Annotated in this window: 56 protein-coding genes (1 of these 56 cut by a window edge); 24 read left to right on the plus strand and 32 right to left on the minus strand. The window is 66.7% G+C overall.

Annotation, left to right across the window (positions count from 1 at the left end; translation table 11 throughout):
* The 4 genes in view from M4578_RS04760 to M4578_RS04775 are tightly spaced (at most 4 nt apart) and all read right to left on the minus strand, a layout consistent with a single transcriptional unit that may run on beyond the window.
* Positions 1-152, minus strand: the start of a protein-coding gene (locus tag M4578_RS04760; protein WP_258092294.1) for an FkbM family methyltransferase. 544 nt of this gene lie to the left of the window's left edge; 152 of the gene's 696 nt are visible here — the first part of the coding sequence; the start codon lies at positions 150-152; its stop codon lies beyond the left edge, outside the window.
* 4 nt (positions 153-156) lie between these two features.
* Entirely contained in the window at positions 157-2,544 is a 2,388-nt protein-coding gene (locus tag M4578_RS04765; protein ID WP_258092295.1) for a glycosyltransferase family 2 protein, read from the minus strand.
* Complete coding sequence (locus M4578_RS04770; RefSeq protein WP_258092296.1) at positions 2,541-3,176, minus strand: sulfotransferase family protein; 636 nt, start codon at positions 3,174-3,176, stop codon at positions 2,541-2,543. Before M4578_RS04770 ends, M4578_RS04765 begins: the two co-directional genes overlap by 4 nt.
* Positions 3,173-4,198: a glycosyltransferase family 2 protein gene (locus tag M4578_RS04775; protein ID WP_258092297.1), complete on the minus strand. Its 1,026-nt coding sequence runs from the start codon at positions 4,196-4,198 to the stop codon at positions 3,173-3,175. Before M4578_RS04775 ends, M4578_RS04770 begins: the two co-directional genes overlap by 4 nt.
* 240 nt (positions 4,199-4,438) lie before the next feature.
* Here M4578_RS04775 and M4578_RS04780 point away from each other — a divergent pair, with 240 nt between their 5' ends.
* A complete protein-coding gene (locus M4578_RS04780; RefSeq protein WP_258092298.1) occupies positions 4,439-5,347 on the plus strand; it encodes an AAA family ATPase in 909 nt (302 codons plus the stop codon).
* A 66-nt stretch (positions 5,348-5,413) separates the two neighbouring features.
* Entirely contained in the window at positions 5,414-6,130 is a 717-nt protein-coding gene (locus M4578_RS04785; protein ID WP_258092299.1) for an RlmE family RNA methyltransferase, read from the plus strand.
* A 4-nt stretch (positions 6,131-6,134) separates the two neighbouring features.
* On the opposite strand, the gene M4578_RS04790 is transcribed toward M4578_RS04785, so the two are convergent.
* On the minus strand, positions 6,135-6,368 hold the full coding sequence (locus tag M4578_RS04790) for a hypothetical protein (RefSeq protein WP_258092300.1): 234 nt from the start codon (positions 6,366-6,368) through the stop codon (positions 6,135-6,137).
* A gap of 164 nt (positions 6,369-6,532) precedes the next feature.
* On the opposite strand from M4578_RS04790, the gene M4578_RS04795 reads away from it, so the two are divergent.
* From M4578_RS04795 to M4578_RS04810, 4 genes are all read left to right on the plus strand, one after another.
* On the plus strand, positions 6,533-7,168 hold the full coding sequence (locus M4578_RS04795) for an SGNH/GDSL hydrolase family protein (protein WP_258092301.1): 636 nt from the start codon (positions 6,533-6,535) through the stop codon (positions 7,166-7,168).
* On the plus strand, positions 7,165-7,614 hold the full coding sequence (locus tag M4578_RS04800) for a lipocalin (RefSeq protein WP_258092302.1): 450 nt from the start codon (positions 7,165-7,167) through the stop codon (positions 7,612-7,614). The genes M4578_RS04795 and M4578_RS04800 overlap by 4 nt, the downstream gene beginning before the upstream one ends.
* Before the next feature lie 153 nt (positions 7,615-7,767).
* On the plus strand, positions 7,768-9,486 hold the full coding sequence (locus M4578_RS04805) for a CoA-binding protein (RefSeq protein ID WP_258092303.1): 1,719 nt from the start codon (positions 7,768-7,770) through the stop codon (positions 9,484-9,486).
* Between the two features lie 24 nt (positions 9,487-9,510).
* Positions 9,511-10,782, plus strand: coding sequence for a glycerate kinase type-2 family protein (locus M4578_RS04810; RefSeq protein ID WP_258092304.1), 1,272 nt, complete (start codon positions 9,511-9,513; stop codon positions 10,780-10,782).
* Between the two features lie 93 nt (positions 10,783-10,875).
* On the opposite strand, the gene M4578_RS04815 is transcribed toward M4578_RS04810, so the two are convergent.
* Complete coding sequence (locus M4578_RS04815; protein WP_258092305.1) at positions 10,876-11,481, minus strand: nucleotidyltransferase family protein; 606 nt, start codon at positions 11,479-11,481, stop codon at positions 10,876-10,878.
* 128 nt (positions 11,482-11,609) lie between these two features.
* On the opposite strand from M4578_RS04815, the gene M4578_RS04820 reads away from it, so the two are divergent.
* Positions 11,610-11,843: a hypothetical protein gene (locus tag M4578_RS04820; protein ID WP_258092306.1), complete on the plus strand. Its 234-nt coding sequence runs from the start codon at positions 11,610-11,612 to the stop codon at positions 11,841-11,843.
* A 4-nt stretch (positions 11,844-11,847) separates the two neighbouring features.
* On the opposite strand, the gene M4578_RS04825 is transcribed toward M4578_RS04820, so the two are convergent.
* The 4 genes from M4578_RS04825 to M4578_RS04840 form a co-directional block, all read right to left on the minus strand.
* Positions 11,848-13,179: an HlyC/CorC family transporter gene (locus tag M4578_RS04825; RefSeq protein WP_258092307.1), complete on the minus strand. Its 1,332-nt coding sequence runs from the start codon at positions 13,177-13,179 to the stop codon at positions 11,848-11,850.
* 151 nt (positions 13,180-13,330) lie between these two features.
* Entirely contained in the window at positions 13,331-14,257 is a 927-nt protein-coding gene (locus M4578_RS04830) for a site-specific tyrosine recombinase XerD (protein ID WP_258092308.1), read from the minus strand.
* On the minus strand, positions 14,254-15,840 hold the full coding sequence (locus M4578_RS04835; RefSeq protein ID WP_258092309.1) for a hypothetical protein: 1,587 nt from the start codon (positions 15,838-15,840) through the stop codon (positions 14,254-14,256). The genes M4578_RS04830 and M4578_RS04835 overlap by 4 nt, the downstream gene beginning before the upstream one ends.
* Positions 15,830-15,979: a hypothetical protein gene (locus tag M4578_RS04840; protein ID WP_258092310.1), complete on the minus strand. Its 150-nt coding sequence runs from the start codon at positions 15,977-15,979 to the stop codon at positions 15,830-15,832. The genes M4578_RS04835 and M4578_RS04840 overlap by 11 nt, the downstream gene beginning before the upstream one ends.
* A 96-nt stretch (positions 15,980-16,075) precedes the next feature.
* Here M4578_RS04840 and M4578_RS04845 point away from each other — a divergent pair, with 96 nt between their 5' ends.
* The 4 genes from M4578_RS04845 to M4578_RS04860 all read left to right on the plus strand — a co-directional run bounded on the left by M4578_RS04845 (position 16,076) and on the right by M4578_RS04860 (position 19,060).
* Entirely contained in the window at positions 16,076-16,645 is a 570-nt protein-coding gene (locus tag M4578_RS04845; RefSeq protein WP_258092311.1) for a shikimate kinase, read from the plus strand.
* A gap of 5 nt (positions 16,646-16,650) precedes the next feature.
* Positions 16,651-17,763, plus strand: a complete 1,113-nt coding sequence (aroB, locus tag M4578_RS04850) for a 3-dehydroquinate synthase (RefSeq protein ID WP_258092312.1) — start codon at positions 16,651-16,653, stop codon at positions 17,761-17,763.
* Between the two features lie 238 nt (positions 17,764-18,001).
* Complete coding sequence (locus tag M4578_RS04855) at positions 18,002-18,478, plus strand: hypothetical protein (RefSeq protein ID WP_258092313.1); 477 nt, start codon at positions 18,002-18,004, stop codon at positions 18,476-18,478.
* Positions 18,479-18,802: 324 nt separating this feature from the next.
* Positions 18,803-19,060 carry a YjhX family toxin gene (locus M4578_RS04860; protein ID WP_258092314.1) on the plus strand — a complete coding sequence of 86 codons (258 nt, stop codon included), beginning with the start codon at positions 18,803-18,805 and terminating at the stop codon, positions 19,058-19,060.
* 18 nt (positions 19,061-19,078) lie between these two features.
* Here the strand turns inward: M4578_RS04860 and M4578_RS04865 are convergent, their stop codons facing one another.
* The 6 genes from M4578_RS04865 to M4578_RS04890 all read right to left on the minus strand — a co-directional run bounded on the left by M4578_RS04865 (position 19,079) and on the right by M4578_RS04890 (position 25,864).
* Positions 19,079-20,131, minus strand: coding sequence for an extracellular catalytic domain type 1 short-chain-length polyhydroxyalkanoate depolymerase (locus M4578_RS04865; RefSeq protein ID WP_258092315.1), 1,053 nt, complete (start codon positions 20,129-20,131; stop codon positions 19,079-19,081).
* A 643-nt stretch (positions 20,132-20,774) separates the two neighbouring features.
* Complete coding sequence (locus tag M4578_RS04870) at positions 20,775-21,431, minus strand: cytochrome b/b6 domain-containing protein (protein ID WP_258092316.1); 657 nt, start codon at positions 21,429-21,431, stop codon at positions 20,775-20,777.
* Positions 21,431-23,053, minus strand: coding sequence for a tetrathionate reductase family octaheme c-type cytochrome (locus M4578_RS04875; protein ID WP_258092317.1), 1,623 nt, complete (start codon positions 23,051-23,053; stop codon positions 21,431-21,433). The genes M4578_RS04870 and M4578_RS04875 overlap by 1 nt, the downstream gene beginning before the upstream one ends.
* A gap of 227 nt (positions 23,054-23,280) precedes the next feature.
* Positions 23,281-23,976, minus strand: coding sequence for a DUF502 domain-containing protein (locus M4578_RS04880; protein ID WP_258092318.1), 696 nt, complete (start codon positions 23,974-23,976; stop codon positions 23,281-23,283).
* A gap of 80 nt (positions 23,977-24,056) precedes the next feature.
* Positions 24,057-24,974, minus strand: coding sequence for a pseudouridine-5'-phosphate glycosidase (locus M4578_RS04885; RefSeq protein WP_258092319.1), 918 nt, complete (start codon positions 24,972-24,974; stop codon positions 24,057-24,059).
* Positions 24,971-25,864, minus strand: coding sequence for a PfkB family carbohydrate kinase (locus tag M4578_RS04890; protein WP_258092320.1), 894 nt, complete (start codon positions 25,862-25,864; stop codon positions 24,971-24,973). The genes M4578_RS04885 and M4578_RS04890 overlap by 4 nt, the downstream gene beginning before the upstream one ends.
* A gap of 461 nt (positions 25,865-26,325) precedes the next feature.
* Between M4578_RS04890 and M4578_RS04895 the strand changes: the two genes are divergently transcribed.
* The 4 genes from M4578_RS04895 (at position 26,326) to M4578_RS04910 (ending at position 28,514) form a co-directional block, all read left to right on the plus strand.
* Positions 26,326-26,652 carry a hypothetical protein gene (locus M4578_RS04895; protein ID WP_258092321.1) on the plus strand — a complete coding sequence of 109 codons (327 nt, stop codon included), beginning with the start codon at positions 26,326-26,328 and terminating at the stop codon, positions 26,650-26,652.
* A complete protein-coding gene (locus M4578_RS04900) occupies positions 26,649-27,230 on the plus strand; it encodes a DedA family protein (RefSeq protein ID WP_258092322.1) in 582 nt (193 codons plus the stop codon). The genes M4578_RS04895 and M4578_RS04900 overlap by 4 nt, the downstream gene beginning before the upstream one ends.
* 73 nt (positions 27,231-27,303) lie before the next feature.
* Positions 27,304-27,747: a type II 3-dehydroquinate dehydratase gene (aroQ, locus tag M4578_RS04905; RefSeq protein ID WP_258092323.1), complete on the plus strand. Its 444-nt coding sequence runs from the start codon at positions 27,304-27,306 to the stop codon at positions 27,745-27,747.
* Positions 27,744-28,514 carry a LuxR family transcriptional regulator gene (locus M4578_RS04910; protein WP_258092324.1) on the plus strand — a complete coding sequence of 257 codons (771 nt, stop codon included), beginning with the start codon at positions 27,744-27,746 and terminating at the stop codon, positions 28,512-28,514. The genes aroQ and M4578_RS04910 overlap by 4 nt, the downstream gene beginning before the upstream one ends.
* A gap of 492 nt (positions 28,515-29,006) precedes the next feature.
* Here the strand turns inward: M4578_RS04910 and tsf are convergent, their stop codons facing one another.
* Entirely contained in the window at positions 29,007-29,882 is an 876-nt protein-coding gene (gene tsf, locus M4578_RS04915) for a translation elongation factor Ts (protein WP_258092325.1), read from the minus strand.
* Between the two features lie 138 nt (positions 29,883-30,020).
* Positions 30,021-30,788 (minus strand): 30S ribosomal protein S2, encoded by a 768-nt coding sequence (gene rpsB / locus M4578_RS04920; protein ID WP_258092326.1) that lies wholly within the window; start codon positions 30,786-30,788, stop codon positions 30,021-30,023.
* Between the two features lie 227 nt (positions 30,789-31,015).
* Here rpsB and M4578_RS04925 point away from each other — a divergent pair, with 227 nt between their 5' ends.
* Positions 31,016-31,492 carry a helix-hairpin-helix domain-containing protein gene (locus tag M4578_RS04925; protein ID WP_258092327.1) on the plus strand — a complete coding sequence of 159 codons (477 nt, stop codon included), beginning with the start codon at positions 31,016-31,018 and terminating at the stop codon, positions 31,490-31,492.
* Between the two features lie 193 nt (positions 31,493-31,685).
* Here M4578_RS04925 and phoB read toward each other — a convergent pair whose 3' ends face one another.
* From phoB to M4578_RS04960, 7 genes are all read right to left on the minus strand, one after another.
* Positions 31,686-32,375, minus strand: coding sequence for a phosphate regulon transcriptional regulator PhoB (phoB, locus tag M4578_RS04930; RefSeq protein WP_258092328.1), 690 nt, complete (start codon positions 32,373-32,375; stop codon positions 31,686-31,688).
* Between the two features lie 4 nt (positions 32,376-32,379).
* Entirely contained in the window at positions 32,380-33,114 is a 735-nt protein-coding gene (gene phoU, locus M4578_RS04935) for a phosphate signaling complex protein PhoU (RefSeq protein WP_258092329.1), read from the minus strand.
* A 5-nt stretch (positions 33,115-33,119) separates the two neighbouring features.
* Positions 33,120-33,917: a phosphate ABC transporter ATP-binding protein PstB gene (gene pstB, locus M4578_RS04940; protein WP_258092330.1), complete on the minus strand. Its 798-nt coding sequence runs from the start codon at positions 33,915-33,917 to the stop codon at positions 33,120-33,122.
* Positions 33,918-33,952: 35 nt separating this feature from the next.
* Positions 33,953-35,299 carry a phosphate ABC transporter permease PstA gene (gene pstA, locus M4578_RS04945; protein WP_258092331.1) on the minus strand — a complete coding sequence of 449 codons (1,347 nt, stop codon included), beginning with the start codon at positions 35,297-35,299 and terminating at the stop codon, positions 33,953-33,955.
* On the minus strand, positions 35,296-36,750 hold the full coding sequence (pstC, locus tag M4578_RS04950) for a phosphate ABC transporter permease subunit PstC (protein ID WP_258092332.1): 1,455 nt from the start codon (positions 36,748-36,750) through the stop codon (positions 35,296-35,298). The genes pstA and pstC overlap by 4 nt, the downstream gene beginning before the upstream one ends.
* A 92-nt stretch (positions 36,751-36,842) precedes the next feature.
* On the minus strand, positions 36,843-37,883 hold the full coding sequence (locus M4578_RS04955; RefSeq protein WP_258092333.1) for a substrate-binding domain-containing protein: 1,041 nt from the start codon (positions 37,881-37,883) through the stop codon (positions 36,843-36,845).
* Positions 37,884-38,316: 433 nt separating this feature from the next.
* Positions 38,317-39,357, minus strand: a complete 1,041-nt coding sequence (locus M4578_RS04960; protein ID WP_258092334.1) for a sensor histidine kinase — start codon at positions 39,355-39,357, stop codon at positions 38,317-38,319.
* 421 nt (positions 39,358-39,778) lie between these two features.
* Here M4578_RS04960 and M4578_RS04965 point away from each other — a divergent pair, with 421 nt between their 5' ends.
* A complete protein-coding gene (locus M4578_RS04965; RefSeq protein WP_258092335.1) occupies positions 39,779-40,288 on the plus strand; it encodes a hypothetical protein in 510 nt (169 codons plus the stop codon).
* 25 nt (positions 40,289-40,313) lie between these two features.
* On the opposite strand, the gene M4578_RS04970 is transcribed toward M4578_RS04965, so the two are convergent.
* The 3 genes from M4578_RS04970 to M4578_RS04980 are packed head-to-tail and all read right to left on the minus strand — an operon-like array spanning position 40,314 to position 42,358.
* Positions 40,314-40,835, minus strand: a complete 522-nt coding sequence (locus M4578_RS04970) for a gamma carbonic anhydrase family protein (protein WP_258092336.1) — start codon at positions 40,833-40,835, stop codon at positions 40,314-40,316.
* Positions 40,832-41,473, minus strand: a complete 642-nt coding sequence (gmk, locus tag M4578_RS04975; RefSeq protein ID WP_258092337.1) for a guanylate kinase — start codon at positions 41,471-41,473, stop codon at positions 40,832-40,834. The genes M4578_RS04970 and gmk overlap by 4 nt, the downstream gene beginning before the upstream one ends.
* A gap of 6 nt (positions 41,474-41,479) precedes the next feature.
* Positions 41,480-42,358, minus strand: coding sequence for a YicC/YloC family endoribonuclease (locus M4578_RS04980; protein ID WP_258092338.1), 879 nt, complete (start codon positions 42,356-42,358; stop codon positions 41,480-41,482).
* A 256-nt stretch (positions 42,359-42,614) separates the two neighbouring features.
* On the opposite strand from M4578_RS04980, the gene M4578_RS04985 reads away from it, so the two are divergent.
* On the plus strand, positions 42,615-43,307 hold the full coding sequence (locus M4578_RS04985) for a PAS domain-containing protein (RefSeq protein ID WP_258092339.1): 693 nt from the start codon (positions 42,615-42,617) through the stop codon (positions 43,305-43,307).
* A gap of 146 nt (positions 43,308-43,453) precedes the next feature.
* Here the strand turns inward: M4578_RS04985 and M4578_RS04990 are convergent, their stop codons facing one another.
* Positions 43,454-44,365, minus strand: a complete 912-nt coding sequence (locus M4578_RS04990; protein WP_258092340.1) for a UTP--glucose-1-phosphate uridylyltransferase — start codon at positions 44,363-44,365, stop codon at positions 43,454-43,456.
* Between the two features lie 420 nt (positions 44,366-44,785).
* Here M4578_RS04990 and M4578_RS04995 point away from each other — a divergent pair, with 420 nt between their 5' ends.
* From M4578_RS04995 to M4578_RS05010, 4 genes are all read left to right on the plus strand, one after another.
* Entirely contained in the window at positions 44,786-45,919 is a 1,134-nt protein-coding gene (locus tag M4578_RS04995; RefSeq protein WP_258092341.1) for an NAD(P)H-dependent glycerol-3-phosphate dehydrogenase, read from the plus strand.
* Positions 45,916-46,692 (plus strand): HAD family hydrolase, encoded by a 777-nt coding sequence (locus M4578_RS05000; protein ID WP_258092342.1) that lies wholly within the window; start codon positions 45,916-45,918, stop codon positions 46,690-46,692. The genes M4578_RS04995 and M4578_RS05000 overlap by 4 nt, the downstream gene beginning before the upstream one ends.
* A 3-nt stretch (positions 46,693-46,695) precedes the next feature.
* Complete coding sequence (ggpS, locus tag M4578_RS05005) at positions 46,696-48,201, plus strand: glucosylglycerol-phosphate synthase (protein ID WP_258092343.1); 1,506 nt, start codon at positions 46,696-46,698, stop codon at positions 48,199-48,201.
* A 160-nt stretch (positions 48,202-48,361) separates the two neighbouring features.
* The gene (locus M4578_RS05010; protein ID WP_258092344.1) at positions 48,362-48,844 is read left to right on the plus strand and encodes a GNAT family N-acetyltransferase; all 483 of its coding nucleotides are present in this window, start codon (positions 48,362-48,364) and stop codon (positions 48,842-48,844) included.
* Positions 48,845-48,907: 63 nt separating this feature from the next.
* On the opposite strand, the gene M4578_RS05015 is transcribed toward M4578_RS05010, so the two are convergent.
* Entirely contained in the window at positions 48,908-50,284 is a 1,377-nt protein-coding gene (locus tag M4578_RS05015; RefSeq protein ID WP_258092345.1) for a class II 3-deoxy-7-phosphoheptulonate synthase, read from the minus strand.
* A 201-nt stretch (positions 50,285-50,485) separates the two neighbouring features.
* Between M4578_RS05015 and M4578_RS05020 the strand changes: the two genes are divergently transcribed.
* Positions 50,486-51,487 (plus strand): GlxA family transcriptional regulator, encoded by a 1,002-nt coding sequence (locus M4578_RS05020; RefSeq protein ID WP_258092543.1) that lies wholly within the window; start codon positions 50,486-50,488, stop codon positions 51,485-51,487.
* A gap of 6 nt (positions 51,488-51,493) precedes the next feature.
* On the opposite strand, the gene M4578_RS05025 is transcribed toward M4578_RS05020, so the two are convergent.
* Positions 51,494-51,913, minus strand: a complete 420-nt coding sequence (locus M4578_RS05025; protein ID WP_258092346.1) for a hypothetical protein — start codon at positions 51,911-51,913, stop codon at positions 51,494-51,496.
* A gap of 67 nt (positions 51,914-51,980) precedes the next feature.
* Positions 51,981-53,069, minus strand: a complete 1,089-nt coding sequence (locus M4578_RS05030; RefSeq protein WP_258092347.1) for a PQQ-dependent sugar dehydrogenase — start codon at positions 53,067-53,069, stop codon at positions 51,981-51,983.
* 154 nt (positions 53,070-53,223) lie between these two features.
* On the opposite strand from M4578_RS05030, the gene M4578_RS05035 reads away from it, so the two are divergent.
* Complete coding sequence (locus M4578_RS05035; protein WP_258092348.1) at positions 53,224-54,411, plus strand: ABC transporter substrate-binding protein; 1,188 nt, start codon at positions 53,224-53,226, stop codon at positions 54,409-54,411.
* Positions 54,412-54,490: the final 79 nt, after the last annotated feature.

Consider the following 54,490-nt stretch of genomic DNA (forward strand, 5'->3'; position numbering starts at 1 on the left):
TGCACCACGCGCGAGACCGCGTCGCATTCCTTGCGCTCATAGGTGCCCTCGCGCAGCGCGCCGCGCACGCGCCCGGTGGTGAGCTGCGGGTGTTTGGGGATCAGCAGCCCGCGCGACTTGATATAGGGGCTCTTCGGCGCGCTTCCGTCCATGGGATCAGCTTTCCAGATCGAGGGCGAGGGCATAGGCCACCCGCTCGGTTTCCGTCAGGCGCAGGGCAAGCGCCTGCTGGTAGAGGTCTTCGAACTCGGGTGTGGCGTGCAGCTCCTCCGCCTTGGCGCGGTGCCAGGCAAGGCCGTGGTCGTGCCAGGCTTTCAGTTCCGGATCGGCCAGCAGCCGGTCGTATTCGGCGCGGACGCGGGGGATGTTGCGCTTGATGGTGATGTCCCGGACATCCGACCAATCCATCCGGATCCAGTAGTTGAGCCCGATCGAACGGTCCACATGCAGCGCGCGCCCGCGCTGGCGCTTGATCAGAAAGCTCTCGGCGCTGCGCAGGGCGTAGTGGTTGAGCTGCAAGAGGTCGTAGCCGATGGTCTTCTTCGAGCTGCGCCAGCCGTTCCTGAGCACCTCGCTTGTCATCTCGACGCCCGAGCCGTTGACCCATTTCACCCTGTCCTCGAACCCCTCCGAAAGCTTGTTGGGTCGGTGGCAAGAAATCTTCCGGTAGGCGCCGATGTTCCGGAACATCGTCTTGAAGCCCCAGACCGTGTGCGGCTTGGGGCAGTATTTCGGGGCACAGGTGTCGAACTGGTCGATGACGAACCGGTCCGCAAGCGCCGCAACCCCGTTATGACCGAAGAGCCGCCAGGTCATCGCGACATTGGTCGCGTCCGGCACCCGGGCGAGGAAATCGTCCAGCGTGCCGTTGCCGCAGCGCACGTTTATGAACTCGTCCACGTCGATATGGATGATCCAGTCGGCGTTCTCGATGACCGGCTCCTTCAGCGCGTTGTCGAGCGCGTGCTGCTGCGGGGAATTGCCCGTCCAATCGTCGTTACTGCGGTGCGATAATACCCCAATCTCATCGAGGCGGTTGAGAAGTTGGGTTGTCCCGTCCTCGCAACCATTTGTATAAATGAGGAAATTATCAATACCGATGGCGCGGTGGTAGGCCACCCATTCCAGGATATAGGGCGCCTCGTTCTTCATGCAGCCGACGATGACATTGCCGCTGCTGCCGTCTGGCAGGCGGCGCGGCTCCATGGGGGTATAGGCCGCCGCCAGCGCCTCTTCGTTGACGCTGCCCAGCCTGTTATGCGGCGCGAAAGCCGACCTCCGGAGCTTTTCGAAGTTCTTTTTTGCAAGCTCTGGCATATACTTGCGCGCCGAAGGTGATAAATCGGTTTCGGTGGGCGCGGGGGCTTCGAGCCGAATGTCGGGTGCCGGCGTAGAGCTGGCGGCGGGCAGAGAGGCGAGATCGGCGGCCTTGGCCGCCATCTCTTCCTTGGTGGCCTGGGCGATGCGCCAGCGGAAGGCCATCAGATATTGCGTCGCGCGGAACCCCTGTCCGGGATCGGCGTCTTGCCAGCCGGGGGCCGGGGCGTCGGGGGCGAGCCGCGCCGGGTCGAGCCCGGGATGGGTTTCGGCCAGCGCGGCGAGATCGGCCGCGAAGCGTTCGGAGACCGCGCTCAGGCTGCCGGGGTCGATGGGCGCGCCCTGAATCTTGATCTCGCCGAGAAACTTGCGCCAGAGCGGGCGCGGCACGATGGCCTTGCGCTGCGCCAGAAGCCGCAGGATCACGTCATTCATCTGCCGGCAGCGCGCCAACCAGGCCGCAGAGGGCGCCTGTGGCGGGGTTTCGGCGTCGGCCTTGCCGATGTTTTCGCGGATCCCGAAGGCGGCCCGCAGCACGTCGGTGGCCTCTTCGCTGTAGAGACGGGGCAGGTCGAGACTGCGGAACACCACAGCCCCCGCGCCGAAAGCCGCCTCCCATTCCGTCTGTAACCGCCTGAAATCCAGCCAGAAGGGTGCGCCCTGGATCTCGCCGAACTGCCCCAGCAGAGGGTCGGGCGCAGGCCGGGTGGCCAGTGCGGCCTGCCACCAGTCCGGCTGCGCGAGGATTCCCAGCTCTTGCGCCAGCGAGGCGCGGCGCCCCTCCATGAGCTGCGCGGCATAGCGGCGAAGCAGCATCCGTGCGGGATCGTCGAGATGGGCGACGATGGCGATGTCTTCAGACAGAGGTGAAAGAAGAGACTTCAGTCGCTTGAATTCGCTGAAAGAAGACAAAGAAGAGCCAAGCTGATGCGCCGACAGGATCAGCGTATCGGGCTGCGCCTGCGCCACTTCCTGCGTCAATTGCCGCAGCAACTCGTCGCGCAGCGCGGCCTGCTTTGCCGGAGCGATGAAGCCACGGTTGAAGCGCAGGGAATCCACCGCCGCCGGATCGGAGACCGCCATGAAAAGCCGGGTGTGGTTCTTTGCGCCGGGCGCGCGCGGATACAGCACGCCCTTGCCGCGCAACTGCTCGCGCTTGGCATTCAGCACCCGTTGCAGCCGGTCCGAGGACGGCCCGTCGGGCCCGATATGCACATGGATCTTCATGCCAGACCTTTCGCGGGCATTGCCTTGTTCTCGTTGGCCTTGCCCCACCAGGGGATCTCGATCCCCAGATGCGCCGAGAGGCGCCGCGGCGCCTCGGGATCGGCGGTGTCGTATTCCAGAAACCGGGGGTCGCCCTCGAAGATCCGCCGGAGAAAGGCGTAATGCGCGGCGATCCATTGCATGCGTTCCAGCCGCGTCTCGCCATAGCCGCGGGGAAGGCCGGGGATATTGCCGCGCGGCAGCCGGTCGGTGCCCAGATCGGACCAGCGCAGCATGGAATGGGCGGTGGCCTCGGGGTCGCGCCAGGAGGCGACGAACCGCAGTTCGGGATGCCGTTGGCGCAGCGCCTCGATGAGACCGAAATCCGTCTGCGGCCAGAGGCAGAGCGTCTTGTTCAGCACCGAGAGTTCGGTCAGCGCGTCGAAGGCGCCGAGCCGCTCCAGCGGATCGCCCGTCGCGAAATAGCCGTCGTAGAGATGACGCGCGACAAAGCTCCCGGCAATCGTCTTGTCGGGACAGGAGCGCCGCCGCAGCCGGTAATCGGCCACCCGCAGCCCGGCATGTTCCAGTGCCACGCCCAGCGTCGTGGTGCCGGTCTTGGGCAGTCCGAGATTGATGACGCGCAGGCTCATGACGCCAGCCCCAGCTCCTGCCGCAGTTCCAGCTCTCCGGGCGGGTAGGGCGGCAGCGCGGCGAGATGCGCGCGCATCTCGGCATAGGCGGGCTGTTCGAGCAGCGCCGCCAGCTTGTCGCGATGCCGCCGCACCGAGTCCGCGTGCAGCGCGCCGATCTCGCCCCGCTTCATCTTGGCCAGCGCGGCGGTCAGGGCCGGCAGGTGCCGCTGGATCGAGCGGTCCTCCCAGGCCGGGTCGTTGCGTTCGCGCCAATAGGTGTCGTCGAAGACGCGCCCCTCGCGGTTCACGTCGCCACGGTCGTTCTTGACCAGATAGCTGTCGAGCGAGCGCAGCGCATAATGGTTCAGCGTGGCGAAGCGGCGGGCGCCGGCGGCGGGAAACTTGCGGATCCGGCGCGGATTGGCGGCGACCAGAAACTTGTGCGGCACCGGGCGGCCCGACCCGTCTGTCCAGGCGGGGCGCCTGTCCTTGTCGAGCGTGTCGCGAAAGAACGGCCGGTGCGCACCGAAATAGTGCAGCGGGAAATCCCCGCGCACGAGCGTTTTGACCTCGATGGCGGTTTCCGCGCACCACAGATCGGGATTGTGCGACCGGGGAAACTGCGCGATCACCGGTCGGTCCTCATAGCGCTCGATCCCGCCATTGGCGAAGAACTGGAAGCTCACCGAAATCGCCTGCGGGGTGCCGCAGGCCGCGATCAGCGCTGGGATCGTGTGATCGCCCACATGGACGTTGAGGAACTCGTCCACATCGGCCACCCAGACCCAGTCGGCCCCGGTCACCACGGGCTGTTTCGCCGCGTGTTTCAGCGCCTCCATCTGGTAATTGCGCCCCTTGGCGGGGTTCGGCAGATGCACCACGCCGTAATCGCCCAGCGCGTCGAGCAGCCGGTCGGTGCCATCGCTGCAATCGTTGGAATAGATCAGGAAATCGGTCACGCCCAGCAGGCGGTTGAAGGCGATCCATTCCAGCAGGAAGGGCCCCTCGTTCTTCACGCATGTAACGGCGGTTATGCGCATGTCTGCGCCCCCGCGATCTGCTTCGTCATGGGCCTGCCCGGTCCGCCTGTTGCGCCCGGAGGTTGCTCCTCCGTGGTCGTTCCATATCCTCAAATCATCGCATCTCGGTTACGGCCCGTCAATCTTTGCCTCGGCGTCGGGACTGTCTGGCGCAGGCGCGATCCGATGATAGGTTGCGACTTACAGGCTATTGACCGGCGCGGCGCGGGCGGGCAAGCCGGAGGGCAAGAGGAGAGGCCCATGCAAATTCCGAATTCCATCGACGCGGTGCAAACCCGGCTGTCGCAGACCGGGTATGTCTGCGGCCGGTCGCTGGCCACCGTCGTCTTCCTGTCGCTCAAGCTCGGCCGGCCGCTGTTTCTGGAAGGCGAGGCGGGGGTCGGCAAGACCGAGATCGCCAAGGCGCTGGCCGCCTCGCTGGGGCGACGGCTGATCCGGCTGCAATGTTACGAGGGGCTGGACGCGGCAAGCGCGGTCTACGAGTGGAACTTTCCCGCGCAGATGATCGCCATCCGCACCGCCGAGGCGCAGGGCAATGCCGACCGCGAGATCCTTCAGAAAGAGCTGTTCGGCCCGGATTATCTGGTCGAGCGGCCTTTGTTGCAGGCGATGCGGCCTGACGCCAACGGCGCCCCGGTGCTGCTCATCGACGAGCTGGACCGCACCGACGAACCTTTCGAGGCGTTTCTGCTCGAGGCGCTTTCGGATTTCCAGGTGACGATCCCCGAGCTGGGCACCATCGCCGCGCCCGAGCCGCCGATTGTCGTGCTGACCTCGAACCGCACCCGCGAAGTGCATGACGCGCTGAAGCGGCGCTGCCTATATCATTGGGTCGATTACCCGGATTTCGAGCGCGAGGTCGAGATCCTGCACGCCCGTGAGCCCGGCGTCGCCGAACAGCTCTCGCGCGAGATCGTGGCCTTTGTGCAGGCGTTGCGCACCGAGGATATTTTCAAGAAGCCGGGGGTTGCCGAGACCATCGACTGGGCGAAATGCCTGCTGGCGCTCGATGTGGTCGATCTGTCGCCCGAGGTGATTTCGGACACGCTGGGCGCGATCCTGAAATATCAGGACGATATCGCGAAAATTCAGGGCTCGGAGGCCGCGCGGCTGCTGAAAGAGGCGAAAGCGTCATTGGAACCGGGCTGATCTGGTTGCAGAATAGCCGCGATGGGGCCATGTGACCCCGAAGAGTTGCGGAAAGGCGGCATGGCCATGGCAAAGCCCCCATCGGGAAAAAACACCTCCGGGCGCGGGCAGCGCGACCTGAAGGTCAAGGTCAAGACGGCGCGCGGGCGCAAGCTCAGCTCGACGCGCTGGCTGCAACGGCAGCTCAACGACCCTTATGTGAAGCGCGCCAGGGACGAGGGGTTCCGCGGCCGCGCGGCCTTCAAGATTCTGGAGCTGGACGAGAAGTTCCATTTCCTGAAGCCCGGCGCGCGGGTGGTCGATCTCGGCTGTGCGCCGGGCGGCTGGTGCCAGGTGGCGGTGCCCCGGGTGAATGCGCTGGGGGAGAAGAAGAACAAGCCGCAGGGCTATGTTCTGGGCGTCGATCTGCAAGAGGTGCTGCCGGTGCCGGGCGCCGAGATTCACCAGCTCGATTTCATGGAGGACGGCGCCGACGACAAGGTCAAGGCGTGGCTCGGCGGCAAGGCCGATGTGGTGATGTCGGATATGGCGGCGGCCTCGTCCGGGCACAAGCAGACCGATCACCTGCGCATCATCGCGCTTTGCGAGGCGGCGGCGGAGCTGGCTTTCGACGTGCTGGAAGAGGGCGGCACCTTTGTTGCCAAGGTGCTGGCGGGCGGCGCCGAGCAGGGGCTTCAGGCGCTGCTCAAGAAACGCTTCGATAAGGTGGCGAATGTAAAGCCGCCGGCAAGTCGTTCGGATTCTTCGGAAAAATTCGTGGTCGCGACAGGGTTTCGCGGCTAACCTGTCAGAGCGCGGGCGGATGGCGGAACGAAGCCGCAGCCTGCGCCTGAAAGGCCCGTGCGAAATGCGGCGATACGACCCGTTCCTCGACAAAATCGTTGGCGTCTTGCCGGTCGTGCTGGCGGATCAGATCGAACAGCCGCGCGCGCGGGGCCGCCGCGCCGGGCCGCTCCGCGGCGGAAGGCGAAGGGGCCACACGCCGAAGGGCGGTGACGGTGACGGGCAATTGCCTGCGCATGGGTGATCCTCCTCCGGGCACGATGGCCCAACAGCCTTGCTATCGGGTAAATGCGGCGTGCTTAGAGCCGGAATAGAGCGAAAATGGGGAAATCGCGCCTCTTGCGCCGCCCGTCCGGCTGCCGCAGTCTGATGCCGGACGAGCAGCGGGGCGGACGGACGGCGATGAGCGTGATCCTGTGTTATGGCGACAGCAACACCCATGGCACCATGCCGATGCGGGTGGCGGGGCTGTCCGAACGGCATCCGCGCGCGCAGCGCTGGCCCGAGGTCATGGCGCGCGCCCTGGGGCCCGATCATCAGGTGATCTCCGAGGGGCTGCCTGGGCGCACCACCGTGCACGACGATCCTGTAGAGGGTGGAGTGAGAAGCGGTATCAAGGTGTTGCCGGCCATTCTTCACAGTCACAAGCCGATTGATCTGGCGATCCTGATGCTGGGCACCAACGATCTCAAACCACGCTTCTCCGTCACCGCCTACGAGATCGCGCGCTCGGTCGAGCGGCTGCTGCTGGCGATCCGGGCCGAGGGCGTGACGCGCGGCGAGATGATCGTCTGCCCGCCGCCGCTGCGCGAAACCGGCACGCTGCGCGATGTCTTTGCCGGCGCCGAGGCGCGCCAGGCCGGGTTCGAGACGCATCTGCGGGCGGTGGCGGCGCGCCATGGCTGCGATTTTGTCGCGGCGGGGGCGCATGTCGCGGTTTCTGCGGGGGACGGGGTGCATTGGGAGGCCGCCGGGCACGAGGCGTTCGGCGCGATCATGGCAGAGGCCGCGCGCACTGCGCTGGACAGGTTGCGGTGAGGCGGCGGCTGGCGCTTGTGCTACTGCTCGGGGCCTGCGCCAAGGTGCCGGCGCTGCCCGAGGTGACGATTCCCCTGCGCAACCCCACCGCGCCCGTCGCCAGCCAGGCCGATGCCAGTGCCGCGCGGCTGCGGGGCGACTGGGTGGTGGTGCAGGGCGCCGGGCTCGCACCCGGAACGCGGCTGCGGTTTTCCGACAGCGCCATGGCGCTGGACGGTGTCGTGCTGCCGATGACGGGGCACGGGGCCGGGCGCTTCGAGGTGGCGGGCCAGCCGCTCTGGGTACATTGGCTCGATGCCGATGACCGGACGGCAGCTCTGGGCGATCCCGGTGGCGCGCGGGTCTGGATCATGGATCGGCGCGGCTCCCCCGGAGAGCGGCTGCGCGCCGCGCGGGAGATTCTCGCATGGTACGGCTATGATCTGCGCCGGATGGCGGGCGACTGACCCCGGCCTGTCGCCGTCTTGCGATGAATTATGCGGCAGCCCGGGCATTCCCTTGCGTCAGCACGCGAAAAACGCTCGCAACCGACTGCGCCTTCACGCAAAACTTGTCCCCAGGGCGCGGGGAGAGGTGCCCGGGAACATGAAAAAGACCGAATGACGCGAGACTTTTCACGGCTTTTCAAACCGCGCTCGATCGCTTTGATCGGGGCCGCGGCCTGGTGCTCGGGTGTGATCGCGAATTTGCGCGCGATGGGCTTTGTCTGGGACATCTGGCCGGTGGTGCCCGGCGAAAGCGCCGTGGACGGGGTGCGCGCCTTCGAATCCATCGAGCGCCTGCCGGCGCCGCCGGATGTGGGGTTTGTCTGTCTCGACGGCGCGGAGGCGGTCACGGCGGTTGCGGCGCTGGCGCGCAGGGGCGCCGGGGCGGCGCTGTGCCAGGGCATGGCCGATCCGGCCGCGCTGGCCGAAGCGGCGGGGCGGATGCTGCTCTTGGGCCCCGGCTGCCACGGCTTCGTGAGCGCTATGGAGCGCGCCGCGATCTGGGAGGGCCCGTTGGGGCTGCGCCCGGTGAAACGCGGCGTGGCGCTGCTGGCGCGCAGTGCCAGTCTCGCGCAAAGCCTGTCGATGCAGCGCCGGGGGCTGCCGATCGCCTGTGTGGCGGTGGCCGCGCCGGGGCCGGCGCAGACCGGCATGGCGCGTCTGGGTGCGGCGCTGCTTCAGGACGACCGGATCACTGCGCTGGGGCTTCAGGCCGAGGATCTGGGCGATCCGGAGGCGTTTCTGGCGCTGGCGCAGGTGGCGGAACGGCTGGGCAAACCGGTGATCGTGCTGCGCGCCGGCGAAGAGCCGGGGGCGGCGGCGCTGATCGCGCGCGCTGGTATGGCGCGGGTCCGCAGCCCCGAGGCGCTGCTCGAGGCGCTGAAGATCCTGCATGTGATGGGCGCGCTGCCGGCGAATGCGCTGGCGGCGCTGTCCTGCTCGACCGGCACGGCGCAGCTTGTGCGCGATCTGGCCGCCGCGCAGGGGCTGCGCTTTCCGCCGTTTTCCGAAGCCCAGCGCCGCGCGCTTGCCGACGATCTGGGTCCGGGCGTGGCGCTGGAGAATCCGCTCGATTGCAGCGCCGCCGTGGGCCGCCCGGCGCCGCGCATGGCGCGGATCTTTGCCGAGGTGATGTCGGGCGGCGCGGTGCTGACGCTTGCGGTGCTCGACTGCCCGCGCGAGGACCGCTGCGATGACGAGACCTGGCAGCGCGTGGCCGAGGCCGCTGCGGCGGCGCGGGCGCGGGTGGGCATGCCGCTGGCCATGATCTCGACCCTGCCCGAGGGCCTGCCCGAAGCGCGGGCCGAGGCGCTCATGGGGCAGAGGCTGATTCCGCTGGCCGGGCTTTCGGCGGCGCTCGAGGCGCTGGCCGCCTGCGTCGCGCTTGGCGGGCCGCTGCGGCGTCCGGCGCCGCTCTTCATGCCGGCGCAGGGCGCCGGGGCCGGCCTGCCGGCGCCCGATCCGGCGCAGGCGGCTGCCACGCTTGCGGCGCAGGGGCTCGAGCTTTTGCCGCCGGGGACGGAGCCGGAGGGCCCGGCGCTGGCGCTGCACCTCTCCGCCGACGCGGCCTATGGCTATGTGCTGACCTTCCGCATGGGGGCGACGCAGGTCTCGGGCCTGCTGCCGCTGCGCCGCGAGGAGGCCCGGACGCTGCTGTCCGGGCTGCCGCTCTCGGAGGAGGATGTGGCGGCGGTTGTTCCCGCGCTGCTCTCGGTGCAGGATTACGTCATCGCCCAGAAAGGGACGGTGGCCGAGCTGGAGCTCGGGTTCCGCCCGGGCTCGCGCGGCCGGGCACTGGCCAGCGGGTTGCGCATTCGCGCGGCGGGCGGCTGAGGACGCAGACAAAGGACAGGCGGAATGCAGGATGAACGGGCCTTTCTGACCGGGCTTTTTGAGGCCGCGGTCGCAGCTGCCGACCCCGAGCTGGCGTTGCGCTCGGCCCTGCCGGCGCGGCCCCGGGGGCGCACGGTGGTGATCGGGCTCGGCAAGGGGGCGGCGCAGCTTGCGGCCGCGTTCGAACGGCTCTGGGACGGCCCGGTCGAGGGGGTGGTGGTGACGCGCTACGGCTACGCAACGCCCTGCCGCTCGCTGCGGGTGATGGAGGCCGCGCATCCGGTGCCCGACGCGGCGGGTCTGGAGGCCAGTGCGGCGCTGTTCGACGCGGTGTCGGGGCTGACCGAGGAGGATCTGGTGGTGGCGCTGGTCTGCGGCGGCGGTTCGGCCCTGCTGCCGGCCCCGCCCGAGGGGCTGACGCTGGAGGACGAGCAGGCGCTGAACACCGCGCTGCTGGCCTCGGGGGCGCCGATCGGGGTGATGAATGCGATCCGCAAACACGCCAGCCGGATCAAGGGCGGGCGGCTCGCGGCGGCCTGTGCGCCGGCCAAGGTCGTGAGCCTGATCGTCTCGGACGTGCCGGGGGACGATCCGGCGCAGGTCGCTTCGGGGCCCACGGTGCCGGATTCGGTCGATGCGGCGGCGGCGCTGGGGATGATCGACGCCTGGAACATCGCGCTGCCCGAGCGGGTGTTGGCGCATATACGCAGCGCCGCCTCTGCCGCGCCGGCGCCGGAGGACCCCCGTTTCGCGGGCAACGAGGTGCATGTGGTGGCCTCGGCGCGGCTGTCCTTGGAGGCGGCGGCGCGCGCGGCCGAGGCGGCGGGCGTGCCTGCGGCGATCCTATCGGACGCCATCGAGGGCGAGGCACGCGATGTCGGTCTGGTGCATGCGGCCATCGCCCGCGAGGTGGTGGCGCGGGGGCGGCCCTTTGCGGCGCCGGTGGTGCTGCTCTCGGGCGGCGAGACCACGGTGACGCTGCGCGGCGCGGGCGGGCGCGGCGGGCGCAACACCGAGTTCCTGCTGGCCTTCGTGCATGCGATCGACGGGGTGGCGGGGATTTCGGCTCTGGCGGCGGATACGGACGGGATCGACGGCACCGAAGACAATGCCGGAGCCTTTGCCGATGGCGCCATGGCGGCGCGGCTGCGGTCGGGGGGGGAGGATGCGATGACGGCGCTCTCCCGCAATGACGCCTGGAGCGCCTTCGACCGGCTGGAGGCGCTGTTCGTGCCAGGGCCGACGGGGACGAATGTCAACGATTTCCGGGCGATCCTGATCACGCCGGAAAGGTGAGACCCCGGGAAGCGGCGGGTCTTCCGGACCCGCCGAACCAGGGCCGATTTCGAGAACCCTTCGGGGAAAGGTGGGCAAATTGCCCACCCTACCTCAGACCGCCGCCTGCGCCGCCTCCCAGTCGCGCCAGGCTTCGGGGGTGTCGAGATCGGTCAGGGCGCGGCGTCCCGGCAGCGGCGCATGGCGCACCCGATGCGCATTGGCGGCCAGGATCGCCTTTGCCCCCATATCGCCGCTGAGCGTCAGCAGCGCCGAGAAGCAATCGGCGGGGAACAGCACCGGATGGCCCGGCGTGCCGTCCTCGGCGGTGGCCTGCTGGATCGTCGGGCGCGGGACCGACCGGAACGCGGCGATGACGCTGGCGATGTCCTCGGAGGTGATCTCGGGCATGTCCGCGGGCAGGATCATCACCCCGTCGAGTCCCGGCGGCAGAAAGCCCACCCCGCGCCGCAGCGACGAGGACATGCCCAGGTCGGCATCGGGCACCTCGACGACCTGCACCGGCAGGCCGCGCAGCGCCTGCGCGCGCGGGTGCTGGTGGCCCGGCAGGGCGACGGTGACGTGATCCGCGGCGGCAAGCGCGCATTCGGCCTGGCGACGCAACAACGGTAAGCCTCCGACATCCATCAGAAGCTTATCGGTCCCGCGCATCCGGCGACTGGCACCGGCAGCGGGAATCAGAACAGCGATTCCTCCCATGGCGGCCCTTATATCCGAGTTTCGGCAACCTGCGCGTGTTTTTTCATGACGCTAGGGCAAAGACGCTTGTTGCTTTGTTAACGTTTGTTCAATTTTGCCACGGTGGCGCGGAAGCGGGAGGGGGACGGATGCGAACACTGACGCTGAATTTGCTTGCGGCACTGATCCTGGTGCCGCTGCCCATGCAGGCCGGAGCCGGCCCGGCCCTTGGGCTGCGGGAGCGGGTCATGGCGCTTCAGACAGGGCAGGTGGAGCCTGCCGCCTGCTGCAAGCTCTGTAGGAAGGGCAAGGCCTGCGGGGACAGTTGCATCAGCCGCGACAAGGTCTGTCACAAGGCGCCGGGCTGCGCCTGCGACGGTTGACCACTCACTCCGCGACGAGGCCCAGCGGCCGGACCCGCAGCCGGGTGATGCGGTTGTTCTCGCGCTCCATCACCTCGAAGCGGAAGCCGTGGAAGCTGAATCGCTGCCCGGGGGTCGGGATCATCTGCGCCTCGTGAATCACCAGCCCGGCGATGGTGTTGGCCTCGTCGTCGGGCAGCGACCAGTCGGTGGCGCGGTTGAGATCGCGGATCGTCATGGCACCGTCGAGCCAGTACCAGCCATCCTCCCCGGCCTTGACCTGATGCTCGGCGTCGGGGTCGTGCTCGTCGGTGATCTCGCCGACGATCTCCTCGAGGATGTCCTCGAGCGTGATCAGCCCTTCGAGCGAGCCGTATTCGTCCACCACCAGCGCAAAATGCGTGTGCTTGCGCAGGAAGTTGCGCATCTGGTCGGCCAGCGTGGTGGTGTCGGGCACGAAATAGGGCTTCATCATCACATCGGCGATGCGGAACTCGTCCAGCGCCTCGAAGCCCCGGTCGCCCGCCTTGGCCATGGTCTCGTACATGGCGCGCATGAGATCCTTGGCATGGGCCATGCCGATGATGTTCTCGGGTTCGCCCTTGAACACCGGCAAGCGGGTGTAATTGCTGTTCAGGCATTGTTGCAGGATGGCGCGGGGCTCGCTTTCGGCGTCGATCATCTCGATTCCCGAGCGGTGCAGCATGATCTCCTCGACGGTGCGCTCGCCGAGATCGAGCGCGCCGAGGATCCGGTCGCGGTCTTCCTTCTCGACCACGCCTTCGGAATGGCCGAGCTGCAGCGCGCCGGCGATCTCCTCGCGCACCGCGAGGATCTGGCTGTCGGGATCGGTCTGCACTCCGAAGAGGCGCAGCATCAGGCGCACGAAGGCGCGGATCGCGGCGACGACGGGGGCGAAGACGCGGATCACCATCGAGATCGGCGTGGCCACGCGCGAGGCCGCCTGTTCCGGGTTGGTGATGGCATAGGTCTTGGGCAGCACCTCGGCGAAGATCAGCACCAGCAGCGTCATGATCAGCGTTGCCAGCGCCACGCCGCTATCGCCGAAAAGCGTGGTGAAAAGCGCGGTGGCCAGCGAGGTGGCGAGGATGTTGACGAGGTTGTTGCCCAGCAGCACGGAGCCGATGAGCCGCTCGTTGTCCTCGGTGATCTTCAGCGCGGTCTCGGCGCCTTTCGAGCCGCGGTCCTGCGCGGCGCGCAGCTTGCCGCGCGAGGCGGCGGTCAGCGCGGTTTCCGAACCCGAGAAGAAGGCCGAGAGCAGGATCAGCACCAGGATCGCCCCGGCGGTGATCCAGAGCGTGGCATCGGTGGTGGCGGCAGTTGCGGTGGCGTCCATTGTCTCGTGTTTTTCCGTGTGTCCGGGTGGTTATGGGGTGCGTGCCGGTCGGGATCAAGGGCGGCGGCGCCTGCGGGCGCCGCGCCGGGGCCGGGGGGCAAAAGTTTTCGAAAACTTTTGCAAATTTCTTCGAAGAAATTTGCCGCGCCGATCAGTCGCGGGCGAGCGGGTGGTGATCGAGCACCAGCTCCTTGAGCCGTTCCTCGAGAACATGGGTGTAGATCTCGGTGGTGGCCACATCCGCATGGCCCAGGAAGGTCTGGATCGCCCGCAGATCGGCGCCGTTCTGAAGCAGATGGGTGGCGAAGGCATGGCGCAGCGTGTGCGGCGTGACCTTGGCCGGCGACACCCCGGCGCCGACCGCGATCTCCTTGATCAGCAGGTAGAAGGCGTGGCGGGTCAGATGACCGGCCTTGCCGCGCGACGGGAAGAGATGCAGCGACGCGGGTTTGCCTTTGCTGCGGTTCAGCTCGTCCTGCGCGTCGCGGCGCAGCAGCCAGGCGGCCAGCGCGGCGCGGGCCGGCGGCGAGAGTGGCACCATGCGTTCCTTGCCGCCCTTGCCCCGGATCAGCAGCATGCGCGGGTCGCCGCGCGCCGCCGACACCGGCAGCGTCACCAGCTCGGTCACCCGCATGCCGGTGGCGTAGAGAAGCTGCATCAGGCAGGTGTTGCGCAGCCGGTCGTCGGCGGTCCGGCCATGGGTTTCCGCCGCCGCGAGCAGCCGGTCGACCTCGTCCACCGAGAGCGTCTTGGGCAGGCGCTTGGGCTTGCCCGGCCCCGAGATCTGCACGGCGGGGTTGTCGCTCCGCAGCCCTTCCTCGAAGGCGAAGCGGTAAAGCTGCTTGATCGAGGAGAGCCGCCGCGCGCGGGTCGAGACCGCCAGCCCCTGCGCCTCGCAATCCACCAGATAGGCCTCGACATCCGCGCGCGCGGCATCGTCGAGCCCCAGCCCGCGTGCCGTCAGCCAGCCCGAGAAATCCGTCAGATCGCGGGCATAGGCGGCGGTGGTGTTGTCGGCGGCGCCGCGTTCGGCGGCCTGTGCCTCGAGAAACCCGCCGATCCAATGCGCGGCGCTCATCGCAACGCCCCTTCGTCTCCGAGGATCATCAGCTGGATCGCGGCGCGGCGCGCGGTGTCTTCCAGCCCGACGGCGCGCAGTGTGACCAGGGCATCGGTCAGGTCGCCGTGATTGCCCTCGGCACCGGCGGTGAACAGCGCCGTGGCGCGCAGGATGACCTCGCCCAGCCGGCGCTGGCGCAGCATCTCGGCCAACGTGGCGGGCGGCGTGGCGCCCGCCCAGGCGCGGGCGATGGCGGCCTGTTGCGCCGCGTCCGGAAGCGGGTCGGGGGCCCGGCCCTGCGCGACGGCGGCGACCGTGGCCATCAGCCCGCGTTGCGGCGCCATCGCCCGGGCGGTGGTTTCGTATTCCTGCGACAGCAGCGCGGCGCGCTGCGCCAGCGCTCCGGCCCGGCCCTCGAGCGGCAGCGCCGCGAGCCGGGCGCCGAAGAGCCGCGCCATCGGCACGAGCAGCCCGGCGCTGCGCATCTGCGGCCAGGCCTTGAGCAGCGCCGGCCCGGCAAGATCGGCGCGGCCGCTCTCGAGCGCCGCCTCGAGGCTCTGGATCGCCGCGACGCGGTCCCAGACCCCGCCCGATGCGGCGGGTTTGCGGTCGGAATAAAGCCCCAGAAGCCGGTTCTCGGACAGCGCACCGCGCTGCGCCAGCCGCTCGGCGGCCAGCAGCTGCGCGCGCCAGCCGCTGGTGCCGCTGAGATCGGCGGCGGCGAAGGCGCGGGGCAGGGGCGGGGTGGGCAGCGCCTCGCCCATGGCTTCGAACAGCCGGAACTGTAGCGGTGTCGGTCGCGGCGGCGGCGGCACCGGCGCCGCGCCATCGGCCAGACCGGGGTCGAGAAACCGGGTGAGCAGCTCGGAGTCGCGCTCGCCGAGCTGGCCCAGCGCGCGTGCGGTGCCGAGCACGGTGGCGGCGTGGTCCCAGTCGCCGATCCGCGCATCGCAATAGATCCGCGTCGCCAGATCGTCGGACAGCGCCGGCTGGCGCTGCAGCGCCCGGCAGGGCGGTTCCTCGGCGCCCGACAGCAGCGCCAGATCGAACCAGCGGGTGAAGAGCGCCGGGCTTGCGGTGCCGCCGGCGCGGTCGACCAGCGCCAGACCGGGATCCACCGCGCCCTCGGCCAGCAGCCGGTCGAGCCGCGCCAGCAGCAGCGGCGCGCCGCTGCCCGAGCCGCGCGGGGCGTCGGCCTCGGCCAGAAGCAGGGTGAACAGCAGCGCCGAAAGCGCCGGCACCGCCGGATCGACGGCGCGGATCAGCGGCACGAGGACCTGCGCCTCGCTGGCCTGCCAGAGACTGCGCGGCAGCCCTGTCGCGGACATGGGCAGCAGGCCCACCGCCTCGGGCGAGGGCGCGCCCAGCGGCTGTATCTCGACCTCGGGGCTGGTGCCGGAGCTGGCCACGGGCGGCTCGTCGAGCGGTCGCGGAAGCACGGGAAGCGCGCCGCCACCGGGCCGGGGCAGGGGTTGCAGAACCGCCGGTGCATTGGTCTCGCCACCGCCGTTCAGCCAGTCGATCGCCGAAATCGGATCCTGCGCCGCCAGCGGTGACGCGGCGGCGCTCAGCAGAACGACAAGGGCGGCCTTACTGCGCATCGAGCTCCACGGGCTGGCGAATCTCTGTCTGCGGCGGTGAAAAATCGGCGCCGAAGAACGGCCCCAGATATGCATAGCCCACCAACGCGATCCCGCCCAGGATCAGAAGGATGAACAGCCATTTGATGATACGTCCCATACGGTCGCTTGTCCTGCCTCGTGCCTTTTTCAGAACTTATACCTAGCCTTTTTGGCAAACTCACGTCATTCACGGCGTCAGGGGGCAGAATTGGCGATGGATGGCCGAGATACAAGCGTGCAGGCACTGAAGCTCAAGAAGACCGTGGTGATGGTGGGGATGATGGGAGCGGGAAAAACCGCCGTGGGACGGGCGCTCGCCGCCGCCCTCCGGGTCCCGTTCCGCGATTCGGATGCCGAGATCGAGCGGGCCGCCAATATGAGCATCGCCGAGATCTTCGCCCGCGACGGCGAGCCGTTCTTCCGGCAGAAGGAAACCCAGGTGATCGGGCGGCTGCTCGATGGCGCGCCGGCGGTGCTGTCCACCGGCGGCGGCGCTTATATGCGCGAGGAGAACCGCGCGATGATCACCGCGCGCGGCGTGGCGGTCTGGCTCGATGCCGAGCTGCCGGTGCTGTGGAACCGGGTGAAACACAAGGATACGCGGCCGCTGCTGCGCACCGCCGATCCCTATGCCACCCTGCGCGAGATCTATCAGCAGCGCGTGCCGGTCTATGCGCTTTCGGATCTCATGGTGAAATCGGAGCAGGGCAAATCCATCGACGCGATGGCGGCGCGGGTGATCGAGGCGCTGAAGACGCGGCCCGACGTATTGGCAGAGGACTGAGAGACATGGTCGAGACGGTGCATGTGGCGCTGGGAGAGCGCGCTTATGACGTGCGCATCGGGGCGGGGCTTCTGGACCGCGCCGGGGCCGAGATCGCGCCGCTGCTGCGCCGCAAGCGCGTGGCGGTGGTCAGCGACGCCACCGTGGCCGAGGCGCATCTTGAGGCCTTCCAGGCGGCGCTGGCCGCCGAGGGGATCGCTTCGGAAGCGCTGCTGCTGCCGCCGGGCGAGGCCACGAAATGCTGGCGCGAGCTGGAGCGCGTGGTCGAGTGGCTGCTGGCGCAGAAGGTCGAGCGCCGCGACGTGGTGGTGGCGCTTGGCGGCGGGGTGATCGGCGATCTGGTGGGCTTTGCCGCCGCGATCCTGCGGCGCGGCGTGCGCTTCGTGCAGGTGCCGACCTCGCTGCTGGCGCAGGTCGACAGCTCGGTCGGCGGCAAGACCGGGATCAACTCGCCCGCGGGCAAAAACCTCGTCGGCGCCTTTCATCAGCCGTCGCTGGTGCTGGCCGACATCGCGGTGCTCGACACGTTGACAGAGCGCGATTTCCTGGCCGGCTATGGCGAGGTGGTGAAATACGGATTGCTGGGCGATGCGGCATTCTTCGACTGGCTCGAGGCCAATACACCGGCCGTGGCCGGGCGCGACCGCGCTGCGCTGGCCTATGCGGTGAAACGGTCGGTCGAGATGAAGGCCGAGATCGTGGTGCGCGACGAGACCGAGCAGGGCGACCGCGCGCTGCTGAACCTCGGTCACACCTTCTGTCACGCGCTCGAGGCCGCAACCGGCTATTCCGACCGGCTGCTGCATGGCGAGGGCGTGGCCATCGGCTGCGCGCTGGCCTTCGAGCTGTCGTCGCGGCTGGGGCTCTGTTCTCAGGAAGACCCGTCGCGCCTGCGCGCCCATCTGCGCGCCATGGGGATGAAGGCCGATCTGGCCGACATCCCCGGCGATCTGCCGGGCGCCGAGGCGCTGCTGGAGCTCATGGGGCAGGACAAGAAGGTCGTCGATGGCGCGATCCGCTTCATCCTCGCCCGGGGCATCGGCGCGGCCTTCGTGACCTCCGAGGTGCCGCGAGAGGCGGTGCTGGGCGTGCTGCGCGACGGACTGGCCGGGCGCTGAGCGGCGCCGGCGCTCCGATCTGATATTCCGCTTCTGGAAGGTGATTCTCTCTGCGCGGGCCTTTGGCGCCGCGGGGCGGGAAATTGCGGCGCTGTGTGCGCCTGGGAACCAATGCTGTGCGCCATAGCGCGGGAAAGGCCATATCTCCTTGATATGCCGTAGAGAGTCCCCGGCTGCGCCGCAATTTCTCCGCTTTCATTCACCAAAAAGGGCCGATCAACACGAAAGGTGACAGTGAATGTTAGGTTTGATTTCGGGTGCGTTCGGGGGATCGTCGGCAACGTCCGGTAGCGGCACAACGCAGTCCAATGGCAACAGCCAGACTGCAACAGAGACGCAAACCCAGAACGAAGAGTCCCAGAGCACGGCTGCTCCGGAAGAGGCGGGCGAACCGTCGGGATCGCAATCCGCCACGGCGCCGGCGGCTGCCACCGCTCCGGCGCGGGCAACGCAGACCCCTGCGGTCGCGCCGGTGTCCTGGGCGTCGCGCTCCGAGCTTGTGGAAAGCCCGCGCGCGGGAGGCGGGGATGCGCGTGCGCAGGCGATTGCCGCGCAGGATGCGTTTCTCAAATCGCTGATCATGGCGCAGCTCGAAAGCAGCACGGAAGAGGACATCCAGGCGCTGCGCACGCGCCTCGGTGTCGAAAGCTATGCGGCGTCGCGCACGGTCGCGGACGATACGCAGGAGATGCCCCGCGCCAGCATGCACGCCTGACCCCGGGCGACGCTGGCACCGCAGGATCACGGGCACCCGCAGGAGCGACTCCTGCGGGTGGTTTGGCGTGCGTGGTGCGGGCGTTCTCCCGAGCGCGCGCAAAAATGCCACGCCGCGCCGCTTTTGCCCCGGCGCGGTTGCGCGGCGGCGGGCGGGCCCCTACATCGGAAGAAACCGGGCCGTTGGGGCCCGAACGATGGAGCTTTGATGCTGGAGATTGCGGGCAACCGCTAGTTCCGCCACGGCGGAGCGCCAGAGCCGAGACACCGTCCGCGCGTTGGCCGGAGGGTGCGATGCTTTGCGATTCATCTCCGAGACATCTCCATGAACATCTCGAAACACGAACAGCGCGTGCTGCACGCGCTGGCACAGGGCGGCGCGATTCAGTTCGAACGCGCCGAGAACGGCAAGGTCTTTGACGTAACCTGCTTCACCCGCGACGGTCATGTGCTGACCGATTGCACGCTGCCGGTCTTCGACCGTCTGCGCAAACGCCGGCTGATCCGGTCGCAGGGCGGACGGCCCTACCGCATCACGCGGGCCGGGCTGGAAAGCGTGCGCGCCCAGCTCGACAACCGATGAGCGGTGTGGGGGCTGCGCTTACAGCAGCCCCCAGAACCGGGCGATCTCGCGCACCGCGCAGATCTCGCCCTCGTTCATATAGGCGCCCTCCGCGATCCCACAGGCGGGCGCGCTATCCTCATCGACCGGCACCGCATGGGGCAGGGTCGGCAGATCCCAGGTCTCGACCCGGACCACGCCCTGGGCGTCGAGATAGCGTTTGCGGGTGGCGCCCGCGATGGTGTCCTCGGCATCCGGAGCCTCTGGGTCGAGGCCCTGTACCGCCGTCCATTGATCGGCCAGCTCTTCCAGATTGCCGGGATCGACGGTTTCGTCCGCGTCGCCCTGCCAGATCGACACGCGCGGCCAGAGCGCCGGGTCGGCCTCCAGCGCCGCCAGCAGATCGCTGTCGAGCTTCTCCGTCACATAGCCCGCCCAGTCGCGCGGGGCGCGGTCCACGGTCGGGAACCAGGATTTCACGCCGCAGGCATAGCTGGCATCCGCGCCATCGAGATAAGGATTCATCCGCGACCAGCGCAGGCTGTACCACCAGCCGTCCCAGGAGGAACGCTGGCGGTTGCAGTCATAGGGCAACCCGGCAACGATGGCGCCGCCTGCAAAAAGGTCGGGATAGTTGGCCAGCAATGCCGCCGACATGGCGCCGCCGGCGGAAAGGCCCATGACAAAGACCTGCTCCGGGTCGGCGGCGCCGCTGTCGAGCAGGGAGGCGATCATGCTGTGGATCGAGGCGCTTTCGCCATCACCCGGACGGTTGTCGCGCTCGTCATACCAGCGAAAGCACTTGTGCGGCTGGTTGTCGTCATTCTGTTCGGGAAAAAGCAGCAGCAGCCCCTGCGCATCGGCCAGCGCGGTAAGGCCGGTTTCGTCGTCGAAACTGTCGGCGCTCATGGTGCAGCCATGCAGCGCGACGACAAGGGGCAGGGCGCCGTCATGGCCCTCGGGGCGGTAGAGCAGCATGGTCAGATCGCCGGGATTGTCGCCGAATGTCGCCACGCGTTCCAGTGCTGGGGCGGCGGTGGGCAGCAGGAGGCTTAATAGCAGGGCGAGACGGGGCAGGATCGGGAGGGGCATGGCGCGCCTTATGTGAAATGACTTGGGACTATGGGAGAACTATGGGGTGATGCTCTCATAGGTTGCGCGAGTTGGGTAGGGTTGGTTGTTCTGGGTCAGACGCGTTCGGAAGGACTGCGGAAGAAACGGGCAGGGCAAGGTACAACGCCTGCGTCAATCCCCGCCTCCCTGGCCCGGCGCCCGGGAAGCCTCGCCCCGGAGTTGATCCGGGGCCTCGTCGCTTGATCCGGCGGAGATTTCTGTCTTGGTTCAAACCCCGCGCTCGTGGCCCGGAAGCAAGGGTGTAGCCCGCCTCTCACACATCGCTATGCCATGTGTTGCCGGCAGGCGTTTGCTTGCAAACGCCGAGAGGCGGGCCCAGCGTCATGTCGAAGGCATGCCTCCGGCATGACCCGTTCGGGCGGGCTGCCGCTTTGGTGACATTGGCGCATAGCTAAGAGGTGTTTCGGATCTGGCCGGGATAAATCAAGGGATTCTGAGGGGGCGATGGCAGCCCACGGGCAGCCGCCGGGCCCGGCTTGCGTTGCGCTTGTGGCAGTACCCACGATGTGTTCGCAACGCATTGTTCGACACAAACAAAAGCGCCGCGCCGGTTTGGGGCCGGCGCGGCGAGGGCTGACGGCTCAGGAGGGAAGACAGCCCGTCAGGACTGGAGCCGCCAGGGTTCGTTTGTCTCGAGATAGGCTTCCTGTTCCGGCGTCAGGTCGATGCAATCGTAGCCGGTGACCATCGGCGCCACATGCTGGCGGAAGCCGTGTCCCACGGTCAGCAGATAGACATGCACCACCACGAAGGAGGCGATGACCCAGGCCGCCAGCACATGCAGGTTGGCGATCACCGTCAGCCACAGCGTGGCGTTCGGCACCTCCTCCCAGAAATTATAGGTCAGATAGAGGATGCCGGTGATCCAGATCGCCGGGAAGACGAAGATCTTCAGCCCGAAATAGGTGATCGCCTGAAGCGGGTTGTGCTTGCGCCAGAGCAGCTTGTGATAGGGGTGTTTCTCGCCCTTGAAGATGCCCCAGGCGTAGAACCGCGCCACCTTGGTCATGCCGCGCATCTTGGGGATGAACTGCCGCCAGGTGCCGGTGGTGAACAGCCAGAAGGTGGCGAAGATCCAGACACACAGCAGCACCAGCGCCGCGATCGTGTGCAGCATCACCGCGGGCCCGAAGGGCAGGATGGCATGCACCCCGTTCAGCCCCATGCCGGTGAAGAGCAGCAGAAAGATCAGCGCCATCTGCGTCCAGTGCCAGAGCCGTTCGAAGCGGGGGTAGACCTTGACCATACGGCTGGACATCAATGCTCTCCTTTCCGGCTGAAGACCCGCAGCAGCCCGTGGCCCAGAACCCCCAGCAGCGCGAGCGCAAAGAGGATCTTGCCCAGCAGCCCCACCATGGCGCTGCCGCCGGTGCCGGGCATGAAGACGCCGGCGATATTGGCCAGACGCCCGTCCTCGGCATGGCAGGACCGGCAGTCGAGCGCTTCGGAGGCGGGGGCGACCATATGGGTGGTGGGCCAGTACATATAGGTGTCGATGAACCCGTATTCGCCGGAGTAGTCCTTCCCGGCGGCCTTCATGCCAGCGGCAATGGCCTTGCCCCAGTCGAGATTGGTCCAGAGCGCGGTGTCGGTATCCGGCCCCCAGACATGGGAATAGACCAGCGTATCGTTGACCGAGTCGTAAGCCTGACGACCTTCCATCTTCTTGAAGGGCCAGATCCGCGACTTGCCGTCATGGGCGTCGCCCGTGATCTCGTTGATGCCCACAGGCTGCGTCGGGTCGATCTTGCCGCCCTGCGCGGCGGAGGCATAGCTCACCTGACCGTCGAACCATTCGTAGATCGGCTGCGCCTCTTCCTCCCAGCGGAAGTTGCCCTTGATGGACAGATAGGTGTGCAGATGCGTGCCGTCGGACTGGACGAACTCCTCTTCCGAATAGGCGTTGCCCTCGGCATCGCGCTTGCCGGCGGTCGACCAGTCCCACCAGGTCTTGGTGGCGACGCCGCCCTTGGCCATGGTGGGGATGTGGCAGGTCTGGCAAGCGACCACATCGGTGTGGTCGTTGAGCTTCATGCCCTTGATATTGACCGGATGCGGCTCGGTGCCGTGGCAGCTTTCGCAGGTGGCGACGTCCCGGCGCTCGCCCGGCTTGCCGGTGCCCTCGGGGTCGGTGGCATGTACGTCATAGCGCGAGCCCGCCCATTGGTGTTTCTCGGTGACGTGGCAATCGGTGCAGACCATATTGGCGCCGTCGGGCGACATATGCACATCCGTATGGACGTCCGGCATCACCAGCGCCGAGCTGAGATCGCCGTGTTTCACATTGTCGCCGCCGCCGCCGTAAAAGTGGCACTGGCCGCAATTCTCGCGCCCCGGCATGCCCACCGACATGGCGGCTTTCGACAGATCCACCGCCCAGGCATCGGCGCCGGTGATGGTCTTGCCCTTGGCCTCCATCGGCGGGTGGCCCGCGCCGGTGGCGAGCTTGGTGTACTGGCCGGAGCGGTCGTGGCAGACGAGGCAATCCACCGCCGTGCTTTGCTGTGGCGGGGGCTGGTTCATGTCGTCCCAGCCATAGCCCGCGTGGCACGAGGTGCAGCGCGGCTCGTTGCCCACCACATTGCCGCAGAAGGCGTTGATGACGTTGCGCTTGCCCAGAAGCTGGCCGGTCTTGGGGTTCTCGAACTCCCAGTTGAAATGGATCGAGTGCATCACCTGGTCGTCGGCCTCGGTGTGGCACGAGAGGCAGGCCTCGGTGACCTCGGGGCCGGAGGTGAAGGTCTTTTGCAGGATCTCGAATTTCGAGTGATCCGCCGTGCTGTTCGATCCGGGGATCTCCGGCGCGGTGGATTGCTGCGCGGAGACAGAGCCCGCAACACAGGCCAGAATAAGGGGCAGGGCTGTCAAGACGCGCCGCATGGTCTCCTCCCGTCGCGCTGAATGGTATTCACGACATGGAATAAGACGGAGGGGAGGGCGGGCTTTGATCTATCTCAAACTAAGCATATCTACCCGGGTAAAACGAAAGAATATTTTCTGCACATCTTTCACGGGTGGCATTTGCGCCTTCAGACTCGTGGTACAGGGCGTTCTCCCGGTGAGCAGGCGTTGCCTGCCAGTTGCCTGTCCCGGCGCGTGACAGGCTGTCAGGAGGCTTGCCGGACCTCTTCGACCCTGGGCTTCTCTCCCGGCCGTTCGGGCGGATAGACCAGCCCCGCCGAGATCACCAGCTTGGCGGCTTCCTCGATGGACATATCCAGCTCGATCACGTCTTCCTGCGGAAAGAACAGCAGAAACCCGGAGGTGGGGTTCGGTGTCGTCGGCACGAAGACCGAGATCAGCTCGCCCATGGTTTCCGCGCGCCGCGCGACCTCGCCCCGGGCCTGGGTCGAGATAAAGCCCACGGCCCAGATGCCCTTGCGCGGGTATTGCACCAGACAGGCCTTTTCGAAGCTGCGTTCTGATTGCGCAAACACCGTCTCGGCGATCTGCTTGATGCCGGAATAGATCGACCGAACCACCGGCGTGCGTTCGACCAGGCTTTCGGCAAAGCGGATCAGCGACCGCCCGATGAGCCCCTTGGCAACCCAGCCCACCACGATGGTGAAGATCAGGAAAAAGATCACCCCGACGCCGCGGAGGTTGATGCCGATATATTCCTCGGGGTTGAACCGCGCGGGGATCAGCGGCAGCACAAAGCCATCGACCCAGCCGAACAGCGTCCAGATCAGCCAGATGGTCAGCCCCACCGGGGTGATCACCACCAGCCCGGTCAGAAAGCTCGCGCGCAGCGAGGCCAGCAGACCGGGCCTGCGCGGTTTGTCGTCGAAGGGCGTGTTCATCTGGATCCCGGAGCGCGTTGACTGCCATTGAACCTAGGTATTCGCACACATCTCTACAATGGCGCCGCCGCGCCGCAAGCTCAATCGCGGGGCAGGGCGCTCATTTCCTTGGCGATCTGCGCGCCAAGCCGCGCGTTGTTCAGCACCAGGGCGATATTGGCCTCCAGAGACCGGCCCTCGGTCAGCTCGAAGATGCGTTGCAGCAGATAGGGCGTGAGCTGTTTTCCGCGGATGCCGTGGGTTTCGGCATCCTCGGTGGCGCGGGCGATCACCGGCGCCAGAATCTCGCGGGCGATTTCAGCCTCCACGGGGATCGGGTTGGCGACAAGCTGGCCGCCGGGCAGCGCCAGCGCGGCGCGCATCCGCGCCGCCCGGGCGATCGCTTGCGGCGTATCCATGCGCAGCGGCGCGCGCAGCCCGGCCTCGCGCGACCAGAAGGCGGGAAGCTGATCCTGCCCGTAGGCGATGACCGGCACGCCCAGCGTTTCCAGCACCTCCAGCGTCTTCGGCAGGTCGAGGATCGCCTTGGCCCCGGCGCAGACCACGGTGACCGGCGTCTGCGCCAGTTCCTGAAGGTCGGCGGAGATGTCGAAGCTGCTTTCGGCACCGCGATGCACGCCGCCGATGCCGCCGGTGGCAAAGGTTTCGATCCCGGCGCGGGCGGCGGCGATCATCGTCGCGGCCACGGTGGTGGCGCCGGTGCCGCCCTGGGCCATGCAGACCGCCAGATCGGCACGGCTCAGCTTGGCGACGCCGCGCGCCTGGGCCAGCGCCTCGAGCTGGGCATCGTCGAGCCCGACGCAGAGCCGGCCGTCGAGCACCGCGATGGTCGCGGGCACGGCGCCTTCGGTGCGCACCGTGTCCTCGACCCGCCGGGCCATCTCGAGGTTTTGCGGCCAGGGCATCCCATGGGTGATGATGGTCGATTCCAGCGCCACCACGGGGGCGCCCCGGGCAAGCGCGTCTGCAACCGGGCCGGACAGGGTCAGAAGGCTCATGAGGCGATGTCTCCGGAAACATAGGCGGCGGCGGCGTCCAGCGCGAGGGTCAGCGCCTGGGCACGATCCGCGCCGCGCAGCTCGGCCACGATATGCGCGGCCATGAAAGTGTCGCCCGCGCCGGTGACGCGGGTCACCAGCACTTCGGGCGGGCGCTCGGCGACCAGCCCCTCGGGGCTGGCATCGCAGGCGGCATCGCCGCCATCGGTGACGACGGCGCGCGCGGCGCCGCGCTCGACCAGCCGTGCGGCGGCCTGCGGCGCGCTGTCGAACTGCGCCTGGCACAGCAGCCCGGCCTCTTCGAGATTGACATAGAGCACGCCGCGTTTCGCCCGCAGGAAAGGCAGCAGCCGCTCGGCCTTGCCGGGGCTCGCCGGGGCGATGCGCAGATCGGCAGCGGCAAAGGCCGGATCGCGCGCGATCTCGTCCAGAAGCGCCTCGGTCAGATTGCCGTCAAGCGCGATGGCGCCGGGGTAGGGACGGTCCGCCGCGCCCAGCGTGCCATCGGTCAGCGCCCGGAAGATCCGCGCCCCCGCGCGCTCCAGAGAATGCGCATCGGCGATGGCGGCGATGAGCCCGTTGGCGCCCTCGACGGCCATGTAGCGGTCGGTCGGCAGATCGTCCGAGCGGTAGACGAAGCGCGTGTCGCAGCCAAGCTGCGCGCAGGCGTCGATGAGCTCGTTGCCTTCGCGGTCGCGGCCCACGGCGCTGAGCAGCGCCGGGTTCAGGCCGAAGCGGGCCAGGGTCATGGCGATGTTCAGCGCCACGCCGCCGGGCAGCCGGGTGATCCGTCCAGGCACGTCCGAGCCCTGACGCATGTGGCTGGCCGAACGTCCGATCACGTCCCAGAGCACGGAGCCGATGCAGAGAATATCCGGTGTGTCATCCATGCTCGTTTTGTGGCCGAGCCGCGCGCATGGAGCAAGGGCCGAGACACATTCCGTTGCGCCGCGCAGACAATTCTCCCGAACGGCGCGGATTGGGCCGGAGCTCTGGATGATGCGTGGCGGTTTTCCGTTTGAAATCAGAAGCTCCCGGGCCGTGCGTGAGGGTACGGATGAGCTGGCGCAAGCCGACATTCGGGCCGCTGCGCGAGGCGGTGTTCGGGCGACGGCTGCGCCGCACAGCGGAACGCGCTGAAAACAGAGGAGTTTCGATGCCCGGGAGTGTGTGGCGCCAAACCGGCACAAACGCTCTGGATGGGCGTTCCGAGGCTGGATGCAGGGCGCGCGGTGTCCTCGGGTATGGAAGTCTTATAATCAGTATTATGTAAATAAATGGGGCATACAAAGAAGCAAGAATACCCCATCAACCCTTTGACCTTCGGCAACTTTCCGGGCAGCGTTGCGGCATGAGCCGCAGGATCCCCCGCAAACTGCTATTGACCGTTCTGGTGCTCGCGCTGCTGGGCGCGGCGTTTTTCGCGCTGAAATCCGTGCGCCGCGCGGTCTATTGGGCCGATCCGGCGCATGCGCGTCAGGCGCCCGAGGGCTGGATGACGCTCGGTTATGTCGAGCGCTCCTATCGCCTGCCGCCGCACAGCCTCGGGCCTTTGCTCGGCATCGCGTCCGGATCCGGCGCCGGCCGTCGCAGCCTGGCCGATCTGGCCGAGGCGCGCGGTCAGAGCCTCGACGATTTCCTCGCCGATCTCACCGCGGCGCTGGACAGCGCCAGATGAGCGAGACGCTGCTTGCCGCGTTGCCGTCGCTCGGCCTGCCGGTGCTTGCGCTGGTGATCTCGCTCGGCGCGCTCGGCGTGCCGATGATGCCCGCGTCGCTGATGCTGCTGGTCTCGGGCACGCTGGTCGCCGCCGGCGATCTGCCGCTGCTGCCCACCGCCGCCACGGCGCTCACCGCCGCGCTGCTGTCGGACAATCTGGGCTATGCGCTTGGCCGTGGCGCGCGTGGCCGCGTGCTCGACCGCCGCGGCGCGGTGCTGGATCAGGCGCATCGGCTGCTGCGCCGGCGCGGCGATGTGGCGGTGTTTCTGAGCCGTTGGCTGTTTGCGCCGCTCGGGCCGCCGATGAACCTGCTGGCCGGCGCCGCCGAGATGCGCTGGCGGCGGTTTCTGCTCTGGGATCTGGCGGGCGAAATCGTCTGGGTCTCGGGCTATATGGCGCTTGGCGCCAGCTTCGCGCCCTTCGTGCCGCAGATCGCCGACATGGCCGGCAATCTCACCGCGCTGCTGGCCTGTCTCGCGGTGGCCTGGCTGGCGCTGATGTTGCTGCGCCGCGCGCCAAAGCGGCGCAGCCGGTGAAAAGCCGCGCTGCATTCTGGACAAGCGGCGCGTTCAGGCGGTAACTGTTGCCATTCTTCTGGAGGTCTTTGGTATGCCCGGGTTCCTGATCCTCAATGGACCGAACCTCAATCTGCTGGGAACGCGACAGCCCGAGGTGTATGGCTGCACGACGCTGGCCGACATCGAGGCGATGTGCCGGGACCACGGCGCCCGCACCGGCGTGCGCGTGGAATTCGCGCAAAGCAACCATGAAGGCGCGCTTGTGGATGCGATCCATGACACGCGCGGCCGGCTCGACGGGCTGATCCTGAACGCCGGCGCCTATACGCACACCTCCATCGCGCTCATGGATGCCATCAGCTCGGCCGAGATCCCCACGGTCGAGCTGCATCTCTCCAATGTCCACGCCCGCGAGGCGTTTCGCCATCAGAGCTATATCGCCAAGGTGGCGGTCGGCGTGATCTGCGGCTTTGGCGCGCGCGGCTACACGCTGGCCATGGACGCGCTGCAAAGCCATCTGGAGGCCCGGTCATGACGCTGACAATGCAGGACCGCTGTCGCTATCTCACCGAGATGACCAATGCCGCCAGCGTCGAGGAGCTCTGGGCGATGCATGTCGAGCGCATGGCTGGCTATGGGTTCGACCGGCTGCTCTATGGGTTCACGCGCTACCGCACGCCGAATTCTCTGGGCGATCCCAATGATTTCGTGCTGCTGACCAACCACAAATCCGACTATACGGATGTGTTTGTCGGAGACGGTCTTTATCACCACGCACCGATGGTCCGCTGGGCGCTGGAAAACGAAGGCGCCTGCTCGTGGCGGGTGCTGGGCGAGATGATGGCCCAGGGCAATGTCACCGAGGCCGAGCGCCGGGTGATCGAGTTCAACCTCGGCAAAGGCGTGTCGGCGGGCTATTCGATCAGCTTCCGGTCGGTGTCGAGCCGGGCCAAGGGGGCGATCGCGCTCACCGCGCGACCGGGGCTGCCGCAGGACGAGGTCGATGCCATGTGGGCAGAGCACGGCAACGACATCGTTCTGATGAACAACGTGCTGCATCTCAAGATCCTCACCCTGCCCTATGTGCCGCCGAACCAGTCGCTGACCAAGCGCCAGCGCGAGGCGCTGGAATGGGTCGGCGACGGCAAGACCATGCAGGACATCGCCGCGATCATGGGGCTGACCCAGGCCACCATCGAAAAACACCTGCGGCTGGCGCGTGAGGCGCTGAATGTCGAGACCACGGCGCAGGCTGTGGCCAAGGCGGCGTTCCAGAACCAGATGTTCGTGATCGACATCTGAGCGCTCTGAGAAATTCCGGTTTTGAGATGTGAACCGTGCGGTCGAGTCGTTTGTACTGCTACGTTTTTCGGCACAGAACTGCTACGTTTTTCGGCACAGAACGGCGCGCGATTTCAAATTGCTTCCGCTTCGATTTGGGAATGCTGAAACTATGACCGCCCGGCACCGGTTTTTCATGAAAAACAAACGGGTCCGGAATACCCCACTTTCATGACGCGGCGTTAATTGTCACTGTGACGGCGTTCCGTGAGTGGTGGCTTTAGCCATGGAACATGAGGGCGCATCCCCTGCGATTTCGGGGGCTCTGGGTTCTCCCGGTGCAAGCCGGAGTCGGGCCGGGACCAGGCAATTTTCGCGTGGACCGGCTCGGCATCCCCCTGCCCCGGACCTCTGGCATCATCCCCAATATCGCCGGGGGCCGGAAAGGGAAACGGAGCCGCCCCATGAGGGCGGCTCCGTCGCTGTTTCGGATCGGATGTGTCGCGCGGGCGATCAGCCCTGGGCGGCCTTGGCCACCTCGGCGGCGAAATCCTCTTCCTTCTTCTCGATGCCTTCGCCGACCTGCATGCGGACAAAGCCCACGATGGTCGCGCCGGCCTCTTTCGCGGCCTGCTCGACGGTCACGTCGGGGTTGATCACGAACTGCTGGCCCAGCAGGGTCACTTCGGCGAGGAATTTCTTCATGCGGCCGACGATCATCTTCTCGATGACCGCGTCGGGCTTTCCGGATTCCTTGGCGATGTCGATCTGGATCTGACGCTCTTTCTCGACCACGGCCGGGTCGAGATCGGCTTCGGAGAGCGACGCCGGGTTGGCGGCGGCGATGTGCATCGCGACCTGCTTGCCGAACGCCTCGTCACCGCCGTTCAGCGCAACCAGCACGCCGATCTGGCCCAGACCGGGCGCGGCAGCGTTGTGCACATAGGTGGCGACGGTCTCGCCCTCGACCTTGGCCATCCGGCGCAGGGTCATGTTCTCGCCGATCTTGGCGATCTTGTCGGTGATGACCTCGGAGACCTTCTTGCCGCCCAGATCGGCATCGGCCAGCGCCTCGACGCTGTCCACACCGGTTGCGGTCTTGGCGATGCCGGCCACCATCTCCTGGAATTCGGCGTTCTTGGCGACGAAGTCGGTCTCGGCGTTCACCTCGACGGCGACGCCGGTGCCACCGGCCACTTCGACGGCCACGAGGCCCTCGGCGGCGGTGCGGCCCGATTTCTTCGCGGCCTTGGCCAGACCCTTGGTGCGCAGCCAGTCGATGGCGGCTTCCATGTCGCCGTCGGTCTCGGTCAGCGCCTTCTTGGCATCCATCATGCCTGCGCCGGTCATTTCGCGCAGTTCTTTCACCTGTGCAGCAGTGATCGCCATGTGCTTGGCTCCCTCTCGAATGGTCGTATGCGGCCGGCCCTGCCCCGGGCCAGACCGCTCATGTCATGTCTGCGTGACGCTTTCGCGACAGCGGCGCGGATCGGGCACGCCCGGCCGGAGCCGGGAGACCCGTCCGGCTCAGCCCTGCTGGGCGTCGGCCAGAAGCTCTTCGGCGGGGGCGTCTTCCAGAGCGCCCAGATCGACGCCGGCAGCTTCCATCTGGCCGGTCATGCCGTCCAGCGCGGCGCGGCTGACGAGATCGCAGTAGAGCGAGATGGCGCGGGCGGCGTCATCGTTGCCGGGGATGATGTAATCCACACCCTCGGGCGAGCAGTTGGTATCGACCACGGCCACGACCGGGATGCCCAGCTTCTTGGCTTCGGCGATGGCGAGCTGCTCTTTCTTCACGTCGATGATGAAGAGCATGTCGGGCAGGCCGCCCATTTCGCGGATGCCGCCCAGCGAGGCTTGCAGTTTGGTCTGCTCGCGCTCCATGCCCAGGCGCTCTTTCTTGGTGAGGCCCTCGGCACCGGATTCCATCTGCTCGTCGATTGCCTTGAGGCGGTTGATCGACTGCGAAACGGTCTGCCAGTTGGTCAGCGTGCCACCCAGCCAGCGGTGGTTCATGTAGTACTGCGCGCATTTCTCGGCGGCTTCGGCAACGGGGCCCGCGGCCTGACGCTTGGTGCCGACGAAGAGCACGCGGCCGCCCTTGGCAACCACGTCGCGGATCGCGTTCAGAGCCGCGTCGAGCATCGGCACGGTCTGGGTCAGGTCGAAGATGTGGATGCCGTTGCGGGCGCCGTAGATGAACTCGCCCATACGGGGGTTCCAGCGCTGCGTCTGGTGGCCGAAGTGAACGCCGGCCTCAAGCAGCTGGCGCATGGTGAACTCGGGAAGAGCCATGTCCTATATCCTTTCCGGTTTCATATCCTCGGCGGGGGCTCATCCCGTGCTCGGGACAACCGGTGGACGCGATGGGGATGTCTCCCCCAAAGGCCCGACCCCGCCTGCGGGGTTCAGTGGCGCGGCATATAGGGGCAAAGCGCGCCGGGCGCAACCCCTCAGGCGCTTTCTCTGGACAGCGGGCGGGTTTGCGGCGCATTCTGCCGCGAAACCGCAAGGAGAGTGTTTTGTCCGACCTGACTTCCATCCGGGGCGTCGGTCCCGTTCTGGCGATGAAGATGCGCGAGATGGGGATCGAGAGCGTGGCCGATCTGGCCGGCGCGGTCCCCGAGAGCCTGACCGCCCTGCCCCGCGTCCAGATCCTGCGCGCGCGCATGCTGATCGCCGCAGCGGAAGAGATCCTGCGCGGGATAGAAGAGGCTTCGGGAACCGATGCCCCGGCGGTGGACGCGGCGCCGGAGGCGGCGGCGGACATGCCCGCGCCCGAGACCGAGGCTCCGGAGGAAGAGGCGCCGAAAGGGAAACAGGACAAGCCCAAGGGCAAGAAGGCCAAGAAGAAAACCAAGAGCGACAAGCCGAAGAAAAAGGGCAAGGACAAGAAGGCATCCGCCAAAGCCGCGAAAACGGCGGCAAAGTCGCAGAAAAAGACGGTGAAGGGCAAAAAGTCCAAGGGCGGTAAAAAGAAAAACCCCTCCAAGAGCTGACCCCGCCCCGGATCAAGTCCGGGGTGTCCCGGCCACTCTGGCCGAGGCCCCGGGTCAGGTCCGGGTATCGTAGGGTGGGCAATTTGCCCACCGCACCGGACGGCCAAACCGATCCTTCCCGGGCTCCGCCCGTGACCGCCTCAAACGCTCCACCGGAGCGTTTGCCGGAGCCACAGGCGCCGGTGTTCGGCGGTCACCCCAGCGCGTAGCCCGCGCCGCGCACGGTGCGCAGCGGATCCTCGCCGCCATGCACGCCAAGCGCCTTGCGCAGCCGCCCGATATGCACATCGACCGTCCGCGTATCCACATAGATGTCACGGCCCCAGACACGGTCGAGCAATTGCTCGCGCGACCAGACGCGGCCCGGCTTTTCCATGAAGGTCGACAGCAGCCGGAACTCGGTGGGCCCGAGCTTCAGCTCCTGCCCGTCGCGGGTGACGCGATGGGTTTCGGCGTCCAGAACGATGTCCTGATACTCCAGTCGCAGACCCGCCGCCGCCGGGCGCGCGCGGCGCAGCTGCGCCCGCACCCGCGCCATCAGCTCGCGCAGCGAATAGGGTTTCACGACGTAATCGTCGGCCCCGGTCTCGAGCCCGCGCACCCGGTCCACCTCTTCCGAGCGGGCCGAAAGCATGATGACCGGCACGCCGCGCGTGCCGGGGCGGGTCTTGATCTGGCGGCAAACCTCGATGCCCGAGAGATTGGGCAGCATCCAGTCGAGCACGATGACGTCGGGCGCTTCCTCGTCCATCATGACGAGCGCTTCCTCGCCATTGCCTGCGGCGGCGACGCGAAAGCCTTCTGCTTCGAGATTGTAGCGCAGCACTTCGCGCTGCGCCGCTTCGTCCTCGACGACCAGAACGGTGGGCTGATCGGCCGGCATGCACTTACTCCAGTTCGATGTCCGCGCTCAGCGCCGGGTCCGACGAGGTGCGGTCTTCCTTGATCCGCGCTTCCTCGGGTTTCTTGCCCGAGGCCAGGAACACCACCTGCTCGGCGATCGAGGTCACATGATCGCCCATGCGCTCGATATTCTTGGCGATGAAATGCAGATGCATGCAAGAGGTGATGTTGCGCGGGTCTTCCAGCATGAAGGTGAGGAATTCGCGGAACAGCGTGTTGTACATCTGGTCGACGTCGCGGTCGCGGTCGATCACGTCCAGCGCCAGCGCCTCGTCGCGCTTGATATAGGCGTCGAGCGCGTCCTTGAGCATCAGTTCCACGTCGCGCGCCATGCGGCGCAGCGCGCTGGTCGAGCCGTTGATCTGCGTCATCTGCGCCAGCACCGTGGTGCGCTTGGCGAGGTTCTTGGACAGATCGCCGATGCGCTCCAGATTGGCGGACATGCGCATCACCGAGAGCACCACGCGCAGGTCGGAGGCGGTGGGCGCGCGCAGCGCGATGAGGCGCGCGGCCTCTTCGTTCAGCACCTCGTCCATCTCGTCGATGAGCTTGTCGCCCTTGCGGACCTGCTCGGCCAGCTCCTCGTCGCGGGTCTCCAGCGACTTGGCGGAATCGTGGATGGCCACTTCGACCAGCCCGCCCATCTTGAGAATCTGCGCCTGGATTCCTTCCAGATCGCGGTCGAAGGCGGAGGCGATATGTTGCTTCAGATCACTCATGAGACTTATCCGATCCGTCCGGTGATATAGGACTCGGTGCGCGGGTCCACGGGGTTGGTGAAGATCTGGCTGGTCTCGCCGTATTCGACGAGATTGCCGAGATGGAAGAAGGCGGTCTTCTGGCTGACCCGCGCGGCCTGCTGCATCGAGTGGGTCACGATGACCACCGAATACTGGCTGCGCAGCTCGTCGATCAGTTCCTCGACCTGGGCGGTGGCGATGGGGTCGAGCGCCGAGCAGGGCTCGTCCATCAGCAGTACCTCGGGTTCGGTGGCCACGGCGCGCGCGATGCACAGGCGCTGCTGCTGGCCGCCCGACAGGCCGGTGCCCGGCTTGTCGAGACGGTCCTTGACCTCGTCCCAGATCGCGCCGCGGCGCAGGGCCTTCTCGACGATCTCGTCGAGGTCGGCCTTGTTCTTGGCAAGCCCGTGGATCTTGGGGCCGTAGGCGACGTTGTCGTAGATCGACTTGGGGAACGGGTTCGGCTTCTGGAACACCATGCCCACCTTGGCGCGAAGCTGCACCGGATCGACGCGCTTGTCGTAGATGTCCTCGCCGTCGAGCTGGATCAACCCCTCGACGCGGCAGACGTCGATGGTGTCGTTCATCCGGTTCAGGCAGCGCAGAAAGGTGGATTTGCCGCAGCCCGACGGGCCGATGAAGGCGGTCACGGTCTTGTCGAGGATATCGACCGAGACGTCCTTGATGGCGTGGGTGTCGCCATAATAGACCTGAACGTCCTTTGCGGCGATCTTGGTTGCGTTGGCTTCCACGTCGGTCTTCCTCAGAGGTGCGTCATACATGGGTTCTGTCCCCTTATCGAGCTTTGCGTCCATCGTTACCACCGCCGTTCGAATTTGCGGCGCAGAATGATGGCGATCACATTCATGGCGAGCAGGAAGACCAGCAGGATGATGATCCCGCCCCAGGCCCGCTCGTAATAGGCGGGGTCGGCCCGCTTGGCCCATTCGTAGATCTGCGCGGGCATCGCCGAGTTCGGCGACATGAAGCCCGCGACGACCCCGTCGGGATAGTTGGTGGCGATATAGCCCACCATGCCGATCAGCAGCAGCGGCGCGGTTTCGCCAAGCGCCTGCGCCAGACCAATGATCGTGCCGGTCAGGATGCCCGGCATGGCCAGCGGCAGGACGTGGTGGAACGTGGCCTGCATCTTGGAGGCGCCGACCCCCAGAGCCGCGTCGCGGATCGACGGCGGCACCGCCTTGAGCGAGGCGCGGGTCGAGATGATGATCGTCGGCAGGGTCATCAGCGTGAGCACGAGGCCGCCGACCAGCGGCGCCGATTGCGGCAGATGCGCGAACTGGATGAACACCGCGAGGCCGAGGATACCGAAGACGATCGACGGCACGGCGGCAAGGTTCGAGATGTTCACCTCGATGAAATCGGTGAACCAGTTCTTGGCGGCGAATTCCTCGAGATAGATCGAGGCGGCCACACCGATGGGCAGCGCCAGCAGCAGCACCACCAGCATCATGAACAGCGAGCCCAGCATCGAGACGCCCAGCCCGGCCTGTTCGGCGCGGCTTTCCGAGGCGTCGGAGCCGAAGATGAAATCGGTGTTGAAGCCTTTGTGCACGATGCCGGCTTCGCGCAGCGCGTCGGTGAGATCGAGGTGGCCCGCGTCGATGTTCTTGTCTTCGGCGATGCTCTCGCGGCTCACGCGGTCCTTGAGATAACCGTCCACGCGGCTGGCGGCGAGGATCTTGAAATCCACCGTGTCGCCGATGCGGTCGGGATGGGCGATCACCCAGTCGCGCACCTGTGCGGCGGCGGAGGCCGAGATCAGCGCCTTCATGTCACCGGCTTTGGTGTAGTCGGTGGCGATGCCCTCGTTCTGCACCTGCTGCCAGAGCGCGGCCTGGATCAGCGGTGTGTAGCCGAAAGTCGAGACCTTCTTGATGTCATCGACATTGCGGTTGCCCTGTTTGTCGAGCTTGGCGGGGTCGAGATAGACCGGCACTTCGATAAAGGTCTGCTGGAAGGCGCCGATGCCGTTCGAGACGATCGCGGTCAGCAGCACGACCAGGAAGAAGATGCCGGCGCCGATGGCCGCGAGCCCGTAGATGCGGAACCGTGCCTCCGAGGCGTTGCGGCGTTTGGTGCGGGCGTCCGAAGCCACGAGGCTCGATCCGTTGCCGCCGCCCTGATAGGTCGCGTCGGTCATTCGTACTGCTCCCGGTATTTGCGCACGATGTAGAGCGCGAAGATATTGAGCCCCAGCGTCAGGACAAAGAGGGTCATGCCGAGGGCGAAGGCCACCAGCGCCTCGGGCGAGGCGAAGTCGGCGTCGCCCGTGAGCTGGCTGACGATCTTGGCGGTCACGGTGGTCATCGCGTCGAAGGGATTGAGCGACAGGCGGGCCGCGGCCCCTGCCCCCAGCACCACGATCATCGTCTCGCCGATGGCGCGCGACGCCGCCAGCAGGATAGCGCCGACGATGCCCGGCAGGGCTGCGGGCAGGATCACCTGCTTGATGGTTTCGGACTGGGTGGCGCCCAGGCCGTAGGAGCCATCGCGCAGCGACTGCGGCACGGCGTTGATGATGTCATCCGACAGCGAGCTGACGAAGGGAATGAGCATGATGCCCATGACCAGCCCGGCGGTCATCACGGCGGTGCCCGCCTGCATCCAGTTCAGCCCGTCGCGGCCGAAGACCGACAGCAGCAGCGGGCCGACGGTCAGCAGCGCGAAGAGACCGTAGACGATGGTCGGGATGCCAGCCAGCACCTCGAGCAGCGGCTTGGCCACCGCGCGCATCTTGGAGCCCGCGTATTCCGACAGGTAGACGGCGGCAAAAAGGCCGATCGGCACCGCCACGATCAGCGCGATGAGCGAGATGTAGAACGTGCCCCAGAGCAGCGGCCAGATGCCCAGCTCGGACCCGCCGCCAAAGGAGGGCGACCAGGTGAGCGAGCCGAAGAACTCGGTCGCCGGATAGATGCGGAAGAATTCGATGGTGTTGAAGATCAGCGACAGCACGATGCCGACGGTGGTCAGGATCGCCAGCGAGGCCGCCGACAGCAGGATGATGCGCACCCCGGTCTCGACGGTGTTGCGGGCGCGGAATTCGCCATGGGCCTGCTTCAGCCCCCAGGCCAGCCCGGCCAGCGCCAGCGCCAGCACGGCGATGGTCATCCAAAGATTGCCGGTGGCGTTCAGCGCGCGGTATTTCTGCGCCGCGCGCAGCACCTCGGCACTGACATTCGAGCCAAGCGCCACCCCGGCCTCGCCGAGACGGTTGCGGATGTCGGTGAACTCGGCGCGGATCGACCCGGCCTGTTCATGGGTCATGATGCCCTGCGACACGGCGGTGTCGAGCCCGTCGGCCACGCGGCGCACATCCGACATCACCAGCCCCAAGGTCGAACCCTCGGGGATGGCCTGCTCGGTGATCATGCCGCTGACCTGGCCGTTCACCACGAAGGGCTGCGCCAGAAGCCAGACGATCAGCGCGGCAAAGGCCGGCACCATCACCTTCATGGCGACGTTCCAGCCGTAATAATTGGGAAGGGAATGCGGGCGAGCTCCGCCGGCGGTGGTCACGCGCAGGCGCCCGGCGACAAAGCCGGCCGCGGCGAGCGCGAGAACGATAAGGATAAGCCAGAGAACCGGCATGGCGCCCCCCAGGGTCGTTACGGAAGAAAATGGCCTAAAAGACAGATCGGGGCGGCGAGAACCGCCGCCCCGGGCAATCGGGTCTGTCCCGATTACATGTTCGAACCCATCGGGGTCTCGTCAGCAACCATGCCCTGGGTTTCCGACAGCTCGGGGTCGGACACGAGGCCGTAGTTGGCGAGCGGGCCATCGGGGCCGGCGATCTCGTCGGAGACGAAGAACTCGGCATATTCCTTCAGGCCGGGGATCACGCCGATATGGGCCTTCTTGATGTAGAAGAACAGCGGACGCGACACCGGGTATTCGCCCGACGCGATGGACGCGGTCGAGGGGGCGATGCCCGACATGGTGGCGACTTTCAGCTTGTCGGTGTTGTTCTCGTAGAAGGCCAGGCCGAAGACGCCAACGCCGTTCGGGTTGGAGTCGATGCGGGCCAGGGTCTCGGTGTAGTCGCCGTCGATATCGACCGACTTGCCGTCGGTGCGGACCGCGATGCAGGCGTCTTCCGCGTCGTCTTCGGACATGCCCGAAGCAACCATGGCTTCCATGGCGCCGGTGATTTCGCAGCCCACGGCCAGCACTTTTTCTTCGAACACTTCACGGGTGCCGTGCTTGGTGCCCGGGATGAAGGCGGCGATTTCAACGTCCGGCAGGTCGGCGTTGAACTCGGACCATTTGGTGTAGGGGTTGTCCACGATCTCGCCGTTCACAAGCACTTTCGGTGCCAGCGCGTTATAGAGATCGGCCGGTTCAAACGCGGTGAAGGCCGGGCCGTCTTTCTGCGAGGCGAAGACGATGCCGTCATAACCGATGCGGACTTCGATGATGTCGGTCACGCCGGCGTCGGCACAGGCTTTGATTTCTTTTTCGCGGATGGCGCGCGAGGCGTTCGCGATGTCGATGGTGTTTTCGCCAACGCCTTCGCAGAAGCGCTTCAGGCCAGCCGACGAGCCGCCGGATTCCACAACCGGGGTCGGGAAGTCGAAGTTTTCGCCAAAGGCTTCGGCGACGATCGACGCATACGGCAGAACGGTCGACGAACCGGCGACCTGAACGTTGTCGCGGGCGGCGGCAGCGGAGGCCGAGACGGCGGCGATGGCCAGAGCCGAGGCGGCGAGTTTCACGGATTGCATGAGAATGCTCCTGTCACTGTTTCTGATCCCCTCCCCTCGGGGACCTCGCGGGCAGCCCTAGGCTGTGCCCGCGATGCTTTTGTGACGGTTGCGTAACAGTTTCATGACACCGCCCAGGGATGGGCAAACTCTGTCCCGGAATCGAGACAGGCACGGGAGCGCCGCCGGCCAGCGCAGCGCCCAAAAGTGGCACCCGCCATGGCTGCGCAGCCCTGTCTTTCAGGGTATTTCCAATATTTTCCGGTAGGTTATGTCGTTGTTCGGCAATGCTCGCGCGGTTCCGGACCGCTCTGCCGCCACGTCAGCGGCGGTTTGACCCGGGCGCGTGGGCCCTGTCCCCAATACGCGGGGCGCAGATCGCGTTTTTCGGCGATTCTGCGGCGGGCGCGCCCGTGATTCCCGTCATCCGGCGCGGGCGGGCGCCCTGCCCCGGTCAGGCCTGCATGGGCAGAACGACCCGAAAGGTGGCGCCTTTGCCCGGCGCGCTCTCGATCCGCAGCCGGCCGCGATGGCGGTTCACGATATGCTTGACGATGGCCAGCCCCAGACCGGTGCCGCCCATCTCGCGCGAGCGGTGGTTGTCGACGCGGTAGAAGCGTTCGGTCAGGCGCGGGATGTGCAGCGGATCGAAGCCGGGGCCGCTGTCGGCAACCGCGATCTCGACGCCCTCGCCGCGCAGCCGCGGCTGATAGCCGGGTGGCGTCAGCGAGACCCGCACCTCGGCGCCGCGCCCGGAGTATTTGACCCCGTTCTCGACCAGGTTCACCACAACCTGGCGAAGCTGGTCGGCATCGCCCGGCACTTCCAGCTCGCCCTCGGGCAGATCGGCGACCAGCCGCACCTCCGCCTCCTCGGCCAGCGGCGCCAGACCGTTCAGCACCGACCGCAGCAGCGCCGGCAGATCCACCGGCTCGGTCGGGCGCACCCGCTCGTCCGCTTCCACCCGGCTCAGCGAGAGCAGATCGCCGACCAGCCGCTCCATCCGTCCGGCCTCGCTCTCCATAATGCTCAGGAAGCGGTCGCGCGCGGCGGCATCTTCACGCGCCGGGCCCTTCAGGGTTTCGATGAACCCCAGCAGCGCGGTCAGCGGCGTGCGCAGCTCGTGGCTGACATTGGCGACGAAGTCGCGCCGCATCTGCCCCGCCTGCTCCACATGGGTGACATCCTGAAAGGTCAGCATGACGCCGGGCCCGCCCTCGAGCGCCACCGCACGGCATGAAACCTCATAGGTTGTATTTTGGCGGCCGTCATTCGTCAGGAAGCGCGTCAGCCGCGGGGCGCCGTCGCGGAACGTGCCCTCGATCGCATCGAGCAGGGTCGGCTGCCGCAGGGCGGTGATGAAGTGCCGTCCCTCAAGCCCTTCGCCCAGCAGCGCCTGGGCCTCGGTATTGGCCGCGGCAATGCGTTCATCCCAGCGGATCAGCACTGCCGGAAGGGGAACCGCCGCAACAAGCTGGCGTGAATCAGCGCGCATCGGCACCCTCCGATCCGGTGTCATATGGCGCCTTTATGCGCGACTCAGGCAATCTCATGGCAGGGCCTCCTGATGCTGCCGCAGGCTTCGCACAGGGGGAAGCTGGGAACAATACCGGGTAAAATCAGCGGATCGGAGCTGAATCGAGAACGACTCGGCAAAGTTTCGCCGAAAGTCACGCAAAAAGTTGCTAATTTTGTTAAGTATTTGTTTTTATTGAAAAACACTCTGATGCGTCAAAATTTCGCAACTTCTACCTCACTATTTATGGGGATAAACCTAAGGTTGAATTTGCGCTGCTCGCCTTAAAGGCGTAGTGCGCACGAAAATTTCACTTAGAGATGCATTGCGTTTAGGAAAAATTTGTCGCTTCATAGACGTGTCAGGTGGGGGCGCCTACAACCGCAGGAGCATCATTCCGATGCAAAACGATCCTATCGACATACGTTGCCCGAAATGTGGGCACGTTGCTCATTTTCATGAGCCGTTCCGTTTTACCTGTGTGATCCGCTACGCGGAGGTGCCTGAGAATGCGCATCTCTGGGGGCGAGTAGTCGTTGAAGAATTGTACCCGGAACACTATCACTGGCATCAGCCCGAGACGCCGAAACCGACCTTCCATCAAGGCAAGGAAACCGGCCCCGGCTATCGGCTCAATCACCGGGGCATGCGCGAATGCGCCTGCTGCGGGACGCTCGAAAAGGCCACGATCTCGTGGCCCGAGGATGCCTATTGGCAATGGAATATCGACGGGCACCAACTGGTCGCGCGCAACCGCGAACATGCCGAGATGATCCTTGCCTATCTGCGCGAGCGCAAGCGGGTGCCGAACCGCAAGCCGGCACTGCGCAACATTCCGACCGTCATGCTGACCAAGCAGTTCGCGCCGGTGGTCCAGGACCACGTCGAACGCGCCTTGGAGCAGGCTTGACCGGCGCTGACGGGTCTGCCGCGCTTCAGAGCGCGGTCAGACCCGTCGCATAGCGCCGGGCGTTCTCCTGATAATGCCGGGCGGATCTGCGCAGCCGCTCGATGGCCTCGTCATCGAGCTGACGCACGACCTTGCCGGGCATGCCCATCACGAGACTGCCGTCGGGGATCTCCTTGCCCTCGGTGATCAGCGCGCCCGCGCCGATCAGGCAGTTGCGGCCGATCTTCGCACCGTTGAGGATCGTCGCCCCCATGCCGATCAGCGTGTTCTCTCCGATCACGCAGCCATGCAGCATCACCTTGTGGCCGATGGTGCAGCCCGCCCCGATGATCAGCGGATAGCCCATGTCGGTGTGGCAGACGACGTTCTCCTGAACGTTGCTGCCGGCGCCGACGCGGATCTCCTCGTTGTCGCCGCGCAGCGTGCAGCCGAACCAGACCGAGCCCGCCTCCTCGACCACCACCTTGCCGATCAGGTTCGCGTCCGGCGCCACCCAGGCGCTTGCCGCGATTTCGGGGGCCACGCCCTCCAGCGCATAGATCGTCATTCCTCTCCCTCCTCGAATTCCTCTTGCAGCCCGCGCACATGCTCGAGCAGCCCCGGCTGTTGCGTCCGCCGCAGCCGGGCCGCCGTCACGATGCTTTTCAGCCGCTCCTCGGTCTTGTCCAGATCCTCGTTGATCAGCACGAAATCATAGGAGCCCCAGTGCGAGATCTCGTCCCAGCTTTTCTGCATCCGCCTGGCGATCACGTCGGCCCCGTCCTGGCCGCGCGATTCCAGCCGCCGCTTGAGCTCGGCGATCGAGGGCGGCAGCAGGAAGATCGACAGCGTGTGCAGCGCCAGCTCGGAATTGGTCATCTGCTGCGCGCCCTGCCAGTCGACATCGAAAAGCACGTCCTTGCCGCCGATGATCGCATCGCGCACCGGCCCCTTGGGCGAGCCGTAGAAATTGCCGAAGACATGCGCGTGCTCCAGCATCTCGCCATTGTTCACTGCCTTCTTGAAGGCCGCCTCGGTCATGAAATGGTAATCCTCGCCATCCACCTCACCGGGACGCGGCGCGCGGGTGGTGGCCGAGACCGAAAAGATAATCGAGGAATCCCAGTTGCGCAGCCGTCGCGCCAGGGTCGATTTCCCCGCGCCCGAGGGCGAGGACAGGATGATCAGCAGGCCCCGGCGTGTCATGGTCGCTTACTCCACATTCTGTACCTGTTCGCGCATCTGGTCGATCACCGTCTTGAGCGCCAGACCGACCTGCGTCAACGCCGAAGAGCCCGATTTCGAGCAAAGCGTATTCGCCTCGCGATTGAATTCCTGCATCAGAAAGTCGAGCTTGCGCCCGACCGCGCCCTTGTCGTCCAGCAGCGCGCGCGCCGCCGCCACATGCGCGCCGAGCCGGTCCAGCTCTTCGGTCACGTCGGATTTCACCGCGATCAGAGCCAGTTCCTGCGCGATGCGGCCCTCGTCCGCGCCGTCGCTGTTCTCCATCACCCGCGCCAGTGCCGCCCGCAGCTTCTCGGCCTGCTCCCCGCGCCGGGAAGCGACCGCCTCGGCGGCCTGCCCGACCAGCGTCTCGATCTCGTCGAGTTGCCCGGCCAGCACCTGCGCCAGCGCCGCGCCCTCGCGGCGCCGCATCTCGATGAAATCGCTCAGCGCGGTTTCGAAGGCGCCGAACAGCCTGCCGCGCAGCGCGGCGACGTCGCGTTCGGTCTGGCCCGTGGCCATCACCCCACGCAAGCCGACGATCTGCGCCGCACTCGACGGCGCGAGCACCAGCCCCCTGCCCCCGGCGGCGCCCTCGATGCGGGCCATGGCATCGAGCACCCGCGCCAGCGCCGTCTCGTCCAGTTCGGCGGCCTCTTCCTCGCCGCCGCCGGCGATGCGTAGCGAGATCTGCACATTGCCCCGCGCCAGCCGTGCCTGCGCCGCCTTGCGGACCAGAGGTTCCAGCCCCTCGATCCAGTCCGGCAGGCGCAGCCGCAGCTCCAGCCCCTTGCCATTCACGCCGCGCAGCTCCCAGGCCCAGCGGAGCCCGTCGGTCTCGCCGCTGCACGATGCAAATCCGGTCATGGATTGCCGCATTTCCGCCTCCTTGCATTCAGACCCGGCGTTTTCCTCCGAAGCGCCCGGTTTTCAAGGGCCTACAGGCTGCACGGCGGCATGGCAAGCATCGCGGGGGGCCGTGGCGCGTTAACCTTTCGGTCACAATTGAGGCGAAATTCTGCCGCATTTGAAGTAAGTTGAGACTCAAGACGATGAGAATAGCTGGCAAGTTGGAACGGGGGCTCCGACCGCGCTGCGCAACAGCAAAGAAGGAGTGCGCAAGATGTTCGGAACGGGCGGAAACGGACGGGATGTGGTGTCGATGACCGATCGTGAAAAGCAGAAACGCCTGGCCCCGCTGAGGCTGCTGGAAAGCTACTGGCGCGGGCTGGTGGGGCAATCGGGCGAGGTGCCGCTGCGCAGCCAGATCGACCCGCGCGGCATCGAAAGCGCGCTGGAATACGCCTTTCTGGCCGAGCGGATCGCGCCGACGCTGGCCAAGCTGCGGGTCTCGGGCACCCATCTCAACGATCTGATGGGGATGGAGACCGGCGGCATGCCGCTTTCGGCGCTTTTCGCCCCCGAGGCGCGCGCGCCTCTGGGGGTCGCGGTCAGCCGGGTCTTTGCCGAGGGGGCCGTGGTCCGCATGGACCTGCGCGGCGAGGACGGTTTCGGCAAGGGCGCGCTCGAAGGCCATCTGCTGCTATTGCCGCTGCGCTCGGACATGGGCGACATGACCCGGATGATCGGCGCGCTCTGCACCACCGGCCGCATCGGTCGGACGCCCCGCCGCTTTGCGATCACCGGCAGTGACATCCAGCCGGCGCTGCACGCCGCGCCGCGCGCCCCGGCGCCCCTGCCGCCACGCCAGCCGGAACTGGCCGAACCGCCAGCCGCCTTCGCGCCGAAACCGGCGCAGCCGCAGGACAGCCGGCGCAAGCATCCGCATCTGCGGCTTGTGGTCTCGAACGACTGAGAGCGGGTGGGCTTCGAAAGGCTATCGGGAAAACAAGGGGATATGCGGCGATCTTGATGTCCTTGCGCGCCGCACCCCAAATCGAGCACCCCCGCACGGAGAATCCGGCGGGGGATTTTTTATATATGGCAAATGGTTGCGGTGATTTATTCAGCCGCCATGGCAAGAGCGCTATGGTCTTGCAGCACCGGGTGGAACTCCTCGCGGCTGCCGGCATAGGCCAGCGTCGCGCGCAGCATTCCGGCTTTCGAGCCGCAGTCGAACCGCTGCCCGCTGAAGCGGAATCCGCAGAGTCCGACCCGCGCCACCCCCTTGGCGATGGCGTCGGTCAACTGGATCTCGCCGCCCAGCCCGGGGGTCTGGTTGCGCAGATCGTCGAAGATCGAGCCATCCAGCACATAACGCCCCACAACCGCCTGCAAGGACGGCGCCTTGTCGGCGTCGGGTTTCTCGACCATGCCCGAGGCGTGGAGCAGCCGGCCTCCGGTTTCGCCCACGGGATCGAGCACGCCATAGGCCGACACCTCATCGCGCGCGACCTCCATGGTCGCCACCATATGGCCCGCGCCAGCCCCGGCATAGGCGTCGATCATCTCGCTCAGGCAGCCGGGCCCGCCCATGATCAGATCATCCGGCAGGATCACCGCCACCGGCCCCGGCAGCACATGATCGACCGCGCAAAGCACCGCATGGCCCAGCCCCAGCGGCTCGGGCTGCATGACGAAATGCGCCTCTTCCGCCTCGGGGTCGATGGCAGCATCTTCGAGCCGGTCGGCGATGCTGTGCTTGCCCTTCTCGCGCAGCTTGCGCGACAGATCCTCGTCGGCGTGAACATAGCGTTCGATGGCGCTTTTGGACGGGTGCGAGACAAAGACCATGCGCTCGATCCCGGCGGCGCGCGCCTCGTCGATGGCGAATTGCAGCAGCGGACGGTCGAGCACCGGCAGCAGCTCTTTCGGGGTCGCCTTGGTGGCCGGCAGGAACCGCGTTCCCAGCCCCGCCACAGGGAAGATCGCGGTGCGCACGGGCTGGCTCGTCCTCGGGCTGGGGGTGGTCATTGTCGGGTCTCCTTGTCGCCTGATGGGGCCGCTGCAACGCGGCATTTGCGTAAGAAGGTATGCCGTTTTCCCGAAAGATCAAAATCCGCCCCCGGCGCCGGGCCGCAAAGCGCCTGAAACCGGGCGTTTCATAAAGTCAGGGGTTTTCAAAGGGTTGGAATGGCGCAATCCGGAGGCACCGGAAAATCGTTGTTTCGCGAGGAAATTGTCCATCCGATGGTCAATAAAACGGCATGTTGTGCAAAATATCGCATAAAAATGCGCCAATCCCTGTGCGTCCCTCGCTGGTGCAGAAAATTTCCCGTCAAACCTTGGTTCTCGGGAACCCAAGCCCTAGTGTTGGAGTTATCAGCATAACACAACACGGAGTGAGCCTCATCGGCCAACGGTCCCTGGAACGGGAGGTATTGGCACATCATTATGGACGGACTGACATTCGACATCCCGCCCGCGCGCGTCGGCGGCCCCTTGCCCCGCCGCGCTGACCCCTACACCCGCATCGCCGTGATCGGCATGGGAAGCTGGGGGACCGCCCTTGCGGCCGTCGCCGCCTCCGCCGGCTGCGATGTTCGGCTGTGGGGCCGCCGCGACAGTCTGGCGCGCACCCTGCGCGACACGTCGCAGAACCCCGACCATCTTCCCGGCATTGATCTTCCCGCGGGTCTGCACCCGACATCGGATCTTTCCGCGGCGCTCGACGGTGCCGAAGCGGTGCTGCTGGTGACCCCCTCGCACACGCTGCGCGATATGGCCCGGGCGATGAAGCCGCATCTGGCCGAGGGCGTGCCCATCGCGCTTTGCTGCAAGGGCATCGAGCGCGGCACCGGATTCCTGCTCAGCCATGTGGTCGAGGAAGAGCTGCCGGGCCACCCGGTGGGCGCGCTTTCGGGCCCGACCTTCGCGCGCGAAACCGCGCTCGGTCACCCGACCGCCGCCACCGTCGCCTTCCCCTTCCGCCATCACGACCGGCTGGCCCCCGAACGCGCGCCCGCCGCGCGGCTGGCGCTGACGATGCAGACCCAGGCCTTCCGCCCCTATGTCTCCGACGATCTGGTGGGCGTCGAGGTGGGCGGCGCGGTCAAGAACGTGATCGCCATCGCCTGCGGGATGATGACCGGCGCGGGGTTTGCCGAAAACACCCGGGCGGCGCTGATCACCCGTGGCATGGATGAGATGAAGGCGCTGGCCGAGGCGCTTGGCGGCAAACGCGAAACCGTGACCGGCCTTGCCGGCGCGGGCGATCTGACGCTGACCTGCTCCTCCACCACCTCGCGCAACATGTCGCTGGGCACCCAGCTTGGCAAAGGCATCCCGCGCGACGCCTGTTTCGGTGGCAAGCCCACCGTGGTCGAGGGTGAGGTGAACGCCATTTCGGTGGTCGATCTGGCCCGCCGCGTCGGTGTGGAAATGCCGATCTGCGAGGCGGTCCACGCGGTGCTGCACGAGGGCGCGCCGCTGACCGAAACCTTCCAGGCGCTGTGGATGCGCCCCATCGAGGGCGAGCCCCGCGCGCTCGACATCACGCTGCACCCTTACGAGGGAGACCCCGCATGAGTTTCGACCATCCCCGCAACCGCGACATCGCCGGTTGCCGTTTCGTTCTGGCCACCGATCTCGACGGCACCTTTCTCGGTGGGTCCGAAGAGGACCGCGCCCGGCTCTACGACTGGATCGAGGCCAACCGCGACACCATCGGTCTGATCTTTGTCACCGGGCGCGACCCGAAATTCATCGGCGCGCTTTGCGACGGCGGCGTGCCCTGGCCGGAATATGTGGTGGGCGATGTGGGCACCACCATCGCCCGCGTCGAGGCCGGCAAGATCCACCCCATCGAACCGCTGGAGGTGGAGATTGCCGAAACCTGGGGCGATGCGGGCGACACGGTGCGCGCGGCGCTGCACGGCCATCCCGGCCTGACGCTGCAACCGACCGAGTTTCGTTACCGGGTCAGCTACGATCTCGATCACGCGGCCTTTGACGACAGCGCCCACGCCATCGTGCGCGAGATGGGCCACGACCCGCTGGTCTCGGACAACCGCTATTTCGACGTGCTGCCGCGCGGGATCTCCAAAGGTCCGTCGCTGCGGCGGCTGGTCACCCATCTCGGCATCGAGGAAGGCCGCGTGCTGGCGGCGGGCGACACGCTCAACGATCTCTCGATGCTGCAATGCGGGCTTCAGGCGGTCGCCGTGGGCGGCGCCGAACCCGCGCTTCTCGAACAGGTCTCGGGCCTGCCTCATGTCCACACCGCCGAAGCCATCGGCGCGGCGGGCATTCTCGAGGCGGTCGAGGCCTTCAATCTGCATCCCCTCCCGAAAGGAGTGTGAGCCATGTCCAGCGATCTGGTCATCGTCTACCACCGTCAGCCCTATGAAGAGGTCGAGGTGGACGGCAAAATCGAATATGTCGCCAACAAGAGCCCCAACGGCATCGTCCCCACGCTGAAGAGCTTTTTCGGCAAGGTCGACAACGCCGCCTGGGTGGCCTGGAAAGAGGCCGAAGACCCCTCCGATCCCGGCTTCGAGCGGGTGATCGAGATCGAGGATCCCTTCGGTAAATACACCGTCTCGCGCCTGCCGCTGACGGCGGAACAGGTGCGCAGCTTTTACCACATCACCTCGAAAGAGGCGTTCTGGCCGATCCTGCACGGGTTCAAGGAAAAATATAACTACGACCCGGTCGACTGGCCGACCTTCAAGGAGGTGAACTGGGCCTTTGCCGAGGCCGCCGCCGCCGAGGCGGCGCAGGGTGCCAGCGTCTGGGTGCACGACTACAACCTTTGGCTTGTGCCCGGCTACCTGCGTCAGATGCGCCCCGATCTGCGCATCTCCTTCTATCACCACACGCCCTTCCCCTCGGCCGACATGTTCAACGTGCTGCCCTGGCGCGGCGAGATCATCGAGTCGCTGCTGGCCGCCGATGTGGTGGGCTTCCACATCCCGCGCTATGCGTCGAATTTCGTCTCCTGCGTGCGCTCGCTGGTAGATGTCGGCAACGTGCCCCGCATCAAGGTCGAGGACGATATGATGTCCGAAGGCTCGGCGCTGTCGGACCGCACCGTCCCGACCGAGATTCATATGGAGGATCACGTTGTCCAGCTTGGCGTGACCCCGGTGGGTGTGGACGTGGAGTATATCAAGGGGCTCGCCGCGTCGGACGAAACCGACGCGCTGGCCGCGCGCTTCCGCGAGGAGATCGGCGACAGCCGCGTGCTGCTCTCGGTGGGCCGCACCGATTACACCAAGGGCGGCGCCGATCAGCTTCTGGCCTTCGAGCGGCTGCTGGAGCGCCGCCCCGAGCTGCGCGGCGTGGTGCGGCTGTTGCATGTCTCGGTGCCCGCAAACCGCAATATGACGGTCTACGAGCCGATCCAGAAAGAGCTGGAGGAGATCGCGGGCCGCATCAACGGGCGCTTCGGCAGCTTCACCTTCCAGCCGGTCGCGCTGATTTCCCGCGCCATCCCCTTCGAGGAGCTGGTGGCCTGGTATCAGGTGGCCGATGTGGCCTGGATCACGCCGCTGGCGGACGGGATGAACCTTGTGTGCAAGGAATATGTCGCCGCGCGCAAGGATGGCGACGGCGTGCTGGTGCTGTCGGAATTCGCCGGCGCCGCGGTCGAGTTGGGCGCCGCCGTGCTGACCAACCCGTTCTCGACCCGCGCGATGGATTTCGCCATCGACCTCGCGCTCGACATGCCCGAAGAGGAACGCCGCGCCCGCATGGCGCTGCTCACCGCCGCCGTGGCCAAGCGCGACACGCGGCACTGGGCCGAGGATCAGCTTACCCTGCTCTCGCCGCAGGATTTCGGCAACGGGGATCCGGCCGAGGCGGCCTGACCCTGTCGTCATCTCGCTGAAGAGCGGGTCGCAGAGGCGGCTCGCTCTTTTTTGTTGCGGCGCCTCACGGCTGCGTCAGCTCACGGCTTTGCGTGCTGCCGGATCGGTGCCGCCGGGGTATGGGACGGGCATTACGCCCTGATCCCCAAGGCCCGACCCCATGTCCCCTGCCCGCCCCAAGATCGACTTCGTCCGGCTGCCCGAGATTCCGCTGGAAACGATCCTCGCCCATATGTCCGACCCGCGCGTCTCCGTGCATCTGCCGCTCGGCACCGGGCGCTGGACGCTCGAAAGCTGTGCCGCCTTCGTCGCCGCCAAGGAAGCCTGCTGGGTGCGGGACGGGCTGGGCCATTGGGCCATTCTCTGCGATGGCGGCTATGCCGGCTGGGGCGGCTTCCAGAAAGAGGGCGACGAATGGGATTTCGGCCTGGTGCTGACCGCCGGCGCCTTCGGCCTCGGCGCCCGGATCACGCGGCAGGCGCTCGGGATCGCGCGTGTCGATCCGCGCATTCCCTTTGTCACCTTCCTGCTGCCGCCCTCGCGCAAGCATCTGGGCGGGCTCGACCGGCTGGGCGCAACGCCGCTTGGCGCCGTGGACTACGCCGGCGAGCGGTTTCTGAAATTCCGCCTCGACACCGCCTGAACAAAACGGAAAACGGCCGCCCCAAGGGGGCGGCCGCCGATTGGGTCCGTCCAGAAAGACGCGTCAGGCCTGGCCCATCGCCACCTGCGGCTGCGCCTCGCGCAGCGCTGTCAGCTCCTCGGCCACGAGGAAGGCCAGTTCCAAAGACTGCGAGGCGTTCAGACGCGGATCGCAGGCGGTGTGGTAGCGGTCGCTCAGGCTGTCCTCGGACACCGCATAGACGCCGCCGGTGCATTCGGTCACGTCCTGGCCGGTCATCTCGAAATGCACGCCGCCGGGGATCGTGCCCATCTCCTTGTGCACCGCAAAGAACTCGCGCACTTCGCTCAGCACCGAATTGAAGGGCCGGGTCTTGTAGCCCGAGGCCGATTTGATCGTGTTGCCATGCATCGGATCGCAGACCCAGAGCACATTCGCCCCCTCGCTGCGCACCGTCTCGATGAGGCGCGGCAGGTGCTCGGCCACCTTGCCCGCGCCGAACCGCGCGATCAGCGTCAGCCGGCCCGGATCGTTCAGCGGGTTCAGCTTGGCCATCAGCACCTTGAGATCCTCGGTGGTCATCGAGGGGCCGCATTTCAGACCGATCGGATTCATCACGCCGCTGGCATATTCCACATGCGCGCCGTCCGGCTGCCGCGTGCGGTCGCCGATCCAGATCATGTGGCCCGAGCCCGCCAGCCATTTGCCCGAGGTCGAGTCGACGCGGGTCAGCGCCTCTTCGTATTCCAGCAGCAGGCTTTCATGCGAGGTGTAGAAATGCACCTGATGCAGCGCCGCCGAGCGGTTGCTGTCGATCCCCGCCGCCTTCATGAAGTCCAGCGTGTCCGAGATGCGGTTGGCCATGTCGCGGTAGCGCGCGGTCTTTTCGCTTTCGGTAAAGCCCAGCGTCCACTGGTGCACCTGGTGCACATCGGCATAGCCGCCGGTCGAAAACGCGCGGATCAGGTTCAGCGTCGCCGCCGCCTGGGTATAGGCCTGAAGCATCTTCTGCGGATCGGGCTTGCGCGCTTCGGGGGTGAAGGCCAGCTCGTTGATGATGTCGCCCCGGAAGCTCGGCAGCTCCACGCCGCCCACGGTCTCGGTCGGCGCCGAGCGCGGCTTGGCGAACTGGCCCGCCATGCGGCCCACCTTCACCACCGGCACCTTGGCGCCATAGGTCAGCACCATGGCCATCTGCAACATGACCTTGAACGTGTCGCGGATCGCATTGGCGGAAAACTGGTCGAAGGCTTCGGCGCAATCGCCGCCCTGCAACAGAAAGGCTTCGCCGCGCGATGCCTTGCCCAGCTCGTTGCGGAGGCGCCGCACCTCGCCTGCAAACACCAGCGGCGGATATTTCGAAAGCTGTGCCTCGACGGCCTCCAGTTCGGCCTGATCCTCGTAGTCAGGCATCTGGATCCGGGGCAGGTTTCTCCAGCTCGATTTGCTCCACTCGCTCATGGCTCTCTCCCACGCAATCAATCTACGTTAGCGAAAACGTCTTGCGCGTATACAGAACCCGACCGCCCATGGCCATAGGAAATAAACGACCTCTCTTGACGCATTCCGCCTTCTCTGCCCAAGTGAAAGGATCGTCCCGGGATGCCCCGTGCCAAGCGTTCTGGAATGATTGAAGAAACCTGTAATCTGGACGAGGTGGGAATGCCGGTGCCGCGCCATGCCGTCGATGGGGGCCAGCAGGCCAAACCCCGCCGTTTCGTCTTTGTCCTGCTGCCCGAATTCACCCTTCTGAGCTTTGCCGCCGCCCTCGAGGCGCTGCGCATCGCCAACCGCATGGCGGACGAGCCGCTCTATTCCTGGCTGCTCACCGGCGATGGCGGCGGTATGATCCGCTGTTCGGCGGGCACCGAGTTCAAGCTCGACGGCGATCTGCCCGAGCTGACGCGCGACGATGTGGTGCTGGTCTGCGGCGGCATCGACGTGGCGGGCGCCACCACCAAACGGCTGCTGAACTGGCTGCGGCGCGAGGCCCGGCGCGGGCTGATGATGGGCGGGCTCTGCACCGCGAGCTGGACGCTGGCGGAGGCCGGGCTGCTCGACGGCAAGCGCGCCACGATCCACTGGGAGAACCAGGACAGTTTCGAGGAAGAGTTCACCGAGGTCACGCTGACCAAGTCGGTCTTCGTGATCGACGGCAACCGGCTGTCGACCGCCGGCGGCACCGCCTCCATCGACCTGATGCTGAAGCTCATCGCCGACGATCACGGCGAGGAGCTGGCCAATGCGGTGGCCGACCAGCTCATCTATTCCTCGATCCGTACCGACCAGGACACGCAGCGGCTGTCGACTCCCACCCGCATCGGCGTGCGCCACCCTAAGCTGGCGCAGGTCATCAAGATGATGGAGGGCAATATCGAAGAGCCGATCTCTCCCGCGCTGCTGGCCAAGGAGGTGGGCATGTCCACCCGCCAGTTGGAACGGCTGTTCCGCCGCTATCTCAACCGCTCGCCCAAGCGCTATTACATGGAGCTGCGGCTGCAGAAGGCGCGCAACCTGCTGATGCAGACCGACATGAGCGTGATCAACGTGGCGCTGGCCTGCGGCTTTGCCAGCCCCTCGCATTTCTCCAAATGCTACCGGGCGCATTACCAGACCACGCCCTATCGCGAGCGTGGGTCTCAGGCCGGGAAAGCGCCGGTCTGAGGCGCCTCAGAACAGCGCGTTGAGTTTGGCGAAATTGGTGTTGAAGCGGAAATGCACCGCGACGAAGCTGTCGCCGCGATCCTGCATCAGCACATAGGCATAGCCGTATTTCAGCCCGGTCCAATAGGCGATCAGCTCCTGCGACCAGCCGTTTTCAAGCTCCTGGCGGCGCACCAAAGCGACGTCTTTGAAGTCCTCGGGATAGGCCTGGCGGACCTGCACCTCGAAACTGGCGATCTGCTCTTTTGTCATCTCGCCGTTGCCGCCGAAGACCGCCATCAAGTCGCCCATCCGGCGGGCTTTCATCAGCCCGTCGAGCGTGGCGCGCATCGCTTCATAGGAGACGAACACACCATCCTGCGCGCGGGCGGGCGTGGCCGCCGCAAAAAGGCTCAGCGCAAAAAGCGCCACTGAAATAAATCTCATAAAATCGGTCCTCTGGCCGCGTATCAATATGCGCAACATGGCATGCGACCGGCCGGACCGCCACCCTTCAGGGCAGCGCCGCGCGGTAGAGCGTCCCGTTGATTTCGCTCAGAAACCAGAGCGCGCCGTCCGGCCCCTGATCGACATCGCGCACCCGCAGCGTCGCTTCGGATTCGAGCTGTTCCACCTCGCGCAGCGGGTTGCCCGAAAGCCGCGCGATGTAGTTGAACTTGAGCGAACCCACCAGTGCGTCGCCCTCCCAGGCGCCACCGTCGAGAAACACCATGCCCGAAGGCGCAATCGACGGATCCCAGTAGAACACCGGCTGCTCCATGCCGGGTTTCGCGTTGCCTTCGCCGATCTTGGCGCCCGAGTAATGCTGGCCATAGGAAATCACCGGCCAGCCGTAATTGGCGCCCTTCTCGATCCGGTTCACCTCGTCGCCGCCCTGCGCGCCATGTTCCACCACCCAAAGCCGGCCCCGCCCGTCCAGCGCCGCGCCCTGCGGGTTGCGGTGGCCGTAAGACCAGATCTCGGGCGCGGCCCCGGCCTGGCCCACAAACGGGTTGTCGGCGGGCACCGAGCCGTCGCGCGCGATACGCACCACCGATCCGTTATGGCGCGACAGATCCTGCGCGGAGGGCCGGTCGCCGCGTTCGCCGATGGTGACAAAGAGAGAGCCATCGCGCGCCTCGACCAGCCGCGAACCGAAATGCCGCCCGCCGCTGGAGCCGGGCGTCATCTCGAAGATGGTCTCGGCATCCTCAAGCCGCGTGCCATCCGCCGAAAGCCGCGCCTTCAGCACCGCCGTGCCCGCGCCGCCGCGCTGCGGTTTGGAATAGGTCAGGAACAATTCACGGCTCTGCGCGAAATCGCGCGGCACCAGCAGATCCAGCAACCCACCCTGCCCGCGCGCCGCAACCTCCGGCACCCCCGCGACCCGCTGCACCCCTTCGGTCGTGACCGCCAGAAGACGCCCGCCGCGTTCGGTGATCAGGATCGTGCCGTCAGGCAGGAAACCGAAGCTCCAGGGCGTATCGAGCCCTTGCACCACCGGGGTCACGGCAAGGCTGCCGAGACGGCTCGGGATGTCCTGTGCCAGAGCGGTTGCGGCGGGGAGCGTGGCAAGCAGCACGGCGAAAAGGCGTTTGATCATCGGCACATCCTCCTGCCTGCCGATATGGGGCCCATGTCGCGGGGGACAAGCCCGCGCGACCGTGCGGCAGCCCCGGTCATGGGCTCTTTTCTTTTGCCGGACCCAAGCATAGGCTCGCCGCAGGACAATGCGATCCAGTAAGGGAGAACCTGTTATGAAAAAGTGGCTTCTGGCATCCGCCGCCACCACGCTGCTTGCCGCCGGTGCGGCCCAGGCCGAAGACGCCAAGATCGGCGTCATCCTCGGCTTCACCGGCCCCATCGAATCCCTGACCCCGGCCATGGCCGACAGCGCCGAGCTGGCGATGAAAGAGGTCAATGACAGCGGCAAGTTCCTTGAGGGCGTCACCCTGACCCCGATCCGCGCCGACAGCACCTGCGTCGATGCCGCCGCCGCCACCGCCGCCGCCGAGCGTCTGATCACCACCGACGGCATCACCGCCATTATGGGCGCCGACTGCTCGGGCGTGACCGGCGCGATCCTGTCCAATGTCGCGGTGCCGAATGGCGTGCCGATGGTGTCGCCCTCGGCCACCTCTCCGGCGCTTTCGACCGCCGAGGATAACGGCCTGTTCTTCCGCACCTCGCCGTCCGACGCGCGTCAGGGCGAGGTTCTGGCCGGCATCCTGGGCGAGCGCGGTATCTCGTCTGTCGCCGTGACCTACACCAACAACGATTACGGCAAGGGCTTTGCCGACAGCTTTGCCGCGGCCTTCGAGGCGGCGGGCGGCACGATCACCCTCACCGCGCCGCATGAGGACGGCAAGGGCGACTATTCCGCCGAAATCGGCGCGCTGGCCTCGGCCGGCGGCGACGCGCTGGTGGTGCTGGGCTATTCCGACCAGGGCGGCAAGGGCATGATCCAGGCGGCGCTCGACACCGGCGCCTTCGACGTCTTCGCCCTGGGTGACGGCATGTATGCCGACGCGCTGCTGGCGGATCTGGGCACCGCGCTCGACGGCAGCTTCGGCTCGGTGCCCTGGGCACAGGGCGACGGGGCCGAGACCTTCATGAAACTGGCGGAAGAAGCCGGAATCAATAGCGAAGGCGCCTATACTCGCGAAAGCTATGACGCGGCGGCGCTGATCGCGCTGGCGATGATGAAGGGCGGCGAGTCCTCCTCGGCGGCGGTTGCGGCAAATCTCCTCGATGTGGCCAACGCGCCGGGCGAGCCGATCCTGCCGGGCGAGCTGGGCAAGGCGCTGGAGATCCTCGCCGCCGGGGGCGATGTCGATTACGTCGGCGCCACCAATGTCGAGCTGGTCGGCCCCGGCGAGGCCGCCGGCACCTACCGCTACTACGAGATCAAGGACGGCAAGTTCGAGACCGTCTCGGTCGAGTAAGCGCCTGTCGCGCCTGAAAACGGCCAGCCCGGACCCCGCGTCCGGGCTGGCTGCAACGACATGAAGCGCGCCGCAAAGG

The organism is Salipiger pentaromativorans (assembly GCF_024721115.1).
Taxonomy (GTDB): Bacteria; Pseudomonadota; Alphaproteobacteria; order Rhodobacterales; family Rhodobacteraceae; genus Salipiger; species Salipiger pentaromativorans.

Coding starts and splice junctions, on each gene's coding strand:
- tsf (WP_258092325.1), bottom strand. CDS start 29,882: ATGGCGATCACTGCTGCACAGGTGAAAGAACTGCGCGAAATGACCGGC.
- M4578_RS04820 (WP_258092306.1), top strand. CDS start 11,610: ATGCGAACACTGACGCTGAATTTGCTTGCGGCACTGATCCTGGTGCCG.
- M4578_RS04875 (WP_258092317.1), bottom strand. CDS start 23,053: ATGCGGCGCGTCTTGACAGCCCTGCCCCTTATTCTGGCCTGTGTTGCG.
- M4578_RS05030 (WP_258092347.1), bottom strand. CDS start 53,069: ATGATCAAACGCCTTTTCGCCGTGCTGCTTGCCACGCTCCCCGCCGCA.
- phoU (WP_258092329.1), bottom strand. CDS start 33,114: ATGAGTGATCTGAAGCAACATATCGCCTCCGCCTTCGACCGCGATCTG.
- M4578_RS04785 (WP_258092299.1), top strand. CDS start 5,414: ATGGCAAAGCCCCCATCGGGAAAAAACACCTCCGGGCGCGGGCAGCGC.
- M4578_RS04870 (WP_258092316.1), bottom strand. CDS start 21,431: ATGTCCAGCCGTATGGTCAAGGTCTACCCCCGCTTCGAACGGCTCTGG.
- pstB (WP_258092330.1), bottom strand. CDS start 33,917: ATGTATGACGCACCTCTGAGGAAGACCGACGTGGAAGCCAACGCAACC.
- M4578_RS05015 (WP_258092345.1), bottom strand. CDS start 50,284: ATGAGCGAGTGGAGCAAATCGAGCTGGAGAAACCTGCCCCGGATCCAG.
- M4578_RS04995 (WP_258092341.1), top strand. CDS start 44,786: ATGGACGGACTGACATTCGACATCCCGCCCGCGCGCGTCGGCGGCCCC.
- M4578_RS05020 (WP_258092543.1), top strand. CDS start 50,486: ATGCCGGTGCCGCGCCATGCCGTCGATGGGGGCCAGCAGGCCAAACCC.
- M4578_RS04965 (WP_258092335.1), top strand. CDS start 39,779: ATGCAAAACGATCCTATCGACATACGTTGCCCGAAATGTGGGCACGTT.
- M4578_RS05000 (WP_258092342.1), top strand. CDS start 45,916: ATGAGTTTCGACCATCCCCGCAACCGCGACATCGCCGGTTGCCGTTTC.
- M4578_RS04770 (WP_258092296.1), bottom strand. CDS start 3,176: ATGAGCCTGCGCGTCATCAATCTCGGACTGCCCAAGACCGGCACCACG.
- M4578_RS04860 (WP_258092314.1), top strand. CDS start 18,803: ATGAACATCTCGAAACACGAACAGCGCGTGCTGCACGCGCTGGCACAG.
- ggpS (WP_258092343.1), top strand. CDS start 46,696: ATGTCCAGCGATCTGGTCATCGTCTACCACCGTCAGCCCTATGAAGAG.
- M4578_RS04795 (WP_258092301.1), top strand. CDS start 6,533: ATGAGCGTGATCCTGTGTTATGGCGACAGCAACACCCATGGCACCATG.
- M4578_RS04895 (WP_258092321.1), top strand. CDS start 26,326: ATGAGCCGCAGGATCCCCCGCAAACTGCTATTGACCGTTCTGGTGCTC.
- M4578_RS04885 (WP_258092319.1), bottom strand. CDS start 24,974: ATGAGCCTTCTGACCCTGTCCGGCCCGGTTGCAGACGCGCTTGCCCGG.
- M4578_RS04855 (WP_258092313.1), top strand. CDS start 18,002: ATGTTAGGTTTGATTTCGGGTGCGTTCGGGGGATCGTCGGCAACGTCC.
- M4578_RS04830 (WP_258092308.1), bottom strand. CDS start 14,257: ATGAGCGCCGCGCATTGGATCGGCGGGTTTCTCGAGGCACAGGCCGCC.
- M4578_RS05010 (WP_258092344.1), top strand. CDS start 48,362: ATGTCCCCTGCCCGCCCCAAGATCGACTTCGTCCGGCTGCCCGAGATT.
- rpsB (WP_258092326.1), bottom strand. CDS start 30,788: ATGGCTCTTCCCGAGTTCACCATGCGCCAGCTGCTTGAGGCCGGCGTT.
- M4578_RS04845 (WP_258092311.1), top strand. CDS start 16,076: ATGGATGGCCGAGATACAAGCGTGCAGGCACTGAAGCTCAAGAAGACC.
- aroQ (WP_258092323.1), top strand. CDS start 27,304: ATGCCCGGGTTCCTGATCCTCAATGGACCGAACCTCAATCTGCTGGGA.
- aroB (WP_258092312.1), top strand. CDS start 16,651: ATGGTCGAGACGGTGCATGTGGCGCTGGGAGAGCGCGCTTATGACGTG.
- M4578_RS04990 (WP_258092340.1), bottom strand. CDS start 44,365: ATGACCACCCCCAGCCCGAGGACGAGCCAGCCCGTGCGCACCGCGATC.
- M4578_RS04815 (WP_258092305.1), bottom strand. CDS start 11,481: ATGGGAGGAATCGCTGTTCTGATTCCCGCTGCCGGTGCCAGTCGCCGG.
- M4578_RS04985 (WP_258092339.1), top strand. CDS start 42,615: ATGTTCGGAACGGGCGGAAACGGACGGGATGTGGTGTCGATGACCGAT.
- M4578_RS05035 (WP_258092348.1), top strand. CDS start 53,224: ATGAAAAAGTGGCTTCTGGCATCCGCCGCCACCACGCTGCTTGCCGCC.
- pstC (WP_258092332.1), bottom strand. CDS start 36,750: ATGCCGGTTCTCTGGCTTATCCTTATCGTTCTCGCGCTCGCCGCGGCC.
- M4578_RS04790 (WP_258092300.1), bottom strand. CDS start 6,368: ATGCGCAGGCAATTGCCCGTCACCGTCACCGCCCTTCGGCGTGTGGCC.
- M4578_RS04980 (WP_258092338.1), bottom strand. CDS start 42,358: ATGACCGGATTTGCATCGTGCAGCGGCGAGACCGACGGGCTCCGCTGG.
- M4578_RS04765 (WP_258092295.1), bottom strand. CDS start 2,544: ATGAAGATCCATGTGCATATCGGGCCCGACGGGCCGTCCTCGGACCGG.
- M4578_RS04890 (WP_258092320.1), bottom strand. CDS start 25,864: ATGGATGACACACCGGATATTCTCTGCATCGGCTCCGTGCTCTGGGAC.
- M4578_RS04805 (WP_258092303.1), top strand. CDS start 7,768: ATGACGCGAGACTTTTCACGGCTTTTCAAACCGCGCTCGATCGCTTTG.
- M4578_RS04900 (WP_258092322.1), top strand. CDS start 26,649: ATGAGCGAGACGCTGCTTGCCGCGTTGCCGTCGCTCGGCCTGCCGGTG.
- M4578_RS04865 (WP_258092315.1), bottom strand. CDS start 20,131: ATGCCCCTCCCGATCCTGCCCCGTCTCGCCCTGCTATTAAGCCTCCTG.
- M4578_RS04840 (WP_258092310.1), bottom strand. CDS start 15,979: ATGGGACGTATCATCAAATGGCTGTTCATCCTTCTGATCCTGGGCGGG.
- M4578_RS04780 (WP_258092298.1), top strand. CDS start 4,439: ATGCAAATTCCGAATTCCATCGACGCGGTGCAAACCCGGCTGTCGCAG.
- M4578_RS04970 (WP_258092336.1), bottom strand. CDS start 40,835: ATGACGATCTATGCGCTGGAGGGCGTGGCCCCCGAAATCGCGGCAAGC.
- M4578_RS05025 (WP_258092346.1), bottom strand. CDS start 51,913: ATGAGATTTATTTCAGTGGCGCTTTTTGCGCTGAGCCTTTTTGCGGCG.
- M4578_RS04825 (WP_258092307.1), bottom strand. CDS start 13,179: ATGGACGCCACCGCAACTGCCGCCACCACCGATGCCACGCTCTGGATC.
- M4578_RS04810 (WP_258092304.1), top strand. CDS start 9,511: ATGCAGGATGAACGGGCCTTTCTGACCGGGCTTTTTGAGGCCGCGGTC.
- M4578_RS04960 (WP_258092334.1), bottom strand. CDS start 39,357: ATGCGCGCTGATTCACGCCAGCTTGTTGCGGCGGTTCCCCTTCCGGCA.
- M4578_RS04775 (WP_258092297.1), bottom strand. CDS start 4,198: ATGCGCATAACCGCCGTTACATGCGTGAAGAACGAGGGGCCCTTCCTG.
- M4578_RS04910 (WP_258092324.1), top strand. CDS start 27,744: ATGACGCTGACAATGCAGGACCGCTGTCGCTATCTCACCGAGATGACC.
- M4578_RS04835 (WP_258092309.1), bottom strand. CDS start 15,840: ATGCGCAGTAAGGCCGCCCTTGTCGTTCTGCTGAGCGCCGCCGCGTCA.
- phoB (WP_258092328.1), bottom strand. CDS start 32,375: ATGCCGGCCGATCAGCCCACCGTTCTGGTCGTCGAGGACGAAGCGGCG.
- M4578_RS04955 (WP_258092333.1), bottom strand. CDS start 37,883: ATGCAATCCGTGAAACTCGCCGCCTCGGCTCTGGCCATCGCCGCCGTC.
- pstA (WP_258092331.1), bottom strand. CDS start 35,299: ATGACCGACGCGACCTATCAGGGCGGCGGCAACGGATCGAGCCTCGTG.
- M4578_RS04880 (WP_258092318.1), bottom strand. CDS start 23,976: ATGAACACGCCCTTCGACGACAAACCGCGCAGGCCCGGTCTGCTGGCC.
- gmk (WP_258092337.1), bottom strand. CDS start 41,473: ATGACACGCCGGGGCCTGCTGATCATCCTGTCCTCGCCCTCGGGCGCG.